Here is a 55,465-nt window from a genome sequence, read left to right as displayed (position 1 = left end):
AGCCATACCCCCAGCCTACGACTAACGAACCGCATTTTCCGTGCAGGACACTAGCGGCCCTCACCGGGGCGCCGCTCGAGCAGGAGGCATGATGTCGATCCCCACTCAGTTGAGCCTCGTCGGCTTCGTCGCCTCGTCGCCCGAACTGCACTTCACCAACGAGGGTGCCGAGTGTTGCCGCCTGCGCGTCGGCGTCGAGCAGTGGCGCAAAGAGGTCGACGGCAGTTTCACGAAGCTCGACCCGACCTTCCACGACATGGTCGCGTTCGAGAACGCGGCTCGGGAGATCTACGCCCGATTCCGCCTCGACGACTCCTTTGTTGCGAGCGGCTACGTCCACGAGTACCCGGTCGACAATCGCGACGGCACCGTGATCAAAGAAGAGTTCGTAGCCCGCAAGATCGGACACAACGCGAACAAGACCCACTACGTCGTGCAGCGGGAACACCGGACAGCACCTGAGCCGGCGTTCGCTTCCGCCCCTCCCCCGGCAGTCGCCCTCTGATCGGCCGGCGACATGGAGCAGTTCGAAGTCGAGCCCGGTGATGGGTACGGGGGCGTCCCAGGTCTCCTTGAGCCACCGCCCCCGCCAATCAACTGGAACCTGCTCCGCGCCGACGAGGCAGAGAGCGAGTGGCGCGACCTCGACATGTGGGTGAGGTGGCTCAAGACCACCTTCGGGCTACCCCCGACAATCGTCCCGCCGTTCTGGCACCGCCACGACGAGCTCGTGTGGGAGCTGTCCGCCCTGCACACCCACTTCCTCAACTGCTACGACGAGACCGCCTCGCCCTCCGCACCGATCGGGTGGATGCGGGACTTCGCCGATGCGCGCCACCGTCTCCGGGACTGGGTCGCGATCTGCGGCACCCGCCTCGACCGCGACCGGCCTACCCGGCAGACACCGTGGCCCGGCGAACCGGCCACAGAGAGCACCGGAACCGCTGGTGAGATCGAGATCCGAGACCGTGCAGCCGACTTCGAGTCCTTCGTCCGAGCCGACGTCGACGAACGCCGGGAGGCCGAAGCAGGCCTATGTCACGCGGCCCCCACCTGAACCGACTGCTGACCAGACGGACGGTTCCCGTGTGTCTCGTCCACAGGAGCCCAGGTGGTCGGAGCCTCCTGGGACTGCCAGATCTTCACTAGCCTCGAAGCACATCCAAGACCTCGAAAGGAGCCAAGCATGGAACTCCCCCATCTGCGCACGCTCGCGCAGGCTCGCTCCCATCTGGCACCTCTCGCCGATGGAGCCCAGTCCGTCGAAGCCTCGTCGGCGTACGAGCGCGCCCTGTTGGACCTCGACCGCATCCACGGCGACGAGTCACCAGCGCTCGACGCGGACGGACTCACAGAGGACCGGGCCGCCCTCTACGCCGGCGCGCTGACCGCCATCGAAGAGCTCACCAACTACGGCATCGACGCGCTCGATGTCGAACTCGTCCTCGCCAAGCTCGAGGATGCACGCGCGCTGGACCGCAGCTGACGGACGACACCTTGAGGCACGGTGCGTGATGTACGGCGAGACCGGTGAGCTGATGCGAACGCAGTTGGCTGCGCTTCTCCGCCAGTACCGGATCGCGCAGCGGCTCGGCGGCCCCAGCCGGTGGGCCCCTGACGGTCTTGCCTCTCCGACCGAGCGCGAAGAGCTCGGCCAGCAGATCCAGCAATACCGACAGACCGTCATCACCTGGTGCTCTCGGACCTTGCAAACCGTTCAGACCATCACGTTCAGCAACGTGCCCTCGAGGCGCGCCGATCCGTTCCGGCCCGACACGGAGGACGGCGCCACCGCAGAGCTCGTCCGGGCATTGGAGCACACTCGCCGACACTCTTCGGCCCCACTTGCCACGATCGGCCTGCTCACGACTCCCAGCGACAACCCGGTGGTCGAGCTCTGGCGTCAGGCCGCGCGTGCCGCCGCCCTGGCCGAGCACGACACGAGCGGCGAACTCGCCCACCGGCTGACGACGCCTCAGGCCCAAGCACTCGCGGGCGACGTCGCAGCAATTGCACAGGCCCTAGTCGTGCTCGACCAGCGGTACCGGAGCATCCCGGGATGGGAGCACCTTGCCGACCCTGGGCGCCTCGGATGGACTGCCCTGGCCACTGGGCTCGACATGAGCCTGGACCAACCCGACTACACCGTGGACCAGGCCGGGTGGCGGCCACGAATCAAGCCCATCCGAGGAGCTCCCAAGCCCGGAATCCTCGGAGTTCTCCAGGCCGAGCACAACCTCCTCGTGCGACTCAAGTCGATCCCGACCGCGATGAACCTCCGGCTCATCGTCGACTCCCAACGCCTTCTCTCGAGCCACCTGCATCCGTACGCCGAGCGGGTCGATCCGCGACTCGCAAGTCAGTGGCAAGCCCGTGCCACGACGTACGCGCTCGTCCAGCAACAACTACGCAACCTCGGCGGCCGGCTGGGCAAGGGCAACATCGCCGCAGCCGAAGCCGCGAACGTGCTCGGCCGCCTCAAGTCCGTCGCCCCGGGCACGGTGATCGAACCCCGCGTCCTCGATGGCTTCCAAACAGTCTTCAACCGCGTCGACACGCGGATCGCCGACATCATCGAGGAAGGAGTCACGCACGCCACACTCCTCCAGCGAGTCACCCTCCCCCGCGTCGTCGACACCACCCAACAGCTCGTCCACCCGCTACGAGAGCGATTCATCCCAGTCGCCCACGCGGCCGACGCCGCCGTCGTGCGTACCGTTCGCGACCAACTGCGCCCGTCTGCCGGCGAAGTCCAGCGAGCGACTCCCGGACGAAGCCGCGCAGACCTTCACGCTGCACTCGTCTATCGCCCGACACAGGGTGTGGCCGAACGCGAAGGACCACGTCTTTAGCGACGGTGTTGCCGGCTCGCTACCGCCTGTGCGAGTCAGGCCGCATCCGGGCGATCGTCCTCCTCGTCCCCACCCACCAAGTCGTCGAGGACGAGTTCCTCATCCTCACTCTCGGGGGCGGCGAGCAGCGCACCATCGGGATCTGTCGGCCGGAGGGTGAGCTCGAGGACCTTCGCGGGCGCGAAGTCGATCGTGGTGTCGGGCTCGATGTAGTGGCTCTCCGTGATCGCCTTCGAGGTGTGGCCCAAGTGGGTCGCGGCCGCATCGACACTGATGCCGCGCGCGATCACCGTGGCACCGGTCCGGCGGTACCAACGCGGAGTGATGCCCGAGTCCTCCAACCCCGCGAGCTCCAAGAAGGCCCGGAACGTGCGGCGGAAGTTGTGCTGGCTCAGCGGACCACCGTTGCGATTGTGGAAGATCGTGCACTCGGCCTGATCTGGCCCCATCTTCGCCAGCCGCCGCCGGATCACCTTGGCTGCGAACTCGGGAACTGCGATCTGGCGGACCGAAGCATCGGTCTTGGGGTGGTCTTGACGGAAGGTCCCTCGACCCTCTCGATAGACGACCGTGCCCCGAACCCAGGCGGCCATGCCATTCGGGCCGTCGGTGATGTCGCACGGCCGGAACGCGAGTGCCTCGCCGGGCCTTACCGAGGTACCGAGCAGGACCTCGAGCGCGTCGCGGACCTGGCCGTCGGGCTTCGGACCCTTGACGCCCGGGCCGGTCCGCCATGTGGCGGCGGCGACCCGGATCGCCTGCACCTGCACCAGGGCCATCGCCTGCACCTGGACCTTCGGCTTGGCGAGCTGCGAGGTCCCCTCGACCGGGTTGCGTCCGATGGCGTCATGGCGCAGCGCGAAGGTGAACAGCTGGTTCAGCACCGTCCTCGAGTGCTTCGCGCGCGAGTAGGACACGGCGCGTTCGGCCTTGAGGAAGTGCTCGACCCTGCCTGTGGTGATCTCGCCGAGGGTGTAGTTCTCGAAGAATGGGCGGACGTGCAGGCGCAGGTCGTCACGGTAGCCGTCCTTGGTCCCCTCCGAGATCTCGCGGAGGTCCAGATCGGCCAGCCAGAGGTCGCACAGATCCGGGAACGGGCTGGCCAGGTCGAGCACACCCCCAGAGCCGTAGCCCTGCCGGTCCTTCAGCCGGCTCTTCAACAGGGCGCTGGCGCCGGTCCGCGAACCGCTGGTCGCCTTGACCTTCCGCAGCCGTCCGTCCATGTCCCGGAAACGCGTCTCCGCGACGTACCGGCCGCCCCGGCGCCTCACGGCCACCGCACCGTAGGTGCCGATGGCTGTCCGGGGACGTCCCCGGGTCATGGCTGCTCCTGGCCCTGCCGTACGGCGTCCTCGTGCTCCAGACGCGTCAGCCAGGCGTCGACCTCGGACCGTCGGAAGCGCAGGCATCGACCGACCCGGAAGCCGACCGGTCCGCGACCCTGGCTGCGCAGGTCGTAGAGCGCCTGCACGCTGACGTCGAGCTGCTCGGCCAGCTCCCGCAGGGAGAGCACCGGCTCGAACCCGCCGGCAAGGACAACGCTCCCGGAAGACGTGACCGAGGACACAGAATCAGTGGTGTGCTCCATGCACCGAAGGTGCGCAAGATCCCCCGAAGTAGGGGCAGAGCGCCCGAGGGAGCACCCCCAGGTCAGGTCGCGGGCGCGACCTCTCGTACGAAAAGTGCCGCTTAAATGGCGCCGGGCCATGTCCTTCTCCTCTGTTGAGGATCCAGAACATGGCCCTGACCTGCACCTTCGGTGGAGCTGAGGGGATTCGAACCCCTGACCCCCTGCATGCCATGCAGGTGCGCTACCAGCTGCGCCACAGCCCCATTGCTACCCCGAACGAGCGGGTGACAACTCGCGGAATACTAGCCAACCGTCCGGCCCGAAGTGAAATCGGGGTCCGTCAGGCGGTGGTCACCCGGTTGTAGGCCTTCATCCGCAGCGACCCCTCCGGCTCGGCCTGGTCGAGCTCGACCCAGGCGCAGTTGTCGAGGCCGTGCAGGACGGCGCGCCGGGTGACCGGCCAACCGAGCAGGACGGGTACGGCGTCGCGGATCGCGGCCCCGTGGGAGACGGCCACCGCGAGCTCTCCCGGCAGGATGGTGGCGAGCAGCTCCTGGAGCGCCGCGGCCATCCGGCCGGCGACCTCCGCGGCGGTCTCGCCGCCGGGCACCACGTCGAAGTCCCCGCGTCGGAAGGCGGCGAACTCCTCGGGGGCGATCGCCGCGAACTCGTCGTGGGTCAGCCCCTGGCGATCCGCGAGATAGTACTCACGCAGCCGGGCGTCGTACGTCGGGTCGAGGCCGCTCTCCTTGGCGACGTACGCCGCGGTCTGGCGGGCGCGCACGCTGTCGGAGGACCACAGCGCGGCCGGCGCCATCGCGGCGACGACGACGGCGGCCTCGGCCGCCTGCCGGTGGCCGGTGTCGTCGAGCTCGGCGTCGAGCTGGCCCTGGACCCGCCGGGCGGCGTTCCAGGCGGTCTGGCCGTGCCGGAGGAGCAGGAGACGCCGGGCAGGAACAGACTCAGCGCTCATGGGAGACGACGTCGGCGGGCAGCGCGATCGACGGGCAGTCGCGCCAGAGCCGCTCGAGGGCGTAGAACTGGCGCTCCTCCTCGTGCTGCACGTGCACGACGATCTCGCCGTAGTCGATGAGCACCCAGCGCCCGTCGCGCTCGCCCTCGCGGCGCAGCGGCTTGGCGCCGATCTCGCGGAGCTTGTCCTCGATCTCGTCCACGATCGACTTCACCTGGCGATCGTTGCTGGCCGAGGCGAGCACGAACGCGTCGCTGATGGCCAGCTGCTCGCTGACGTCGAAGGCGATGATGTTGGAGGCGAGCTTGTCCGACGCGGCGCGCGCGGCGGCCTGGACGAGCTCGATGGCATGGTCTGTTGCAGTCACTGCTGGTCCTCTGTGGATTCCTGCGGGTACAGGTGGTGCTTGGCGATGTACTGGACGACGCCGTCGGGCACGAGGTACCAGACCGGCTCGCCGCGACGGGTGCGCTCGCGGCAGTTGGTCGACGAGATCGCCAAGGCGGGGATCTCGACCATCGTGACCCGCTCGGCGGGGATGCCGCCGAGCGTGGCTTCGGGCATCGTGTAGCCGGGCCGGGTGCAGCCGACGAACTGGGCGAGCGAGAAGAGCTCCTCGGCATCGCGCCAGGTGAAGATGTCGGCCAGCGCGTCGGCGCCGGTGATGAAGTACAGCTCGGCGTCGGGGTGCTTCGCCGTGAGGTCCTTCAGCGTGTCGATGGTGTAGGTCGGCCCCTGCCGGTCGATGTCGACCCGGGAGACGTTGAAGCGAGGGTTGGCGGCCGTCGCGATGACGGTCATCAGGTAGCGGTCCTCGGCCGGGGAGACGTCGCGGTCCGACTTCTGCCACGGGTCACCGGTCGGCACGAAGATGACCTCGTCGAGGTCGAACCACGCCTGCACCTCGGAGGCGGCCACGAGGTGACCGTGGTGGATCGGGTCGAAGGTGCCGCCCATGACCCCGACCCGGCGGGCGCCCGGCACGAGCCCGGTCGTCAGCTGTGCTCTCGTCCCGCACCGAAGGCGAGGAGCGCCAGGAGCAGCGCCATCAGGATCGCCAGGGTCACCCCACCGATGAGCCAGTGGTTCGGCACGTTGGGGTTCTCGGTGTGCAGCACGGTCAGGAGCGCGGTCATGGTCGACACCCTACCGGGCTCAGCGGACGTGTCCGTCGCCGGTGACGACGTACTTGGTGGACGTCATCTCGGGCAGCCCCATCGGGCCGCGCGCGTGCAGCTTCTGGGTGCTGATCCCGATCTCGGCGCCGAAGCCGAACTCCCCGCCGTCGGTGAAGCGGGTCGACGCGTTGACCAGGACCGCCGCGGAGTCCACGGCGGCGGTGAAGCGGCGGGCCGCGGCCAGGTCCTGGGTGAGGATGGCCTCGGTGTGCTGGCTGGAGTAGCGCCGGATGTGGGCGATCGCCGCATCCAGGTCGGGTACGACGGCGGCGGAGATGTCGAGCGAGAGGTACTCCGTCGCGTAGTCCTCGTCGGTGGCCGCCACGACCCCGTCGTACGCCGCGAACGCCGGGTCGCCGTGCACCGTGACCCCTGCGTTCTGGAGCGCGGTCACGACCCGCGGCAGGAACTCGTCGGCGATGTCGGCGTGCACCAGCAGCGACTCGGCGGCGTTGCACACGCTGGTGCGGTGGGTCTTGGCATTGAGCACGATCGCGAGTGCCTGATCGAGATCGGCCGCGCGGTCGACGTACACGTGGCAGTTGCCGACGCCGGTCTCGATGACGGGCACGGTGGACTCCTCGACCACGGAGCGGATCAGCTCCGCTCCCCCGCGCGGGATCAGCACGTCGACGTGGCCGCGGGCGCGCATCAGCGCCTTGACGCTGTCGTGGCTGTCGCCGGGAACGAGCTGGACGACGTCCGGCTCCAGGCCGGCACTCTCGACGGCCGAGCGGAGCGCCTCGACGATCGCGGCGTTGCTGGAGCGCGCGCTCGAGCTGCCCCGGAGGAGTACGGCGTTGCCGGACTTCAGGCAGATGCCGGCGGCGTCGGCCGTCACGTTGGGCCGGGCCTCATAGATCATCCCGACGACGCCGAAGGGCACGCGTACCTGGCGCAGCTCGAGCCCGTTGGCGAGCGTGCTGCCGCGGACCACCTCACCCACCGGGTCCGGCAGGCCGGCCACGTCGCGCAGCCCGTCAGCCATCCCGGCCAGGCGCTCCGGGGTGAGCCGGAGCCGGTCGACGATGTTGGTCGGGGTGCCTGCCGCCTCGGCGCGCGCGACGTCCTCGGCGTTGGCCGCCAGGATCTCGGTCTCGTGCGTCAGGAGGGACTCGGCCATCGCGTGCAGCGCGGCGTCCTTCTGGGCGCGCGTCGCCAGCGCGAGGCCGAGGCTGGCGGCCCGGGCGCGCTCGGCAACGGCGACCACGTCGTCTTGCGAAGTCATGCCCCGAGCGTAGTTCCGCGATCGGCCGGACACCCACCTGTCTTGCCCGTCAGGCAACTCTTCGGACCCGCGCCGCGTCGTACTGTCACCAGGTCGCCGACGGAAGGTCCCACGTTGCTCCGCACCCAGTTCCGCACCCTCGCGATCGCCTCCGTCGTCGCGCTCGCCTCGACGCTGGGCGTCGTGTCCACCACCGGTGCCGACGCCACGACGAGGACCGGTGAGCGGCCGAGGGCCGCGTCCCCTGCTCCCTTCACCCTCTGGGCGCCCAAGACGGTCACGACGTACAGCTACCGGCACCGCGCCTGGACCGACCTCGGACTGAAGGTGATCGCCCAGGGCGAGCCCTTCGAGCTGTGGTCGACCCGTTCGTCGTACGGCGAGAAGATCCGGACCGTGTGGCGGTCCTCGACCGGCGACATCGCCCTGCCGGCGGGTGCGATGTCGGACTTCTCGGGGTTGGACGACTTCCTCCGGATCTCGGTCAAGCCCGAGCACGGCAAGGCCGTGAAGGTCGCGCGCAACGCCTGCTTCAACGGCTGGTCGGAGCGCGTCCGGCCGACGGCGGCGGCGACGTCGCCGTACCCCTCGGGCTGCTGGAACAACCCGTTCAGCCTGGGTTCTGTGCAGGGCGTCGAGGCCGGGTGGGCCACGACGCTGCTCGCCAGCGACAAGCCGCTGCGCGTCGACGAGGGCACCTACCGGGTGCGCGTGCAGGTGGCACCCCGGTACGCCGCGCTCTTCGGGCTGACGCCTGCCCAGTCGACCCGCACGATCAAGCTGGTGGTCGAGTCGGACGAAGCGGTCGAGGAGGAGCCCACGCCGGACGGCCCGCACGCCGAGCGGGCGGCGACGACGGGGCCGACCGGGCCGCAGCACCGCGCGGACGGACCGAGGCCCGACCTGCGCTCGCTGCCTGCGTGGGGGATCTCGCTGAGCAAGAACAAGCGCTACCTGCGGTTCTCGGCCACGGTGTGGAACGCCGGCGACAGCCCGCTGGTCGTCGACGGCTTCCGCCGGGGCGGCAAGGACCTGATGGATGCCTACCAGTACTTCTTCGATGCCGCGGGCAACCAGACCGGCTACCAGGACGTCGGCCACCTGCACTGGGACGCGAAGCCGTCGCACCAGCACTGGCACTTCGAGGACTTCGCCCGCTATACGCTGCTGCGCCGGGACAAGACCGAGGCGACCGTCTCCAAGAAGGAGGCGTTCTGCCTCGCGAACACCGATGCCGTCGACCTCACGGTCCCCAGCGCCGAGTGGAAGCCGGAGAACACCGATCTCGCGACCTCCTGCGGCGACCACACCTCGCTGAGCATCCGCGAGGTCCTCGCGGCCGGCTGGGGCGACACGTACACCCAGCTCCGCGCCGGCCAGTCCTTCCGGGTCGACAAGCTCGCGAACGGCGTCTACTTCATCGCCGTGGCCGCCAACCCGGACGGCAACCTCGTCGAGGCGTCGACCACCAACAACCGGGCGCTGCGCAAGATCCGGCTCGGCGGCAAGGGCGACCAGCGGACCGTGGAGGTGACCCAAGTGGGGGTCATCGAGGACGAGGGGTACGGCGGGACGGGTTGAGCTCGACGGTGGTCTCCGCGGACGTCATACGAATCGAGCCCTCCGGGCCACGATTCGTATGACGTCCCGCGATCAGCCCTTGCGCTTGTTGATCTCCTCGGTGACGGCGGGCAGGACCGTGTGCAGGTCGCCCACCACGCCGAAGTCAACGAGCTCGAACATCGGGGCCTCTTCGTCCTTGTTGACGGCCACGATGGTCTTCGAGGTCTGCATGCCGGCACGGTGCTGGATCGCACCGGAGATGCCGTTGGCGACGTACAGCTGCGGCGAGACGGTCTTGCCGGTCTGGCCGACCTGGAAGCTGTGCGGCATCCAGCCCGAGTCGACGGCGGCACGCGAGGCGCCGACGGCCGCGCCGAGCGCATCCGCGAGGGCCTCGATCGGCTCGAAGTTGCCGGCGGTGCCACGACCACCGGAGACCACGATCGCGGCCTCGGTGAGCTCGGGGCGACCGGTCGCCTGCCGCGGCTGCGAGGCCACGATCTGCGCGGTCTTGGCGGCGTCGGAGATGGTCGGGGCGAACTCCTCGACCGCGCCGGCACCGTCCGTCTCCTCCGGAGCGGCGGAGTTGGGCTTGACCGTGATGATCGGCGTGCCCTTGGTGACCTTCGCCTGGACGGTGAAGTTGCCGGCGAACACGCTCTGCGTGGTGACCGGGCCCTCCTGCACGTCGACGGCGTCGGTGATCAGGCCCGACTCGAGCTTGATCGCCAGACGCCCGGCGATCTCCTTGCCCTCGGCGGAGGACGGGATCAGGATCGCGGCCGGCGCCGACTTCTCGGCGAGCTGCTGCAGCGCCTCGGCCTTGGGTGCGACGAGGTAGCCCTTCAGCTGCGCGTCGTCGATGACGTAGACCTTCTCGGCGCCGTACTTCTTGGCCTTCTCGGCGACCTCGGCGCCCTGGTCGGCCGGACCGATGAAGACGGCCGAGGGCTCACCGAGCCGCTTGGCGATCGTGAGGAGCTCGTACGTCGGCTTCTTGACTGCGCCGTCGACGTGGTCGACGAGTACCAGAACTTCAGACATCAGACGCTCCTCAGATGAACTTCTTGGACGCGAGGAACTCGGTCAGCGCCTTGGCGCCCGTGCCGTCCTCGTCCTTGACGATCTCGCCGGCGGTGCGCGGCGGGCGGGCCGTGGTGTCGATGACCTCAGTCCACGCGGCACCCGCGCCGACCTCGCTCGCGTCGACACCCAGGTCGCTGAGCGACCAGGTCTCGAGGGGCTTCTTCTTGGCCGCCATGATCCCCTTGAAGGACGGGTAGCGGGCCTCACCGGACTGATCGGTGACCGAGAGGACCAGCGGCATGGTGCCGCCGATGACCTCGGTGGCGGTGTCGCCGTCGCGCTTGATGCGGACCTGGTCACCCTGGAACTCGACGACCGAGGCAAGCGTGACCTGCGGCAGGCCGAGGCGCTCGGCGAGCATCGCCGGGACGACGCTCATGCCGGCGTCGGTCGACGCGAGGCCACCGACGACGAGGTCGACCGGGGTCTCGGCGCCGAGCTTCTCGATCGCCTTGGCGAGCACCAGCGAGGTGGCGACGGCGTCAGAGCCGGCGATGGCGTCGTCGATCACGTGGACGCCCTTGTCGGCGCCCATCTGGAGCGCCTTGCGGACGGCGTCCAGCGCCTTCTCCGGACCGACGCAGAGCGCAGTCACCGTGCTTTCAACGGGGTCGTCGCCAGCAGCCGCTTTCTCCTTGATCTGCAGCGACTGCTCGACGCCGTACTCGTCGAGCTCCGACAGCAGACCGTCGACGCCGACGCGGTCCACGGTGTTGTCCGGCTCGAACTGCCGATCGGCAGTGGCGTCGGGAACGTACTTCACACAGACGACAATGTTCATGGTGGTGTGGCCGGGACGGCCCCTCCTGATGCGGTCGGGATGTGGTCGTGAGGCTACCGTCGCGTACGACGGGCCGAAACTCGTCCCAGGGTCGGATACGTCACAGCACCGCTGACACGGTCCGGACACGACGTCAGGGGCGGACGATCCGCTCGACGATCCGACCGACGACCAGGTAGGCGATCGCGCCCAGCCCCCAGTTGGCCAACGCGCTCTTGGTCGCGGCGTCCTTACCGTCGAAGGTGAAGATGCCGTTGTCGCGCGAGAAGACGTCGAGGTCAACGGCGTCGGCCACGTCGAGGACGAGCTTGACCAGAGCGTTGTCCTGGTTGGCGTCGAGCGCGATCAGCAGCGCACCGACCGCCAGGAACAGCGCGCACACGACCGCCGCAAGCCAGATCACCTGCGCCAGGCGGGTGCGGAGGGCGGCAGCGCCACCCTGCTTACGATCGGCCACGTCCGTCCTCACCTGTCCCTCACCTGATCCTTCGCACTGCCGGACACAGAGGTATCACGGTCCTCGCCGCCGAACCATCCCCCACCCCGGGCGGGCGCAAACGAAGGACCGCCGGAGCGGCCGTGACCGCCACGTCGAGTCCAGCGATTGCGGGAACGATCCCGAGATCTGGCACGTGTAGCCGAGCTCTACCTCGGCGGCCGAGGCGGCACTTTCTAGTATCTTGTGCGAAGTTCAGGTGGCTGGTCAGCGTCCGACGAATGACGCCTTGCCCGGACCGCTCTCGATGAACGACGCCATCCCGATCGTGCGGTCCTCGGTCGCGAAGAGCGCGGCGAACTGCTGACGCTCGATCTCCAGCCCGGTCTCGAGGTCCACCTCGGAGCCCCGGTCGATGCTCTCCTTGGCGGCTCGGATGGCGTACGACGCGGCGCCGCTGAACTGCTTCGCCCAGGCGAGCGCCTCGTCGTACACGGACTCGGCCGGCACCACCTTGTCGACCAGACCGATCGCGAGCGCCTCGTCGGCCTTCACGAACCGGCCGGTGAAGATGAGGTCCTTGGCCTTGCTCGGGCCGACCAGTCGGGTCAGCCGCTGCGTGCCGCCGGCGCCGGGAATGATGCCGAGCAGGATCTCGGGCTGGCCGAGGGTCGCGTTGTCGGCCGCGATCCGGATGTCGGCGCAGAGCGCGAGCTCGCAGCCGCCCCCGAGCGCGTATCCGGTGACTGCGGCGACGACCGGCTTCGGGATCCGCGCGACCGCGCCGAGGGCCGACTGCAGGGGGCCGGAGCGCTTGACCATGTCCGTGTAGGACATGTCGGCCATCTCCTTGATGTCGGCGCCGGCGGCGAAGACCCGCTCGCCGCCGTACACGACGACCGCCTTGACGTCGTCGCGCTCGGTCGCCTCGACGGCCGCGGCGCGGATCTCCTCCTGCACCTGCACGTTGAGCGCGTTCATCTTCGGTCGGTCCAGCCGGATCGTGCCGACGCCGTCGGCCACCTCCAGTCGCACGAACTCGCCCATCGTTGCCACCTCTCGTCTAGGGACTCCTGCCCGGCATGCTGCCAGCATCGGCAAGAATGCCCTTCGTGACCCCTGGCATCTGGACGCATCTCGGACAGCGATCGCGGGTGTGGCCGGGACGCAACTGGCCGTTGGGCGCCACCTGGTCGCCGGAGTCGACGAACTTCGCGGTCTACTCCCCCAACGCGACCGAGTGCTGGGTCTGCGTCTTCGACGAGGACGACTTCGAGACCCGCTACCAGCTCACCGAGCGGTCCCTGGGCATCTGGCACGGCGCACTGCCCGACCTCGCTCCGGGCACCCGGTACGGCTTCCGGGTCGACGGCCCGTGGGCGCCCGCCGAGGGCCTGCGGTTCAACCCGCACAAGCTGCTGCTCGACCCGTACGCGCTCGCCACGTCGGGCACGATCCGGCCCGAGCCTCCGCTCTTCGGCTACCAGATGGCCGACCCGACGAAGGCGGACGAGCAGGACTCCGCGCCGTACACCGCGCGCAGCGTCGTCGTCGACCCGTCCTTCGACTGGGAGGGCGACGTCCCGATGCGGCGCCGGTGGCGCGACACCGTCGTCTACGAGCTGCACGTCAAGGGGTTCACCAAGCTGCACGACCGGGTGCCCGAGGAGCAGCGCGGGACGTACGCCGGCCTCGGCAGCCCGGCAGTCGTCGAGTACCTCCGCGACCTCGGTGTCACCGCCGTCGAGCTGCTGCCGGTGCACCAGTTCTTCTCCGAGCCGGCACTGCTCGACCGCGGAACGGTCAACTACTGGGGCTACAACACGATCAGCTACTTCTCCCCCGACGCCGGCTACAGCTCGTCCGGCGACCGCGGGCAGCAGGTCCACGAGTTCAAGCAGATGGTGAAGTCGCTGCACGCCGCCGGCATCGAGGTGATCCTCGACGTCGTCTACAACCACACCGCCGAGGGCGGCGCGCTCGGACCGACGATCTCCTTCCGCGGGCTCGACGACCGGGGCTTCTACAAGCGGGTCAAGCCGAGCGTCGACCCGGCGACCGGGGCCCAGACCTTCGACGACACCTACTGGGACGTCACCGGCTGCGGCAACACGGTCGACTCCAACGACCCCCTGGCGCTGCGGTTGATCCTCGACTCCCTGCGCTACTGGGTCACCGAGATGCACGTCGACGGCTTCCGCTTCGACCTGATGTCGGCGCTGACGCGCACCGGCTACGACATCGACATGAACTGCCGGCTGCTGATCGCGATCGGCCAGGACCCGGTGCTGCGGCACGTGAAGCTGATCGCCGAGCCCTGGGACGCGTCGATGGACGGCTACCTCGTCGGCCGGATGCCCCCGCCGTGGGTGGAGTGGAACGACCAGTACCGCGACGTGATCCGCGACTTCTGGCGCGACCACGCCTCCGGCAACAGCACCGTCGCCACCCGGCTCGCCGGCTCGTCCGACCTGTACGCCGACGACGGGCGCTCGGCGTACAACTCGATCAACTTCGTGACCGCCCACGACGGCTTCACCGCGCGCGACCTCGTGACCTACGAGCACAAGCACAACGAGGCCAACGGCGAGGACAACCGGGACGGCACGGACAACAACCGGTCCTGGAACATGGGGCACGAGGGCGAGACCGACGACGACGCGCTGCTCGCCGTACGACGCCGGCAGACGGCCAACATCATGGCGACGCTGTGCCTGTCCAACGGCGTCCCGATGATCACCGCCGGCGACGAGCGCGGACGCACGCAGCGCGGCAACAACAACGCCTACTGCCAGGACAACGAGATCTCGTGGGTCGACTGGAGCGTCGACGATGCCTGGCTCGACGTCTACGAGATCACCAAGACCGCGCTGCGGCTGCGCCGGGAGCACCCGGCACTGCGGCAGCGGCACTGGTTCGAGGGCCGGCCGACCATCCGCGGCGGACCCAAGGACCTCGCCTGGCTGCACCCCTCGGGGCGCGAGATGACCGACGCCGACTGGCACGACCCCGAGCTGCGCACCGTCGGCATGTTCGTCTCCGGAGCACCGTTGCGGGCGCCGGGCAAGCACGGCGAGCAGCAGGTCGACAAGTCGTTCGTGCTCTGGTTCAACGCCAACTGGCTGCCCGTGCCGATCTCGCTGCCCGAGAACGACTGGGTCCAGACCGGCGAGGTCGTCCTGTCCACGGACTTCCGGCTGCCCATCGGCACGCACGTCAAGGCCGGCGACCGGATCGCCCTCGGCCGCCGTACGGTCGTCGTCCTGCGCGAGGTCTTATCCGCCGAGTCAGGGCAGGGCGACGACCCCGAGCTCCGCGGGTGAGGTGAGCAGGTCGTTGCGCGGGATGATCCGCACGGTGTAGCCGAACGAGCCGGAGTGGTCGAGCACGACGTCGCCGTCGAAGCGGTGCCGACCGGCCTCGTAGGACTCGGCCAGCACCAGGGACTCGACCGAGGTGTCGACCAGCTCGTCCTCCCCCGTGCTCCGGCCGTGCACCAGCTGCACGTCGACGTCAGCCGGTGCGAGGTCGCCGAGTGCGACGAAAGCCCGGACGCTCATGGTGTCGCCGACCTCGGGAGCGTCGCCGACCCCGCTGCTCTCGACGTGCTCCACGTGTACGCCGGTCCAGCCCGCGCGGACCTTCTTCTTCCACGCGGCGAGCTCGACGGCCCCCGCGTAGTCGGAGTTGAGGCGACGAGCGGTGGTCGCGGCCGGGGTGTAGAGCTGGCGCACGTAGTCGCTGACCATCCGGGTGGCGAGCACCTTCGGGCCGAGCGACTTCAGCGTGTGCCGGGTCATCTCGATCCAGCGGGTCGGCACACCCTCGCCGTCCACGTCGTAGAAGCGCGGGGCGACCTCGTTCTCGATCAGGTCGTAGAGCGCGTTGGCCTCGAGGTCGTCGCGGTGGTCGGCGTCGATGACACCGTCAGCGGACGGGATCGCCCAGCCGTTGTCGCCGTCGTACCACTCGTCCCACCAGCCGTCGAGGATCGAGAGGTTGAGCCCACCGTTCAGGGCGGCCTTCATGCCGGACGTGCCGCAGGCCTCGTAAGGGCGCAGCGGATTGTTGAGCCAGACGTCGCAGCCCGGGTAGAGCGGCTGCGCCATCGCGATGTCGTAGTTGGGCAGGTACGCCACGCGGTGCCGCAGCTCGGGGTCGTCGGCGAGCCGGACGATCGCCTGGATGAGCTTCTTGCCGCCGTCGTCCGCGGGGTGCGCCTTGCCGGCCATGATCAGCTGGATCGGCCGCTCGGGGTCGAGCAGCAGGCGCTTGAGTCGCTCCGGGTCGCGCAGCATCAGCGTGAGCCGCTTGTACGACGCCGCGCGCCGCGCGAAGCCGATCGTCAGCACGTCGGGGTCGAGCGCGGTCTCGATCCAGCCGAGCTCGGCCTTGGCGGCGCCGCGCTTCTCGCACGAGCGGGCCAGCCGCTTGCGCGCGTCGATGACGAGCCGCTCGCGCAGCACCCGCTTGGTCGCCCAGATGTCGGCGCCGGAGACCTTGTCGACGGCCGCCCAGAACCCCTCGGCGTCGTCGGAGTCGGGGTCCGCGCCCTGAGTGGCGGCCAGCTCGAAGACCTCGCGGGCTACCCAGGTCGGGGCGTGCACGCCGTTGGTGATCGAGCCGATCGGCACCTCGGCCTCGTCGAACGCCGGCCACAGGCCCTGGAACATCTCACGGCTGACGTGGCCGTGCAGCTGGGAGACGCCGTTGGCGCGCTGGGCCAGGCGGAAGCCCATCACCGCCATGTTGAAGACCGACGGGTCGCCGCCCTCGTAGTCCTCGGTGCCGAGCGGCAGGATGCGGTCGATCGGCACGCCGGGGGTGGCACCCGCGTCGCTGAAGTACTGCTCGACGAGCGTGCGCGAGAAGCGGTCGATGCCGGCCGGGACCGGCGTGTGCGTGGTGAACACCGTCGACGCGCGGCCGACCTCGAGCGCGGTGTCGAAGTCGAGCTTCGGACCGTCCTCGGCCACGGTCAGCTCGCGGATTCGCTCGAGGCCGAGGAAGCCGGCGTGGCCCTCGTTGGTGTGGAACACCTCGGGGGCCGCGTGACCGGTGATGCGGGAGAAGACGCGCAGCGCCCGGACCCCGCCGACGCCGAGCAGCAGCTCCTGGCGCAGGCGGTGCTCGCTGGTGCCGCCGTACAGCCGGTCGGTGACCTGGCGGTAGTGGTCGGGGTTGCCCTCGACGTCGGTGTCGAGCATCAGCAGGGGGACCCGGCCGACGTTCGCGACCCAGATCCGGGCCAGCAGCTCGGGGCCGTCGGGCAGCGCGATGCTGATCATCGCGCGCTCGCCGTTCTCCTCGCGCAGCAGGGAGATCGGCAGGCCGTCGGGGTCGAGGACGGGGTAGGTCTCCTGCTGCCAGCCCTCCCGGGAGAACGCCTGCTTGAAGTAGCCGTGCTTGTAGAGCAGGCCGACGCCGATGATCGGTACGCCGAGGTCGCTCGCGGCCTTCAGGTGGTCGCCGGCCAGGATGCCGAGACCACCGGAGTACTGCGGCAGCACCGCGGCGACGCCGAACTCCGGCGAGAAGTAGCCGATCGCGGCCGGGCCGTCGACGCCAGCTGCGAGCCGGCGCTGGTACCACCGGTCTCCGCTGAGATAGCGGCCCAGGTCCTCGTGCGCTGCCCCGAGCTGGGCCAGGAACGCCTCGTCGGCGGCGAGCTCGTCGAGCCGCGCGCGGCCGACCGCGCCGAGCAGCCGGACCGGATCGCGCCCGGTCGACTCCCACACGTCGGGGTCGACGGCGGCGAAGACGTCCTGCGTCTCCGGGTGCCAGGACCACCGCAGGTTGCCGGCGAGGTCACTCAGCGCGGCGAGCGCGGGAGGCAGGACGGGACGGACGGTGAAACGACGGATGGCACGCACCCGGCGACGCTACCGCGTGACCCTTGGAACGATCAAAGGAACGGTGGGATCACCCGGGGCGGTCGTGCCGCGGCGGACGACCCTCAGGACGCCGACGATGCCGGCGCGAAGGGTGCGAGATCGCATGAAGCTGAGCTTCAGAGTAGGGACGAAGCGAGGCAGATGGCGTTACATGCCCGCGGCTCGGGACAGGATGCGTAAGAAAACCAGGAACGGGCACGTGACGCTTTCACCCCACGTCTCGCTAGGTTGGAGCGCATGGTCGGACGCATCCCCGTCATGGACGTCACGCCGCTGGTCGACCTCGGTCGGCAGCCGGCGAAGGCGACGGTCGGCGAGCCGTTTCCCGTCACCGCCAGCGTGTTCCGCGAGGGACACGACAAGCTCGGCGCCGAGGTCGTGCTCACCGGTCCGGACGGCGTACGACGCGCTCCGGTTCGGATGACGAAGCACGCCGAGGTGCCCGACCTCTACGAGGCCTGGGTGACCCCGGACGTCGGCGGCGCCTGGACCTTCGAGGTCCACGCCTGGTCCGATCCGGTCGCCACCTGGCAGCACGCCGCCGGCCTGAAGGTCCCAGCCGGCGTCGACGTCGAGCTGATGTTCACCGAGGCCGGCCTCCTCCTCGACAGGGTGCTCGCCTCGATCGACCCGGCCCACCCGGGCGCCGTCCTCGCCAAGAAGATCCTCACCGGAGCGAGCAAGGCGGCCGCGGACACCAAGCGCCCCCCGGCCGCACGGCTCGCGGCACTCGAGTCCCCTGAGGTGACCGAGGTGCTGGCGGCGCACCCGCTGCGCGAGCTGCTCACCGTCGAGGGCCCCTACCCGGCGTACGCCGACCGCGCGAAGGCGCTCTTCAGCAGCTGGTACGAGTTCTTCCCGCGTTCGGAGGGCGCCAAGAAGAACGCCAAGACCGGCCAGGTCACCAGCGGCACCTTCAAGACCGCTGCCAAGCGGCTCGACGCTGTCGCCGCGATGGGCTTCGACGTCATCTACCTGCCGCCGATCCACCCGATCGGCGAGGTCAACCGCAAGGGGCCCAACAACACGCTCGACCCCGGCCCGGACGACCCCGGCTCGCCGTGGGCGATCGGCTCCAAGGACGGCGGTCACGACGCGATCCACCCCGATCTCGGCACGTTCGCCGACTTCGACGCCTTCGTCGCCCGGGCCAACGAGCTCGGCCTCGAGGTGGCGCTCGACCTGGCCCTCCAGGCTGCGCCCGACCACCCCTGGGTCACCAGCCACCCCGAGTGGTTCACCACCCGCGCCGACGGCACCATCGCGTACGCCGAGAACCCGCCGAAGAAGTACCAGGACATCTACCCGGTCAACTTCGACAACGACCCGAGCGGCATCTGCCAGGAGGTCCTGCGGATCGTCCGGCTCTGGATGTCGCACGGCGTTCGCGTCTTCCGGGTCGACAACCCGCACACCAAGCCCGTCGCGTTCTGGGAGTGGCTGCTCACCGAGGTCCGCCGTACCGACTCCGACGTGCTGTTCCTGGCCGAGGCCTTCACCCGGCCGGCGATGATGCGCGGCCTCGGGGCGATCGGCTTCCACCAGTCCTACACGTACTTCACGTGGCGCAACGCGAAGTGGGAGCTCGAGGAGTACCTCAAGGAGCTCTCCCACAAGACCGACCACCTGATGCGGCCGAACTTCTTCGTCAACACGCCCGACATCCTGCACGCCTACCTGCAGTACGGCGGCCCGGCGGCGTTCAAGATCCGCGCCGCCATCGCCGCGACCGGATCGCCGAGCTGGGGCGTGTACGCCGGGTTCGAGCTCTTCGAACACGTGGCAGTGAAGCCGGGCAGCGAGGAGTACCTCGACTCGGAGAAGTACCAGATCCGGATCCGCGACTGGGCCGGCGCCGAGGCGGACGGGCGCACGCTCGCGCCGTACCTGACCCGGCTCAACGAGATCCGCCGCGCTCATCCGGCGCTCCAGCGGCTGCGCAACGTGGCGATCCACTACAGCGACGACGAGAACATCCTGGTCTTCAGCAAGCAGGAGGGCGAGGACACCGTGATCGTCGTCGTCAACGTCGACCCGCACGCCACCCGCGAGACGATGGTGCACCTCGACCTGCCGGCGCTCGGGATGCACGACAACGACTCGTTCGTCGTGCACGACGAGATCACCGGCGAGGACTGGACCTGGGCCCAGCACAACTACGTCCGGCTGGACCCGCACCACGAGCCGGCCCACATCCTCAGCGTCAGGAGGACTCGTTGACCCCCGAGATCACCGACGAGAGCACCAGCCGGACCCCCGAGTGGTTCAAGACCGCGGTCTTCTACGAGGTGCTGGTCCGCGCGTTCCGCGACTCCAACGCCGACGGCACCGGGGACTTCCGCGGGCTGGTCGAGAAGCTCGACTACCTGCAGTGGCTGGGCGTCGACTGCCTCTGGATCCCGCCGTTCTTCCCGAGCCCGCTGCGCGACGACGGGTACGACGTCGCCGACTACACCGGCGTGCACCCGGACATCGGCACCATCGACGACTTCCGCTACTTCCTCGGTGAGGCCCACAAGCGCGGGCTGCGCGTGATCATCGACTTCGTGATGAACCACACCAGCGACCAGCACGAGTGGTTCCAGGCGTCGCGCAACGACCCCGAAGGGCCGTACGGCGACTTCTACGTCTGGTCCGACACCGACGAGCTCTACGAGGACGCCCGCGTCATCTTCGTCGACACGGAGCCGTCGAACTGGACCTGGGACCCGGTGCGCCAGCAGTACTTCTGGCACCGGTTCTTCTCCCACCAGCCCGACCTCAACTTCGACAACCCGGCCGTGCACGACGCGATCATCGACGCGATCCGCTTCTGGATGGACATGGGCATGGACGGCTTCCGCCTCGACGCGGTGCCGTACCTCTACGAGCGTCCGGGCACCAACGGCGAGAACCTGCCGGAGACCCACGACTTCCTCAAGAAGGTGCGCAAGGTCGTCGACGACGAGTACCCCGGCCGGGTGCTGCTCTGCGAGGCCAACCAGTGGCCCGAGGACGTCGTCGACTACTTCGGCGACCCGGAGGTCGGCGGCGACGAGTGCCACATGGCCTTCCACTTCCCGGTGATGCCGCGCATCTTCATGGCGGTGCGCCGCGAGTCGCGCTTCCCGATCTCGGAGATCCTCGAGCAGACCCCGGCGATCCCGGACAGCTGTCAGTGGGGCATCTTCCTGCGCAACCACGACGAGCTGACCCTCGAGATGGTCACCGACGACGACCGCGACTACATGTGGGGCGAGTACGCCAAGGACCCCCGGATGAAGGCCAACATCGGCATCCGTCGGCGCCTCGCTCCCCTGCTCGACAACGACACCAACCAGATCGAGCTCTTCAACGCACTGCTGCTCTCGCTGCCCGGTTCGCCGTGCCTCTACTACGGCGACGAGATCGGGATGGGCGACAACATCTGGCTCGGTGACCGCGACGGCGTACGCACTCCGATGCAGTGGACGGCCGACCGCAACGCTGGCTTCTCGTCCGCCACCCCGGGCAAGCTGGACCGCCCGGTGATCCAGGACCCGGTTTTCGGGTACCAGTCGGTCAATGTCGAAGCACAGCTCGAGAACTCCTCGTCGCTCCTGCACTGGACGCGCCGGATGATCCACGCGCGCCGCAACCACGAAGCGTTCGGGCTCGGGGAGTTCCACGACCTCGGCGGCTCGAACCCGTCGGTGCTGTCGTACGTCCGCGAGCACCGGACCGAGGACGGCCGCGAGGACCTGATCCTCTGCGTCAACAACCTCTCGCGCTTCCCCCAACCGGTCGAGCTGGACCTCCGGCGCTACCAGGGCCGACAGCCCGTCGAGCTCCTGGGCGGGGTGCCGTTCCCCGAGATCGGCGAGCTCCCCTACCTGCTGACGCTGTCCGGCTACGGCTTCTACTGGTTCCGGCTGACCGCCCAGGAACCCACCGAGGAGGGCCAGCTGCTGTGACCCCGTCCATCTCAGAGGTAGAGCCCGACGTCTTCGTCAGGTATCTCGAGCGCACCCGCTGGTTCGCCGGCAAGGGACGTCCCTTCTCGGTCGCTGGCGTACGTCGGATCGGCCAGCTCCCCGGGAGTGGCGACGGCCTCTGGGTGGTGATCGACCTGGTCGAGGTCGCCTATGAGGACGGGCCCGGCGGCAGCGAGATCTACCAGGTGCCGCTGGCCCTCTACACCGAGCCCGAGACCCGGCTCGACCACGCCTTCCTCGGCTGGTGGGAGGAGCCGGAGTTCGGCTGGGTCCATGCGTACGACGCGCTCCACGACCGGGACGCGATGGGACTGTGGCTGCGCGCGTTCGCCGCTGCGGCCGACGAGGCCGGGGGCAATCGCACCGAGCTCGACAGCGGCCTGGCCTTCCATCGACTGCCCGGCCACGAGCTCGACCTCGACACCCACTCCGCGCTCTTCTCGGGTGAGCAGTCGAACTCCTCGGTCGCCTTCGGCGAGGACTCGCTGATGAAGGTCTTCCGCAAGATCACGCCCGGGGTCAACCCCGACATCCAGGTGCACGAGGTCCTGACCGCCGCGGGCTCCGACCACATCGCCGCGCTCTACGGCTGGCTGGACTGGGTCGACGCCGACGCCGACGAGGGCCGCGGCACGACCATGCAGCTCGCGATGCTCCAGCAGTTCCTGCGCACGGCCAGCGACGGCTGGGACCTCGCGGTCACCAGCGCCCGCAACCTCTTCGCCGAGGCCGACCTGCACGCGCACGAGGCCGGCGGCGACTTCGCCGGCGAGTCCGCCCGGCTCGGGGAGGCGCTGCGCGAGGTGCACGCCGTCCTGGCGGAGCACTTCCCGACCGAGCGCCGCGGCCCGGAGGCTGCCACCGCGCTCGCCGATGCGATGACCACCCGCCTCGACGCCGCCCTCGACGTCGTGCCCGACCTCGCGCCGTACGCCGACGCCCTGCGCGCGACGTACGACCGGGTGCGTGCGCTGCCGGGCCTGACCGTGCAGCAGGTCCACGGCGACCTGCACCTCGGGCAGACGCTGCGCACCAGCCTGGGCTGGAAGATCGTCGACTTCGAGGGCGAGCCCGCCAAGCCGCTCGCCGAGCGGTTGCTGCCGGACTCCCCCTGGCGCGACGTCGCCGGGATGCTGCGCTCCTTCGACTACGTACCGCGCGTCGTCGAGCGCTCCTTCGCCCAGGACGACGCCGAGGGTGCTCCGCAGCGCGCCTACCGCGCCGACGAGTGGGCCCACCGCAACGCCAACCACTTCCTGGTGGCGTACGCCGGCGGGGAGGTCAGCGACGAGCAGCGCGTGCTGCTGGACGCCTATGTCGCCGACAAGGTCGTCTACGAGACCGTCTACGAGACGCGCAACCGACCGGCCTGGGTGGACATCCCGCTCGCCGCCGTCGCCAGAATGGGAGACGCATGACTCCGCAGGCCCACGCCGTACAGCCGGTCGCCGAGGACGAGCTGAGCCAGGTCGTCCACGGCCAGCACGGCAACCCGCACGGCGTGCTGGGACCGCACCCGCACGACGGTGGAGTGACGGTGCGCGTGCTCAAGCCGCTCGCGTCGTCCGTGGAGGTGCGCTGGGACGGCGGTGCCGTCGCGCTCACCCACGAGCACGAGGGCATCTGGGTTGGTGTCCTGCCGTTGCCGGACGTGCCCGACTACCGCGTCGCGGCGTCGTACGGCGCCGACCCGATCGTGCTCGACGACTCCTACCGGTTCCTGCCGACGCTCGGTGAGATGGACCTGCACCTGATCAACGAGGGCCGCCACGAGCAGCTCTGGGAGGTGCTCGGCGCTCACGTGCGCCACTACCCCGGTGCGCTGGAGCCCGTCACCGGCACATCCTTCGCCGTGTGGGCGCCGTCGGCTCGCGCGGTGCGGATCAAGGCCGACTTCAACAGCTGGGACGGGCGAGAGCACCCGATGCGGCAGCTCGGGTCGTCCGGCGTCTGGGAGCTGTTCGTGCCCGGCGTCCGCGGCGGCACGGCGTACAAGTACGTGATCCTCGGGCCCGACGGCGAGTGGCGCGAGAAGGCCGATCCGATGGCCGCCTGGGCCGAGAAGCCGGCCGACACTGCCTCCAAGATCTTCGAGTCGGCGTACGAGTGGGGTGACGACGCGTGGCTCGCCGAGCGCGCCAAGGGCTCCCCGGTGAACGGGCCGATGAGCATCTACGAGATGCACCTCGCCTCGTGGAAGAAGCATCACGACGGCCGCTTCTGGTCGTGGGCCGAGCTGGCCGACGAGCTGCCGGCGTACGTCGCCGGGCTGGGGTTCACCCACGTCGAGCTGATGCCGGTGATGCAGCACCCGTTCGGCGGCTCGTGGGGCTACCACGTGACGTCGTACTTCGCGCCCGACTCGCGCTTCGGTGACCCCGACGGCTTCCGCCTGCTCGTCGACCGGCTGCACCAGGCCGGCGTCGGCGTGATCCTCGACTGGGTGCCCGGCCACTTCGCCACCGACGAGTGGGCGCTGGCCCGTTTCGACGGCACTCCGCTCTACGAGGACCCCAACCCGCAGCGCGGGTGGCACAAGGAGTGGGGCTCCCACATCTTCAACTTCGGCCGGCGCGAGGTGCGCAACTTCCTCTACGCCAACGCCGTCTACTGGCTCCAGGAGTTCCACGCCGACGGGCTGCGCGTCGACGGCGTCGCCTCGATGCTCTACCTCGACTACGCCCGCGAGGACGGCGAGTGGTCGCCCAACATCCACGGTGGTCACGAGAACCTCGAGGCCGTGCAGTTCCTGCAGGAGATGAACGCCACCGTCTACAAGCGCATCCCCGGCATCGCCACGATCGCCGAGGAGTCGACGTCGTGGCCCGGCGTCACCCGCCCGACGTCGGCCGACGGACTCGGCTTCGGCTTCAAGTGGAACATGGGCTGGATGCACGACTCACTGGACTACCTGGCCCACGAGCCCGTGCACCGTGCCTACCACCACGGCGAGATGACGTTCTCGCTCGTCTACGCGTTCTCCGAGAACTTCGTGCTGCCGCTCTCCCACGACGAGGTCGTGCACGGCAAGGGCTCGCTGCTGCGCAAGATGCCGGGCGACCGGTGGCAGCAGCTCGCCAACCTGCGCGCCTACCTGGCGTTCATGTGGGCCCACCCGGGCAAGCAGCTGCTGTTCATGGGCTGTGAGCTCGGGCAGGAGTCCGAGTGGGCCGAGTCGCGCGAGCTCGACTGGTGGCTGCTCGAGCACCCAGAGCACCGCGGTGTCTCCGACCTGGTGCGCGACCTCAACGCGGCGTACGTCGGCTCCCCCGCCGTCTGGTCGCGCGACAACGACCCCAGCGGCTTCCAGTGGATCGACGCCAACGACGCCGGTCGCAACGTCTTCTCCTTCATCCGCCGCGGATCCGTGGACTCACCCGACGTCGTCTGCGTCTCCAACTTCGCGTCCGTGCCCCACGACGACTACCGGGTGGGTCTGCCTGCGGACGGTGAGTGGGAGGAGATCCTGAACACCGACGCCGAGGCGTACGCCGGCTCCGGCGTGGGCAACTTCGGATCGGTGACCGCGGTCGCCGGCGACTGGTCCGGCCAGCCCGCGCACGCCACGATCGTCGTACCGCCGCTCGCGACGGTGTGGCTGCGCAGGCGCTGACATCGGGCAACACCGACTTGTCGAGACCACTACTCTGACTCCCGTGACCGAGCCCGCCACCATCGTGACCACCGTCGCGGAGGGAACAGCCCGGATCACGTGGACCGTCGACACGCCGATCGACGTCATCCGCCACCACGTGGTGGGCGCCCTGCTCGACCACGCCCGGGTCGAGGCCCTGGTCGACCCCGATGACGAGGGTGGCCAGCGCGCCGCGACCTGGTCGGGGCTGCGCCGCGAGGGCGTGATGCGCGGCGTGACCGTCGACGGGTCGCCGGTCGACCGCGTCGTCTACGCACGCCTCGCGACCGACACCCCGCTGAACGAGCCGGAGGGGTTCCGGGCGCTGCTCAACTCCTTCCTCCCCCGCAAGCGCGCGATCGGACAGATGCTGGTGCGCGACCCGGACGGGCGGGTGCTGCTGTGCCAACTCACCTACAAGCCCGACTGGGACCTGCCCGGCGGTGTCGTCGAGGTCAACGAGTCCCCGCAGCAGGCGGTCACCCGCGAGATCGAGGAGGAGCTCGGCCTCGACCTCCCCGCGGGCGGGCTGGTGCTGACCGACTGGCTGCCCCCGTGGAGCGGCTGGGACGACGCGCTCTGCCTGGTCTTCGACGGCGGCGTCCACGACGCCACCCTCACCGACTCGATCGTCCGCGAGGCCCGCGAGATCCGCTCGGCCGAGTTCTGCACCCTCGAGCAGATCACCGAGCGCTGCGCCGACTTCACCGCCCGCCGGATCGAGTCGGCGCTCGCGAACCTCGCGCCGGGCGGGTCCGCTGGCCCGGCGTACACCGAGTCAGGGCGCTAGAGCCGAGTCGGCGCAAACTGACCCGCGAGTCGGCGCAAAGTGACCCTGAGCCGGGGTCACTTTGCGCCGACTCGGCGATTTGGTGGTCCGTGGCACGATGATTACATGATTACAAACGAACTCACGGAGCGCGTGACGGGCTGGTTCGCCGGCCGGCTCCCGGCGGAGTGGCAGTCAGCCCCCGCCGTCGTCACGGTGGACCGCGAGGAGATCACGGTCATCTTGTCGATCGCCGACGTCGAGCTCGAGGGCGCGTCCGACGCGGCCATGGCCGAGGCCCGGGCGGGCCGGGCGTCGGCCTTCCGCGAGGAGACCCGCGACCAGCGGATGGAGATCGCACGCGAGGCCCAGCACCGGTTCGAGCGCAAGGTCTCCTGGGGCCTGGCGATCGGGGAGCATCGGGAGCTGTGGACCCACGTCTCGGCCCCGACGATGACCCGGCTGCGCCAGCCGCAGCGGCTGGTGCTCGACACTCTCGTCGACGCCGGCGTCGCCCGCTCGCGTGCCGACGCGCTCGCCTGGTGCGTACGGCTCGTCGGGCAGCACGAGAGCGACTGGATCGCGGAGCTGCGCGAGGCGATGGACACCGTTGCCGACGTACGAGCGAAGGGTCCCGCTGCCTAGCACTGGCTAGATTGACCGGGTGCGATTCGTCCTCAACGTCATCTGGCTGGTGCTCTGCGGGTTCTGGATGGCGATCGGGTACGTCGTCGCCGGGGTCATCTGCTGCATCCTGATCATCACGATCCCGTTCGGCATCGCGTCGTTCCGGATCGCCAACTACGCGCTCTGGCCGTTCGGGCGTACGGCGATCCGCAAGCCCACCGCCGGGGCCGGGTCGACGATCGGCAACGTGATCTGGGTCGTCGTCGCCGGCATCTGGCTGGCGATCGGCCATGTCGTGACCGGCGTCGCGATGTGCCTGACGATCATCGGCATCCCGCTCGGCATCGCCAGCTTCAAGATGGTGCCGATCTCGCTGCTACCGCTGGGCCGCGAGATCGTCCCGAGCGACGAGCTCGTCTACCGCTCCGCCGCCACGCCCATGGCGTGACGGACCGGGCAGCGGTGCGTGAGCAACCGAATTCCCATCCGGTTCGGTGCGAAACGGTTGCCTGCTCACCGCCGCACGGTCGCCACCCTGGGTAGCGGTGGATTCGGCTCGGTCTGGGCCCCAGGAACCGATCCCAAGCCACCGACGCCCGGCGCGCGCCACACCGGCCGCATCGCGACCAGCACGCCCACGATCAGCAGCAGTCCGCCGAGCAGCTCGGCCGAGTTGGGGCGTTGGTCGAGGAGCAGCCAGGCCGACGCCATGGCGACGACCGGCGCGAGCAGCACCCACGGCACGACCGAGGACGACTGGTTGCGCGACAGCAGGGTGTTGAAGACGCCGTACCCCACCAACGAGGCCAGCCCCGCGGTGTAGAGCGTCGAGACCGCCGCCTGCCAGGAGAACGACAGCAACGCGTCGCCGACCACGCCCGGCCCGTCGATCGCCAGCGACAGCGCGAGCAGCGGCACCGGTACGACGACCGCGGACCAGACCGTCAGCGACAGCCCGCCCTTCACCCCGGACGCGCGCGAGACCACGTTGCCGATCCCCCACGACAGCGCGCCGAGCACGCAGAGCGCGAGGGCGAGCAGGGTCACCTGGCCGCCGCGGCCGACCGCGACGACGGCGAGTCCTACGGAGCCGAGGACGACACCCGCGACCTGGGCCGTGGTCGGGATCTCCCGCAGCACGCCCGCGGCGATCAGCACGGTGAAGATCACCTGCGCCTGGAGCACCAGCGCGGCGAGGCCGGGCGGCATGCCTGCGTCCATCGAGACGTAGAGGAAACCGAACTGGCCCAGGGACATGAAGACGCCGACGGCCGCGATCACCCGCCACGGGGCGTCCGGCCGAGCGACGAAGAAGATCGCCGGGAAGACCACGAGCACGAACCGGATGGCCACGAACAGCAGCGGCGGGATGCCCTCCATCCCCCAGTCGATGACGACGAAGTTGAAGCCCCAGATCGTGGCCACGAGGGCGGCGAGGAGGGAGTCACGGCGGTTCACACCGACCAGCCAACCGTACGGCGACCATGTAGCACCAGCGAATCCTGATGCATGGATCCATGTAGCATCGCTGCATGATTGATCTCGCCGCCCTGACCAGCCTCCGGGCTGTCGACACCCACGGCTCCGTCGTCGGCGCCGCGGACGCACTGGGCTTCACGCCGAGCGCGATCTCTCAGCAGGTCAAGCGACTGGAGAAGCAGACCGGCGTCGCCCTGCTCGAGCGGGTCGGTCGCGGGGTGATCCTCACCGACCACGGCCGGCACCTCGTCGACGCCGGTGCCCGCCTGCTCGCCGACCTCGAGGAGGTCGAGTCCGGGCTGCACGAGCGGGCCGGCACGGTGTCGGGTCACCTCCGTCTGACGGCGTTCTCCACCGCGATGCGCGGCCTGGTCGCCCCCGTCGTCCGCGACCTCCGCGCCGACCACCCCGACCTCACGCTGTCCCTCACCGAGCGCGAGCCCTGGGACACCATCGACCTGGTCGCGACCGGCCAGAGCGACCTCGGCGTCGTGCACCGGTGGGGCGATGTCCCGATCGCGATCCCCGACCACCTCGCGGCGACCCAGGTCGCGACCGACTTCGCCGAGGTCATCGTGCCGGTCGGCCATCCGCTCGCCGAGCGGACCCGGGTCAGCCCACGAGACCTGGTCGACGAGGGCTGGATCGCGACCCCCGAGGGCACGATCTGCCGTCAGTGGCTCACCCGGATGTACGCCGGGACCGGGCGACTGCCTCGGATCGCGCACACCGCGATGGAGTTCGACTCCCACCTGGCGCTGGTCCGCGCCGGCCTCGGTATCGCCCTGGTCCCCCGACTGGGTCGCCAGCCGCTCGGCGACGAGCTGGTCGCCGTACCCGCGCACGATCCCGAACCCACCCGCGACGTGATCGCGGTGCACCGGCGCAGCATGGCGGAGTCACCCGCCGTACGGGCCGTGCTGGAGGCTCTGACCGGGTCGTCCGCCTGAGGAGCACCTATAGCTAGCCGAGAGGCGGACGACCCGACTAGAAGAGCGCAGAAGCCAGGCTCTGCCGGCCCTTGAGCACCCGCGGGTCGTCGTTGCCGACGGCGCCGAAGAGGCCGAGCAGGTGCTCGCGTGCCTTGTTGCGGTCGTCGCCCGACGTACGACGGACCAGCTCGATCAGCCGGATGAACGCGTCCTCCACGTGACCACCGAGCATGTCGAGGTCGGCGACCATGGTCTGGGCGTCCACGTCGTCAGGGTTCGCGGCGCCGGCGGCCCGGGCGGCGTTGAGGTCGACGCCCTGGGTGCGCTGCAGGACCTTCGCCATCGCCAGGCCCGCCGCAGCCTCGACGTCAGCCGGGTTGGCGGTGACGAGCTTCTGGTACTCCGCGACCGCGCGGTCGATGTCGCCGTCGCCCAGCGCGTCCTGGGCGGCGGCGTAGCGCGGGTCGACGTCGGGCTCGCCGTCGCCGTCCGTGTCGACGGGAGCGGATCGGGGCTGGTGCCGGCCGGTCATGCCCTGCGCGGTCAGCTGCTGCATCACGGTGGTGAGAGCGGAGCGCAGCTCGTCGATCGGCAGCACGTCCTGGATCAGCGGCGCCGGACGGCCGTCGAGGACCGCCACCACCAGCGGGATCGACGGGATCTGCATCGCCTGCGCGATGCCCGGCGCCGCGTCGATGTTGACGAGGCCGACCAGGAACCGGCCCTCGAACTCGGTCGACAGCGTCACGAAGTCGTCGGCGAGCTGCTGGCTCTCCGGCATCCGCGTCGGTGAGTAGAAGACGAGCAGGACCGGCGCCGTCATCGAGGTCTCGATGACCGACTGGAAGCTCTCCTCACTGACCTCGACGGCGTACGACGAGCCGCCGGCCGGCGCCGCGCCCCCCGGTGCGGCGGACCCCGACTGGGGGGCGGGCGCCTTGAGGCCGGACAGGTCGATCGCGCCGGGGCGCGAGAACGGCTGCTGGGTCATGCGCCAATCCTAGGGAGCCGGGCGGCAGACTCAGAACCGGGCCGGTTCGCGGTACTCCCCCCACTCGGCCCGCAGGGCGTCGCAGATCTCCCCGAGCGTGGCCTCGGCGCGCACGGCGTCGAGCATCGGCTCGATGGTGTTCTCGTCGGCGAGAGCCGCCGCGACCATCCGGTCGAGCGCCTCCTTGACCGCGGCGTCGTCACGCGCCTGGCGGCGGGCGGCCAGCACGCGGACCTGCTCGACCTCGACCTCGTGGGAGACCCGCAGGATCTCCAGGTCGTGGGTGACGGACTCGGTGTGGCAGTTGACCCCGACGATGCGCTTCTCGCGCTTCTCCAGCGAGACCTGGTATTGGAACGCCGCCTCGGCGATCTCGGACATGAACCAGCCCTCCTCGATGCCGCGCAGCAGCCCCTGGGTGATCGGGGCCTCGCCGCGGGCGACCGCCTCGGCGATCCGCTCGGGCTGGTCGGACGTGAGGGTCGAGCCACCCATCGCGAGGACCTTGTCGAAGATGGCGTTGGCCTCTGCCTCGATCCGGTCGGTGAGCGCCTCGACGTACCAGGAGCCACCGAGCGGGTCCGCCACGTTGACGACGCCGGTCTCCTCCATGATCACCTGCTGGGTGCGCAGCGCGATCTCGGCGGCCTGCTCGCTCGGCAGCGCGAGGGTCTCGTCGAGGGCGTTGGTGTGCAGCGAGTTGGTGCCGCCGAGCACGGCCGAGAGCGCCTCGATGCCGGTGCGGACCACGTTGTTGTAGGGCTGCTGCGCGGTCAGCGAGACACCCGCCGTCTGCGTGTGGAAGCGCAGCCATTGCGCCTTGTCGGTCTTCGCGCCGTACACGTCGCGCATCCAGCGCGCCCAGATCCGGCGGGCGGCGCGGAACTTCGCGATCTCCTCGAAGAAGTCGACGTGAGCGTCGAAGAAGAAGGACAGCCCGGGCGCGAAGACGTCGACGTCGAGGCCACGCGACAGCCCCAGCTCGACGTACCCGAACCCGTCGGCGAGCGTGAACGCGAGCTCCTGCGCTGCCGTCGAGCCGGCCTCGCGGATGTGGTAGCCGGAGACCGAGAGCGGCTTGTACGCCGGGATGCTCTCGGCGCAGTACTCCATCAGGTCACCGATCAGCTTCAGGTGCGGCTCCGGCCCGAAGATCCACTCCTTCTGGGCGATGTACTCCTTGAAGATGTCGGTCTGCAGCGTGCCGTTGAGCTTGCCGGTGTCGACCCCGGCCCGCTCGGCGGCGACGATCATCATGCAGAAGACGGGTACGGCGGGGCCGCTGATCGTCATCGAGGTCGTGACGTCACCGAGGTCGATGCCGTCGAACAGCACCTCCATGTCGGCGGCGGAGTCGATCGCGACGCCGCAGTGGCCGACCTCGCCGAGCGCCTTCGGGTCGTCGGAGTCGCGGCCCATCAGGGTCGGCATGTCGAAGGCCACCGACAGCCCGCCGCCGCCGCGGCCGAGGATCATCCGGTAGCGCTCGTTGGTCTGCTGGGCGTTGCCGAAGCCGGCGAGCTGCCGGATCGTCCACGAGCGGCCGCGGTAGCCGGTGGGATAGAGACCGCGGGTGAACGGGAACTCGCCGGGCCACTCCGAGTCGTCGGTGCCGTACGCCGGCTCGAGCTCGAGCCCGCTCAGCGTCGTGAAGTCGACCTCGCGGACCCGGGACTTCTCGTAGCGGGCCTGCCAGCGGGTACGCGCGTTCTCGCTCATACTGGAGTTAGTAGGACGTCCTACTAAATGCACCAACTGCGAGTTTGTGAGGCAACCAGACTCTTGCGAGCCCCGCGGGGTTCGGGATAGGACGGATCTCGGCGCCACCCGCTACCGCGGGTCAGCACTCGGCACGGCGCCATTCTCGGGAGGTCTCATGAAGACGTCGTTCCTGCCAGCCGGAGTCGCCCTCGCCACGTGCGCGGCCGGTCTCCTCATCCCGTTCGGATCCGCAACCGCGGCCCCGGGGACCGCCACCGCCGCTCCACCCGGCGCACCCGCCCCCAGCGACACCCGCGAGGTCTCGCCGGACGCGAAGTACTCCACCAAGCAGCTCGACAAGGTCGGCTCGAAGTCACGGCTCAAGGCGCAGGCTCTGGCCGCCGCGGCGACGCCCCCGACGGGCACAGTGCGCTCGTGGCTGGCACTGGACGACTTCAACGGCCAGCTGTACCTGAAGCCGTACACGTTGAAGGGCGTCGGCGACAAGATCGAGGTCTGGGTCGCCAACGACACCTCGTTCCCCGCCGGCGACTGCCGCGGCACGGACAGCACCGTCGTCACCCAGGCCCAGGTCGACCGCCTGGTCAGCGAGTTCGACAACAACATGTACCCGAAGGAGACGGCCACCTTCAGCACTCCCCCGGACCTCGACGGCACCAACGCCCAGATCGCCGGCGACTACACCGGAGACGGCGACAACACCGTCGCGCTGATCGACAACGTCCGCGACGACAACTACTACGACTTCCCCGCGGCCTCGACGTACATCGCCGGCTTCTTCTCGTCGCAGTTCAACGACCTCGTCGACCGCAACGTGATGACGATCGATGCCTACGACTGGGCGCACCGCACCGGCGACAACCCGCCGGACGCCTCGACCACGGACCCCTGCACGAGCCGCCCGGCCCGGCCGAACCTCTACGAGGGCACCTTCGCGCACGAGTGGCAGCACCTCCTGCAGCACTACACCGACCCGTTCGAGGTGAACTGGATCAACGAGGGCCTGTCCGACTTCGCCCAGACCCTGGTCGGGTACGTCGACGCCACCAAGACCGTCGACCAGCCCGGAGCGGACAGCCACATCTACTGCTTCCAGGGCTTCGGGATCGTGCAGACGCCGTACAACCCCAACCCCCGCGACTGCGGCGGCGCCCAGAACTCGCTCACCCTGTGGGGCGAGGATCCCAACCCGGCCGCGACGCTGGCCGACTACGGCAACGCCTACTCGATGATGCTCTACCTCTACGACCGGTTCGGCACCGACTTCATGTCGGCGTTGCACCGCGACGGTGAGTTCCAGGGCATCGCCAGCCTCGCCAACGAGCTCGAGGGCGAGGGCATCAACGACCCCTTCAAGGTCATCCACCAGTACCAGTCGATGGTGCTGCTCGACAAGATCGTCGGCGACGCCAAGCACTCGATCGTGCTCGGCGCCGACAAGCGGGTCGTCACCACGCCCAGCCTGCGCTCGACGGTCAACCTCGACAACCCGGAGTCCTACGACACCCCCGGCGCCGCACCCAACGGTGCTGACTACGTCGCGCTCCGCGGAGCCGACGGCAAGACGCTGAAGGGCAGCAAGCTGAAGACGCTGACCTTCGAAGGCGCGTCGACGCTGCCGACCCAGCCGCTGACCTGGAGCCTGGTCTCGAACGACCCGGACCGGCCCGGCAACTCGGTGCTGTGGTCCGGCAACGCCAACAACCTCGACTCGGCGGCGGTCACCCCGGTGACGGTCCCGGCCGCGGACCCGACGCTGACCTTCGACGCCAAGTACGGCGCCGAGGCCGGCTACGACTACGGCTACGTCCAGATCTCGACCGACGGCGGCAAGACCTACACCTCGATCGCCGGAGACAAGACGACCGACGGCCCGCTCGGCGCCGCGCTCAACGGCACCACCACCGGGTTCGAGCCGCACACGTTCGACCTCTCGGCGTACGCCGGGCAGAGTGTGCTGCTCAGCTTCCGCTACGTGAGTGACGGCGGCGTCAACGAGGGTGGCCTGCTGGTCGACGACATCTTGGTCGGCGGCACCACCATCAGCGACGGCTCCAGCCTGGCGCCGTTCAAGTCGCCCACGCAGATCAGCCCGCTGGCGGTCCAGAACTGGAACGTCAAGCTGGTCGGCATCCGCGCGGGCAAGATCCCGACCGTGCTGCAGGTCGAGTGGAACGGCCGCAACCACCTCAACCTGGACCGTCGCGACCTGCTCCCCGCCGTGGTCTTCGACAAGGTGGTGGCGATCGTGGCGACCGACGACTCCTCGGAGCTGGTCCAGCAGTTCGCGCCGTACACCCTGAAGGTCAACGGCGTCACCCAGCCGGGCGGCGCCTGATCTAACGCACCCACCGATAGAGCTGCCCGCCGCGGACTTCCACCGCGGCGGGCGGCTTCGGTGTGGGGTGGCTGCGCAGGTGCTCCAGCACGGCGTTGCGGCCGCGCAGCACGACCGCCCCGTCCTGGAAGTGCAGGTAGGGGTGCAGCAGCGGCCGTACGTCGTGCCACTCGCCTGCGTCGATCGCGGCCCAGGCAGCGGCGGCCGGAGGTTCTAGCTCGGGCAGGTCGTGGAGCATCTTCGGCGTGCACATCCGCCAGGCATCGGTCACCAGCTCGCGCATCTCGACCTGGTCGAGCCGGCCCAGGTGGGCGCAGACCCACTGGTAGCGCAGGTCGCTCGTGGGCGGCAGGAAGAACGTCTCGGGGTCGGACTCGATCAGTCCGTCGCGTGCGTCCTTTGGATACCCGAAGCCCATCGCCGACTCGTCCTTCGAGAAGGCGGCGTAGACGATCTGGCGGACCTTGAGCTTGTAGCGGCCGCCGGTGAAGAACTCGTAGGTCCGAGGCAGGGCCAGACCGACCCGTCGTACGTCGTCGGCCGTGACCATGACTAGAAGTCCCCCGCCGCCTTGCGGACGGGCTTGAGGACGGCCGACACCATCTCGAGGTCGGCGTCGGAGAGAGCGCTCAACGCGAAGTCGGCGTCGACCAGGTCCCGGGTGGCGACCTCGACCAGGGCCCGCCCCTTGTCGGTGATCTCGGCGAGCACCGCTCGCCCGTCCACGGGGTGTGCCTTGCGCTCCACCAGCCCGGCGGCCTCGAGGCGCCGCACGATCGAGGTGACCGAGGTCGGGTGCACCTGTAGCCGCTCGCCCATCTTGCCGAGCGGCAGTGACCCGCGCGACGAGAAGGTCAGCAGCACCAGCGCTTCGTAGCGGGCGAAGCTGAGCCCGTGCGGCTTGAGGATCGCGTCGAGCCGCCCGATGACCAGCTGCTGCACGCGCATCAGCGACGTGACCGCATGCATGGCCGGCACGCCGTCCCAGCGCTTGCCCCACTGGCGGGCGGCTTCGTCGATCGGGTCGAACGGAAGGGTCACGCCTGCGAGATTAGGTCATGGCGCCGACCTCAGGCCGACGTCGCCTCCCACAGCCGGGCAGCGGCCGCGGCGTCGAGCGCGTCGGCCGACGGCTCGGCGACAGCCGAGCGCCGGTGGTAGCCACCGGGCACGGCGTCGGCCGAGGTCGCGCAGAAGACAGTGGTGCGAGCACCTTCGGCCGGCGAGGTCAGCGAGCGCCGCTCCAGGGGCGCCACCAGCTTGCGCAGCCGGGCCAGCACCGGCGCGGTCTCCAAGCCCCGGTCGGCGATCCGGGTGTAGACCGAGCCCGGGTGCAGCGAGTAGCCGTGCAGCCCACGCGCGCCGTACCGCCGCTCGATCTCGGCGGCCTCGTGCACGAGCGCGAGCTTGGAGGTGCCGTACGCCGCCCAGGAGTCGTACGGCACAACATCCCCGGTGAGCCACTCGTTGCGGCCCCGGGCGTGCAGCTTGGAGACCACGTTGACCACCCGCGCCTCCCCCTCCGCTTCGGCGGTCGCCAGCAGCCGCGGGAGCAGCAGCCGCGTCAGCTCGGCGGTTCCGAGGTAGTTGGTGCGCCAGTGGATCTCGTGACCGTCGACGAGCTGCGGCTCGGACCACTTCGAGCGCAGGTCGAGGTGGATGCCGGCGTTGTTGACCAGCACGTCCAGCCGGTCGGTCGTCGACCCCACCCACGCGGCCAGTGCTGCGACCGATGACCGCAAGGAGAGCTCCAGCGGGTGCGTGTCTTCGGTGACCGCGCAGGTCCGCGTGGTCGTCAGCACCCGGAAGTCGAGCTCGCGCAGGGCGTCCGCCGTCGCCTCGCCGAGCGAACCCGGGCCGGCGCCGGTGACCAGGGCTGTCCTCGGTGACCGGGTCATGCGTTCTTCACCGCGTCGTAGAACTCCTGCATCTGCGGGCCGATCCGGGCCAGCTCGACGTACGGCGCTCCCCCGGCCGACCCGTCGACGTAGGCGAACTCGATCTCCCCGCCCATCATCGAGCCGCGCATCAGCACCGGCACGTCGGCGGCCTCCGCTGCCGCGCAGGCCGCCTCGACGTCGTCCACCGCGAAGCAGGCGTGGTGCAGGCCGGGGCCGTGGGCGTCCAGGAACTCCCGGTGGATCGACGGACCCGCGACCGGCTGGATCAGCTCGAGCTGCAGGTCCCCGGCGTACCCCAGGGAGACGTGCAGGGTGCAGTCCACCGGGGCGCCACGCAGCGTCGTCGTCTCCGGCCCGAACCGGACGTCCGGGATCCGGGTCCACCCTCCGACTCCGAACTGGTCGGACAGCAGCCGCTCGGTCGCCTCGATGTCGTCGGTGACCCAGCAGATCTGGATGACGGGTCCGCTCGCGATGCTCACGGGCGCACAGCCTGTCGTCAGTCGGCGAACGTGTCCAGCAGCTCGTCCGCCGCGGCGTACGGGTCGGTCTCTCCCGCAGCGACGGCGGCGGCCAGGTCGTCGAGCTCCGAGCGGCCATGCACGTCGCCCCAGCGCTTGCGCAGGGCGGTGACCGCGATGGCCTCGATCTCGTCCCGGGCACGGCGGGTACGCCGCTTCTCGAGCTCGCCGCTCGCGGTCAGCCACTCGCGGTGCTGGTCGATCTCTGCGACCACCTCGTCGAGGCCCTCGCCCTTCTGAGCGACGGTCTTGACGATCGGCGGGCGCCACGCGCCTTCGGGCCGCTCGGCGAGCTGCAGCATCGAGCGCAGGTCGCGGCGGACCTGGTCGGCACCGTCGCGGTCGGCCTTGTTGACGACGTACAGGTCGCCGATCTCGAGGATGCCGGCCTTGGCGGCCTGGATCCCGTCGCCCATGCCGGGTGCCAGCAGCACCATCGTGGTGTCGGCGAGGCCGGCGATCTCGACCTCGCTCTGGCCGACGCCGACGGTCTCGATCAGGATCACGTCGCACCCGGCGGCATCGAGCACCCGCAGTGCCTGCGGCGTGGTCCAGGAGAGCCCGCCGAGGTGGCCGCGGGAGGCCATCGAGCGGATGTAGACGTCGCGGTCGAGCGCGTGGTCCTGCATCCGCACCCGGTCCCCCAGCAGGGCGCCACCGGAGAAGGGCGACGACGGATCGACGGCGAGGACGCCCACCCGCTTGTCCTGCTTGCGCAGCTCACTGACGAGCGCGTTGGTCGACGTCGACTTGCCGACGCCGGGCGACCCGGTGATCCCGATGACCTGGGCGTGCCCGGTGTGCGGCGCGAGCGCCGCCATCACCTCACGCAGCAGCGGCGACTCGTCCTCGACCAGGGAGATCAGCCGCGCGACCGCCCGGGCCTCGCCGGCGCGGGCGCGCTCGACGAGGTCCGGGACAGACGAAGCGTCAGTTCTTCGGGACACGCACGATCAGGGCATCGCCCTGCCCACCGCCGCCGCACAGGGCGGCCGCGCCGACGCCGCCACCGCGACGCTTGAGCTCGAGCGCCAGGTGCAGCACCACGCGGGTGCCGGACATGCCGACCGGGTGGCCGAGCGCGATCGCGCCGCCGTTGACGTTGACGATCGAGGGGTCGAGGTCGAGCGCGCGGGCCGACTCGATGCCGACCGCGGCGAAGGCCTCGTTGAACTCGACCAGGTCGAGGTCGGCGGGGGTGATCCCCTCCTTGTCGCAGGCCTTCTGCGTGGCGTTGGCCGGCTGCAGCTGCAGGCTCGAGTCGGGGCCGGCGACCATGCCGTGCGCACCGATCTCGGCCAGCCACTCCAGACCGAGCTCCTCGGCCTTGGCCTTGCTCATCACGACGACGGCCGCGGCCCCGTCGGAGATCTGCGAGGCGGAGCCGGCGGTGATGGTGCCGTCCTTGCTGAACGCCGGGCGCAGCTTGCCGAGCGACTCGGTGGTGGTGTCGCCACGCACGCCCTCGTCGGCGCTGACCACGATCGGGTCGCCCTTCCGCTGCGGGATCGAGACCGGCACGACCTCGTCGTCGAACACGCCGTTCTTCCAGGCCTCGGCGGCCTTCTGGTGCGAAGCGGCTGCGAAGGCGTCCTGCTCCTCACGGGTCAGCTTCACGCCCTCGGCGTTGATCTGCTCGGTCAGCCCGCCCATCGCCTGCTTCGTGGCCTGGTCGTAGAGCGCGTCGTACGCCATGGAGTCGACCAACTGCACGTCGCCGAACTTGATGCCCTCACGCGACTTCGGCAGTAAGTGCGGGGCGTTGGTCATCGACTCCATGCCGCCGGCGACGACGATCTCGCACTCGCCGGCGCGGATCAGCTGGTCGGCCATCGCGATGGAGTTCAGGCCCGACAGGCAGACCTTGTTGATCGTGATCGACGGCATGGTCCACGGCAACCCACCGGCGATGCCGGCGACGCGGGCGGGGTTCTGGCCGGCACCGGCGAGGATGACCTGGCCCATGATCAGGTAGTCGACCTGCTCCGGCTGCACGCCGGCCTTGTCCAGCGCGCCCTTGATGGCGACGCCACCCAGCTCGGCCGCCGAGAGGCTCTTGAGGCCGCCGAGGAGGCGGCCGATCGGGGTGCGTGCACCCGCGACGATGACGGACGGACCGGACATGAGGAGCCTCCAGAGTTTGATGGGTCGATCTCCATCGACCTTACCCACGGGTCCGGGGGGCGGCGAGGGTGGAAAACGTCACACGCGCTCGCCGCGCGGCCCGTGGCGTACGACCATGTCGCACATGAGCTCTGCCAACGGTCTGGATGCCGCCGCCCACCTGTTCACCGCCATCGACCACGTCGGCATCGCCGTGCCCGACCTGGACGTCGCGATCGCCTTCTACGAGACGACGTACGGCATGCGGCTGGCCCACCAAGAGGTCAACGAGGAGCAGGGCGTACGCGAGGCGATGATGGCCGTCGGCGACTCCGGCTCGTGCATCCAGCTGCTCGCGCCGCTCAACGAGCAGTCCACGATCGCCAAGTTCCTCGACAGCAAGGGACCTGGCATCCAGCAGATGGCCTACCGGGTCACCGACGTCGAGGCGGTCAGCGCGATCCTGCGCGAGCGCGGCCTGCGCCTGCTGTACGACGAGCCGCGCCGCGGCACCTCCGACTCCCGGATCAACTTCATCCACCCGAAGGACGCCGGCGGGGTGCTCGTCGAGCTGGTGGAGCCGGCCGCCGCCCGAGCGTGACCCAGGTGTACGTGGCCGCCAGGTCGCCGAGCGCGTCATGCGCCTCGACGTACGCGGTGTGGAGCTCGTCGTCGGTCGTGCGGTACGGCGACAGCACCGTCATCACGGTGTCGAGCCGGCGTCCGACCTGGAGCAGCCCCAACTCGATCCGCTCGGCGAAGAACTCCGTCGTGTCGGCTGGCCGGCGCGGCACCGGCGTGAGCGGTTCGACCGCGTCGTCGGCGTAACCTGCCATCCCCCTGCCGGAGCGCAGCAGCATCTCGGTCGCGTTGCAGGAAGGCGTCCTGCTCCTCCGTGGTCGGCCCACGTCGATCAGTCCCCCCGATAGCAACCACCACGCCGGTCGCGGCGGTCTGATACGACGGTACGCCTCGACGGGGAGCCAGATAGATCACACAGGGGTGCGCACAACTGTTACCCGTGCGTAATGTCCCGCCCAACCTAGTCCGACACCTGACCCACCCAGGAGCCGACGTGCAGCACATCCTCGACGCGATCATGGCCGCCACGGAAGACCCACAGAGCACGACCGCCGCTGACTTCGCTGCTCTCGAGCTTCCCGAGTCCTACCGCGCCGTCACGGTGCACAAGGACGAGGCCGAGATGTTCGCCGGCCTCGACGCCAAGGAGAAGGACCCGCGCAAGTCCCTCCACGTCGAGGACGTGGCGCTCCCCGAGCTCGGCCCGGGCGAGGCGTACGTCGCGGTGATGGCGTCCGCGATCAACTACAACACCGTCTGGACCTCGATCTTCGAGCCGGTCTCGACCTTCGGCTTTCTCGAGCGCTACGGCAAGCTCTCCCCTCTCGGCAAGCGCCATGACCTCCCCTACCACGTGGTCGGCTCCGACCTCTCCGGCGTGGTGCTCGCCACCGGGGCCGGCGTCACCAAGTGGGTACCCGGCACCGAGGTCGTCGCGCACTGCCTCTCGGTGGAGATGGAGTCGCCCGACGGGCACAACGACTCGATGCTCGACCCGGAGCAGCGGATCTGGGGCTTCGAGACCAACTTCGGCGGCCTGGCGCACATCGCGCTGGTCAAGGCCAACCAGCTGATGCCCAAGCCCGCCCACCTCACCTGGGAGGAGGCCGCCTCCCCCGGGCTGGTGAACTGCACGGCGTACCGCCAGCTCGTCTCCAAGAACGGCGGCGACATGAAGCAGGGCGACAACGTCCTGATCTGGGGCGCATCGGGCGGCCTGGGCGGGTTCGCGACGCAGTACGCCCTCAACGGCGGCGCCAACCCGGTCTGCGTGGTCTCCAATGAGGAGAAGGCCGCGATCGCCCGATCGATGGGCGCCGAGATGGTCATCAACCGCTCCGAGGCCGACCTGAAGTTCTGGAAGGACGAGCACACCCAGGACCCGAAGGAGTGGCGCCGGTTCGGCGGCATGATCCGCGACCTCACCGGTGGCGAGGACATCGACATCGTCTTCGAGCACCCGGGCCGCGAGACCTTCGGCGCGTCCGTCTACGTCACCCGCAAGGGCGGCACCATCACCACCTGCGCCTCCACCAGCGGCTACATGCACGAGTACGACAACCGCTACCTGTGGATGAACCTCAAGAAGATCATCTCCTCGCACTTCGCCAACTACCGCGAGTCGTGGGAGGCCAACCGCCTCATCGCCAAGGGCAAGATCCACCCGACCCTCTCGCGCACCTACTCCCTCGACGAGGTCGGTCAGGCCGCCCTCGACGTGCACCACAACAAGCACCAGGGCAAGGTCGGCGTCCTCTGCCTCGCCCCGGAGGAGGGCCTCGGCGTCCGCGACCACGAGCTGCGCGACCAGCACCTCGAGGCGATCAACCGCTTCCGCGGGGTCTGACCGGGTCACTGGCCTCGGCCGCTGCGTCGGCCACTTGGACATAACTCACCCCGGCCCGACAATTTGTCGCGAGCCGGGGTGGGTTGTTTTCCATCCATCCGCAAGACTGGGCCGCACACCCGCACAGCAAGGTCCGACAACAAGGAGCAGCGCCGCGATGAGCGACCAGGGACTGTCCATCTTCGACGACAACGAGCCGGAAGAGGACGAGACCCGCACCGCCGAGAACGACGCCACTCAGGTGATGCCCGCCGTGCCACCGCGCAAGGGCGAGGCTCCCACACCGGCGGCCCAGGCTCCGGCGGCCCCGGTGACCCCGCCGGCCGCCGCAGCCCGCCCCCCTGCCCGGCCCGCGGCACAGCCCGCCGCCCCGCCGCCCGGCCCCAGCGCGCTCCCCGTGGTCCGCCGCGGCGGCTACGACCGCGACGCCGTCGACGCGCAGCTCCGGCAGCTCAGCAGCGAGAAGTCCGGCCTCAGCAAGAGCCTTTCCGAGTCCGAGGCCCGTGTCCTCGACCTCGAGAAGCAGGTCGCCGCCCTCCAGGCAGAGCTGGCCGAGAACAAGAACCCGTCGTACGCCGGGCTCGGCGGTCGCGCCTCCGCGATGCTGCGGCTCGCGGAGGAGGAGGCGGGCGAGGTCCGTGAGACCGCCGAGCGCGACGCGGCCGAGATCCGGTCGCAGGCCACGCGGGACGCCAAGGCGATCCGCGCCGACGCAGCGCGCGAGGCCGAGGACATGCGCCTGGTCCAGCTCAAGGAGCTCGACGAGAACCGCAGCCGGCTGACCGCCGACGCCGAGCAGGAGCGCGCCCTGGCTCGCAGCGAGGCCGAGGACCTGGTCGCCTCCGCCAAGCGCGCGGCCGATCAGCTCCGGCTGGCTGCCGAGCAGGAGACCAACGAGCTCCGCACCACCGCCAAGCGCGAGGCCGAGCAGCTGCGCGCCGGTGCCGACCGCGAGGTCCAGGAGGCGCGGCGCACGCTGGCCGTCGAGAAGGAGCGGCTCGCCCGCGAGGCGACCGACCACCACGCCAGCGCCACGGCCGAGACCCAGCGCCTGGTGCAGGAGGCCGAGGAGCGCGCCGCCGCCGCCGAGGACCGCGCCCGGGCCGCCACGGCCCAGGCCACCGAGCATCGCAGCCAGGCCGCCACCGAGGCCGAGGCACTGCTGAGCCGCGCGCGCCGCGAGGCGGAGCAGGTCGTCAGCACCGCGCGCACCCAGGCCGAGTCGATCCACGCCTCCGGCGCCGCCGAGGCCGAGCGCGACCTCGCCGCGATCCGCGCCGAGGTAGACCGGATGGCCAAGCGCCGCGACGCCATCACCGCCCAGCTCGCCTCGCTTCGTGACGTGGTCGCGGGCTTCGGCGAGGACGAGTAGTGGCCGACGCCCCAGAGGCCACTCCCACCGAGACGGACCAAGACGACAAGGAGACCGCGGGCGTCCCCACCGACGAGGACTACCTCGGCGAGCCCGGCCCGCCCCTGGACCGGCACGCGCCGTTCTACATCGGCTTCTTCGGTGGGCTCGGCGTCCTCGTGGCGCTGTGGCTGGCCATGCAGATCGAGGCCATCGGCTCCACGCTGATGCTGATCGTGGTCGCGCTGTTCCTCGCGGCCGGCCTCGATCCCGCCGTCCGCTTCTTCGAGCGGCGCGGCATGAGCCGGTCGTACGCCGTGCTCACCGTGATCCTCGCCGTGATCGCCGCACTGGCGCTCTTCCTCGTCGCGATCGTGCCGGTCATCGCCGACCAGGTGCGCTCACTGACCGACAACGCTCCGCTGTGGCTCGACCAGCTCCAGCGCAACCGGCAGGTCCAGCGGCTCGATGACGAGTACGACATCATCGAGAAGATCGAGGACTACGTCACCAACGGCGACTTCGCGGGAGCCCTCTTCGGCGGCGCGGTCGGTGTCGGGCTGGCCGTGCTGGGTGCTCTCTTCAACGGCTTCATCGTCACCGTCCTGACGCTCTACTTCCTCGCCTCGCTGCGGACCACGACCTCGGCCCTCTACCGCCTGGCCCCGGCCTCGCGGCGCGACCGGGTCACCAGGCTCGGCGACCGGGTGGTGCGTAGCGTCGGCGGCTACGTCTCGGGCGCGTTCATCGTCGCGATGTGCGCCGGCATCTCGTCGCTGATCTTCCTCTTCATCGTCGGCCTGAGCGAGTACGCCGTGGCGCTCGCGTTCGTGGTCGCGATCCTCGACGTGATCCCGATGATCGGCGCGACGCTGGGGGCGGTCATCGTCACCGCGATCGCCTTCGCCGAGGACTGGAAGATCGGGCTGGCCTGCGCGATCTTCTACATCGTCTACCAGCAGCTCGAGAACTACGTGATCTACCCGCGGGTGATGTCGAAGTCCGTCGACGTGCCCGGCGCGGTCACCGTGATCGCCGCCCTGACCGGCGCCGCGCTCTTCGGCGTCGTCGGCGCGCTGCTCGCGATCCCGACCGCCGCCTCGATCCTGATGCTGACCCGCGAGGTCTGGGTCAGACGGCAGGACCAGCGTTAGCCGAGGTACCCGATGAAGGCAGGGAGGGTCGACCGCAGGCCCTGATCGGCCCAGGCGTTGCGGTTGCTCCGTCCGACGCGTCCCGGTGCCACACACCCGCCAGACCGCGTCTCCGGTCGCCACGCCCGCGGCGACCTGCTCCACGGTCAGCCCCACGTCCATGTCAGACACACGTGTGGGACGGGTGCTGTGTTGCAACGGTTCCTACGGAAGCTCGAGGGAGCGGTCGACCGCGGTGGTCCGCTCCCCGAGCTTGACCCCGACGACGCCAGCCAGGATCAGGATGCCGCCGAGCAGCTGGATCGCCCTGGGGAGCTCGTCGAGCAGCAGCCACGCGAAGAGCACACCGGCCACGACCTCGAGCAGCGCGACGAAGGACGCCAGCCGTGATCCCAGACGACGGCTCGCCGCGATGCCGGTCGTGTACGGGATGGCAGCGGTCACGATGCCGAGCACCACCAGCGGCACCCACCAGTCCACGTCGACACCCGCGTAGGCGACCGCGGACGTGGCCGCCTCCATCGGCAGCAGGCCGACCAGCCCAGCCAGGCCGAGCGCGAGCGAACCCACCACCAGGCCACCGGCCGCCAGCACCATCGGCGGCATCCCGTTGTCCTCGTCGGCCGAGATCACGAAGTACGTCGCCGCCCCGACCATCGCGGCCAGCGCCCACGCCACCCCGACCGGGGACAGGTCGGCACCCGACACCAGGTCGAGCACCAGCACCAGCCCGAGGGCCGCGACGCCGGCACCGATCAGGGTCAGCGGTCCAGGGCGCTGACCGTGCCGCAGCCACATCCAGCACACGACGGCCGCAGGCGCGGTGTACTCGATCAGCAGGGCCGGGCCGACCTGCATGTGCGCGACGGCCGAGAAGTAGCAGAACTGGGCGCCGGCCACCGCGAGCACGCCGTACACCGCGACCAGGCCGGCATTGCGGCGCAGGACGTCCCACCGCCTGCGCAGCGCGACCACCCCGAAGGGCAGCACGACCAGCGCGGCGATCGACACCCGGACCAGGACGATGGCCCCGGGGCTCCACCCCGCCTCGAGCAGCGGCCTCGCGAGCGGTCCGGAGAGACCGAAGGTCGCCGCCGAGACCACGGCGAAGGCGAGGCCTCCGACGAGCCGGGAACCGTGAGGCACCTCTCCCGCCAGGCCGGGCGCGTCATCGTCCACTTTGCTCACGACTCATGCTATCCATCGTTTCTCTACAGGCGTGGACACCATCCAGTAATCTGTGAACATGCTGTTTACGGATGACACCACCACCATGCTGCAAGCCGCAGTCGTGCTGGTGAACTCCGCCGTCTCCATCGACACGCTGACCGAGGTCGAGGACCTGGACCAGTGGTACGCCGCGTACATCCACACCGACCACCGCGCCGCCGGTCGCCAGGAGCTGGAGAGCGTTCGCGCTATTCGACCCATCCTCTACGAGCTGCTGAGCTCCGACCGGGACACCACAGCCGAGCTGGTCAACGAGCTGCTCGCCGAGTCCGGCACGACTCCCCAGCTAGTGCGCCACGGGCCATGGGACTGGCACCTGCACGGCGTCGCGACCGACGCCAGCCCCGCCACCCGCATCGTCGTCGACACTGCCATGGCGATGATCGACGTGGTGCGTGACGACCAGCTGTCGCGGTTCGGGATCTGTGCCGACGAGCACTGCACCGGCATCGTGCTGGACCTCTCGCGCAACCGGTCGCGGCGCTTCTGCTCGACCGCGTGCGGCAACCGCAACGCGGTGGCGGCCTATCGCGCGCGTCAGGCCAAGGACTGACCGACCGGTCAAACCAGGAACCGCCGCAGCACCTCGGTGAAGACGGCCGGCTGCTCCGAGTGCACCCAGTGCCCGGCGCCCTTGATCGTGACGCGGCGGTTGCGCGGGAACCATCGGTCCATCGCCGGGACGAACTCCTCGCGGACGTAGCGCGACTCCTGGCCGGCCACCCACAGCGTCTTCCCGTCGTACGGCGGGGTCTCGGCCAGTGCGTCCTCGGGCCAGCTCCCCAGCTGGTCGAGGTCGCGGCCCAGGACGGCCAGGTTCGGCTGCCAGGCCCAGCCGTCGTCGTGGCGGCGCAGGTTCTGCAGCAGGAAGCTGCGCACCGTCGGGTCGGGCACCGCCTCGACCAGCGCCTCGTCCGCATCGCTGCGGCGCTCGAGCGCCGTGAGGTCGAGCGCCTGCATCGCCTCGACGTAGCCCGCGAACTCACTGCGCGAGTGGTAGGTCACCGGCGACACGTCGACGACGCACAGCCGCTCGACGAGCTCGGGGTGGCGCAGCGCCAGCACCATCGACGCCTTGCCGCCCATGGAGTGGCCGACCAGCGCGACCGGGTCATCGGCGCTGAACAGCTGGGCGACCTGGTCGGCGACGTCGACGTAGTCGAAGTGGTCGCTCCACGACGACTTGCCGTGGTGCGGCATGTCGACCAGCAGCACGCGGTGGTCGTCCGCGATCGCCTTGGCGATGGTGGTCCAGTTCTTGCCCTGCCCGAAGAGCCCGTGGCAGAAGGCCACCAGCGGCCCGCGCTCACCCAGCGTCGTCGTGTGCAGGGCCATGCGTCGAGGTTAGATCAGCAGAATCGGCGTACGCCGGTCGGGCTCACGTCACGGTCGCGCAGCAGCAGCCGCGGGTCCAGCGACCCACGCCACCAGGGCAAGGCGCCGCACGTCAGAAGTCGAAGCCGCCGAAGACGTCGCCGATGCCGTCACCGATGCCGCTGATCCCGTCGCCGATGCCGTCGCCGAGGTCACCGATCCCGTCCCCGATCGCACCGAGGCCGTCGCCCATCATGTCGAAGCCACCCAGCCCACCGAAGAGCATCCCGGCGAACATGATCTCCATCGGGCCGAACGCGCCGAAGTAGCCGGCGGCGTACGGCTGGTAGGCGCGGCCGCCCTGGTAGTACGGCACCCGCTGGGCGCCGACCATCACCATCCGCGAGTCCGGGTCGGCGCCGGCCTGCACCCGCTCGGCGTCGAGCGCGCAGGCGGGGACGTCGCGCGGTGCTCCGGCGGGTGGCGACCACAGGACGTCGGTGACCGAGAGCCCGTGACGCGGGTCGAAGAAGCACGGCGGTCGGCGGGTCGGCAGCGGCAGGCCGTCGACCCGCGCCCGCACGCAGGCGATCGCGTAGCGGCCATCGTCGAGGATCTGGGTGACGTGGCGGACGTCCTCGGGCTCGGAGATCGCCTCGACGGCCGTCTTCGACGACTCGTAGGCGTCCAGCGCCCGCTGGTAGTCGGCGTTGGCCCCGGCGTCCAGCTCGCGACCGGCCAGATCGAGGTCCAGCTCCTGGAGCTGCTCTCCGAGCGCCGTCGCGTCCTCGAACGCGAGCTTGCGCACCGGTGCCAGCTCGGCGTCCTTGCGCTCCAGCTCACGGGCCTTCGAGCGGCGTTGGGTCACGACGACGATCGCCACGATCACGGCGATCACGAGCAAGAACACGACGCCTTCCATGACGCCAGCGTACGCGGGCCGGCACGGTGGAGACTTCGCCAAGGTTGGCGTGCCGGATGGACGGGCCGCTGAGCTCCCTGGTCGACGGGCCGGGATGTCGGGGGTGATGCGACCTGTCTCTGCGCCCATGGCGGCATCCCTACCCATGCCAGGTTCGGCGCATGTCTGACGCCACCCGCATGCTCCAGGACGCTGGCGACCGCCTGGAGCCGGCCCACGGTGGCACCCTGGTCACGTCGTTCTACGACTGGTCCGACATCCACCCGGACTGGCAGGCCGCCCGCATCTTCCCGGTGATCTCCGAGAACGCCCTGCGCGCCAGCCTCGGTCGTTCGGCCGAGCACCCAGTCCCAGCACGGACTCCTCTGCACGGTAAATTCTGCGTCATGCGTGTCCTCGGCCTCCTCCTCCGTCCCTTCCTGGTTGCTGCTCTTGCGCTGCTGTTCGTACCGACCGCCGCCATCCCGGCACAGGCCGCCACCGGCACGATCACGGGCACCGCGGTCGACTCGGACGGGAAGCCGCTCGAGAACGTGTATTGGGAGCTCTACACGCTGGAGGGCGGCGAGTGGACGACGCTCCAGTTCGGGCCGAAGCTCACCGACAGCGCAGGGCGCTTCTCCCGGCAGGTGCAGCTCGGCGGCCAGTACCGCGTCTGCTTCTCTGATTCGTACTACGGCGAATCCTCGTCGGCAGAGTTCTACTGGCAGCCCGAGGTGCGCCACCACGACAGGTGCTGGCCCAACGCCACCTCCTGGCAGACAGCACAGACCTGGACCTCGACAGCAGCAGCACCATCCAAGACGCTCTCCGTCACGCTGCCCACGCAAGGCCTCGGCATGGCGCCGGTCGACCCCTTCATCCTCGGCTCCTACAAGGTGGGCGAACCCCTCACCATCGTCGGGCAGGAGGGATGGCGGCCCACGAACGCCACCTTCAGCTACCAGTGGATGACCCACAGCGACGGCTCCCCGAGCACTGCTATCCCCGGCGCCACCTCGTCGACGTACGTCCCGACGGCGGCACAGTCCGGGACCTGGATCTACGCCACCGTGACCGCCAGCCTGCCCGGCTACAAGCCCGCCAGGCTCGGGACGCCGGTCACGAAAGTCGGTACCACCCACGTGCAGCCGACATCGCCACTGACGATCACCGGCGCCGCTGATCCTGGCGCCACGCTCACGGCCAGTCTCGGCAAGCCCGCCAACACGTACAGCGAGATCAGATGGTTCGTCGACGGTGTGCCGCAGCCGCGGTACACGTCGTACAACGCCGCGGCCTCCACCTTCCCGATCTCGGCCGCCCACTCCGGGGCGCGTGTCGAGGCGCGCCTGAACATCTACAAGACCGACAGTGCCGGCAACTACGTCGACGGAAGCGACACCTTCCAGCGAGCCGTGGTGCAGGTCAGCGGAAGCCGACCAGCCCTAGCGTTGCCGGCGGCCGCAGCCCCAGCCGGCAGGCCGACCGTCGGGCGGATCATCGCGGCGCCGACCCGCGTCAGCGCCGACCCGAAGGCGACGTTGAGCTACCAGTGGCTTCGAGGAGCCGCCGCCATCGGGGGCGCAACCGCGAGCCGTTACAAGGTGCGAGCCGTCGACGTGAACAAGAAGCTGAAGGTCCGCGTCACGATCAGCCGCCCGGGCTGGCCGAACGAGTACGTCAGCACCTCCACGGCCACCGTCGCGAAGCGGGCCCTCAAGGTCGGCCAGGTCAAGGTCGCGGGGAAGGCGAAGGTCGGTAGTCGGCTGACCGCGCAAACCACCGGCTGGCGCCCGAGTTCGGTCAAGTTCCGCTACCGCTGGCTGCGGAACGGACACGCGGTGCGCGGTGCCACCAAAGCCCACTACAAGATCCGCAAGGCCGACCGCGGCAGGGTCATCAAGGTTCGCGTCACCGCGACAAAGCCGAGCTACCTCAGCGTCACCAAGACCAGCAAGGGACACAAGGTCGCGCGCTGACGGGCTCCTTGCGGGAGTGTTGCTCAGGCTCACGTGCGCGGAGGTCGGGAACTTCGGACTGCGCGCCTCCTGAGGCTCTCCCCACCTGTCGCGGTGTCGAGCACCGCAGCGGAGTGGGTATGGACGTGGGTGCGACCCGCGCGTTCGCAAGGGTGCGTCATCCACCGCCATACGGCGAGGGTCCAACTGCTGACACGCCAAACTCGCTCGGTCCCGGCGGTCGGCCCCGGGTCCTCAGTCGGCGAACGTCCGCTTCTTCGTGCCATTGGGGCCATGGCGCAGTCGGTGTCCTAAGCGACCCACTCGGGTGGTCGGCAGATATCGGCCGGCCTCGTCACGGTCGCGGCCCCATCGGCCGCGCTTGGCGAGCTCGTCATCGAGGAGCGCTTGCGCCGCGTCGTGATCTTCATCGAGGAACGTGGTGTCGACGGCCTGATGGTCGCCCTGCGGGCGAAAGCCCGCGACAGCCAGCTGGGGTAGCGACAGGCGGGTGATGACGGAGGCAGCTCCTGCGGCCGCGTGCGTGGCCGTTCGCACCACGTCGAGGATCAGGGTGTCTGGCACGCCTGCCGCGAACTCGATGTGATCGATCTCTGCGACCGCGGGCCGCGTTTGGATGACAGTGGCTTGCGCGAGGTAGGGACTGCCTGAGGAGTTGTTCTCGTAAGCGGTCACCCAGGCGACCAGCGTCTTCGCGTCACGACGCTCGACTGCCGGCGCTGGGTTCAGCCCGTCGCGTTGCACGAACGGGACCCGCAGCCACGCGTCGTGGTCTCTCGGGCCAACCGCTTCGACCCAGAAGCGGAGGTCACTTGGCCAACCGGGCCCGCGCAGTTCGACGTAACCGTCGGCGAGACGCCGGCGCGCCCGATGGATGAAGCCGTTCTCGACGTCCTCCATCAACCAGAGGCCGACCGATTCGAGCCACTCGCTCAAGTCATGAGCGGGCCGGTCCCAGTCGAGCCGCCGATCGATGCTCGTGAGTGACAGCGGTACGCCGTACAGCTGGGCCTCGTCCCACCGGAACATGAGCACTGCTTCGTCCCCGGCTCGACGGACCTCCAGCCCCGGGAAGGCGGCCACGAGGGCTGCGAACACTTCGTCGGGATGAGGCACGGACACACTCTGCCGCCTCAAGACGAGCGGCGACAGTCGATTCCAGCCGCTAGACGAACAGGAGCAGCCAGAGCGCGCCAAACAGCAGGCCCGCCCCGTCGACGTCTGCCAGACAACCGCTCAACGCGGCGCGCCATATCGCCGCCTGACCAACGCGCGGATCTGTCGATGAGCGCCTGTTGCATCCGAGGCGGATGTGAGCCCCGATGGCCAGTCGTCGGAAGTCTGAACTTCGATCGACCCCGTGACGTCGACGTGCTCGAACTGATCCAGGCGGTCGCCCATAGCGATGACCTCCGGGCTGGTGAGGTATCCCAGTCGGTCGTCGGCGAGTTGTGCTCGCACTAAGCGGATTGCGTCCTTGCGGTCCGAGACCGGGTCAATCCACGCGGAAACTGAGCCCTCCGCTGTGACCCTTGTTCCGATGACCTGATTCCTGTGGCCCGGCGTTGACCCGATCACCAGCGATGGAGCCATGCCCGCGCTTACACCACACGACGCGGGACTCCGGCGACTCGGCCTGCTTGCGCGCTTGGGCGCACGAACTCGAACTCGGAAGCCCGAAGTCCGAAGATCTTGTTGCCAGGTAGAGGACGTCCCCAGGGCCATCGTCGAGCGTGATCGAGACCATGGCACCACCGCTCTCGTCTGTGTACCCCTCGACCTTCGAGACGATCGACGGATCAACATGGGTGAGCCCGACCGCTGCCAGCCCCTCTGGCGTGGTCGCTACCCGCGAGGTTGTGTCGTCCCGGGACGCTCCGTGTGGCTCCGTCGAGTCGTCAGGTCCGCACGCGACGAGGCCACCGCCGAAGAACAGACAGGCGATCGCTACCGAAACCTTCGATGCGACCGGGTGGGAGCAGTGCAACGGACTCTCCATTCCGTAGGAGGTCGAAGACTATGCAACCGAGAGCGATGGGGCGGTCGAAACGCCCCGCTGCGCGTTGAGGATCACAGCATCCGCAGATTCTCTGACCCGACTGCGCGGTCGACAACCGATCTGCATCCTGATCGATGCCGCGTAGGGCGCTCGGAGACGCACGCTCATGCCGCTGACAGTGCGCGACTCTGCCGATGAGCGAGCGTCACGTTCAACCGAGAGCTGCACGCGCACCTTCCGGCGTGAGTCGCGCGGCAGGCCTTTAGGCCGGTGGCTCGTAGTGGTAGATGTCGACGGTGAAGGACTTGAAGTCGTACCCGCCGGTCTCCCGTCTCACGTACCACGTGACATCGTTCGCTGGGGGCTGGAACTGTCCCCGCTTGGTCTGCACGACCGTGGTGGCCTCGTCGCCCGCGGCGGTCCTGGCCGGGGGCGTGAAGAGAGTGAGGCCGAGCGTCGCGGAGCCTTCGCCGCCTGGCGTGGTCGGACCGCCGACGGCCGTCAGCGTGACCGTGTCGAAGGTCAGGTCGAGGTCGACCGGCAAGGCGACCTTGAAGGTGTCGTCGCTGACCGTGCAGCGCGGGTCGTAGAGCGCGAACGACAGCGCCCCGGCCGGGAAGCGGTCGCTGGCCCTGGGCGGGCAGGCGTACGTGAGGTAGAACCCCGTCTTGTGGCTCCCGGCCAGGAACTCGAACGGTTCGGTGGCGGTTCCGACGCGGGCCTCGGCGGGGGTCACCGTCACGGAGTGGTGCTGCTCGACCCGGGAGCCATCGCCGACCACGAGCGGCTTCGTCACGGACAGGTGGTTCCCGTACAGGTCCACCCAGGTGTTGACCAGGGTGTAGGTCCCCGCGGGCACCCTGACGCCGTCCTCGTCGGTCCCGTCCCAGGTGTTGTCCTGGTTGTCGCCGTCGTACCGCTCGCCGCGCTCGTAGACGACGCCGCCGTCCGGGCCGGTAATGCGGCTGGCGCCGCGACTTCCTAAGGAGCCTTGCATAGAGGTCCGGTAGAACTCGCCGTTCCACGAGAACTCGTCCTTGAAGTACGTGGTGTCGCGGTAGATCGCGTCTCGGTCGAGGTAGACCCCGGGCACGAAGACGATGCCGTTCGGCGACCTGTCGAACCTCGTCCGCGCAACGGCCCGGGAGGTGTCGCTGTCGCGGAGCTGCTTCCCGTGCCTGGTCGCGGTCGCGGTGAACGTCACCCGGTAGGCGCCGTCGCGGACGTAGGCGCCATGACGGTTGCGGCCGTTCCACGTCCAGTAGTGCCAACCCCCCGCCTGCTTGCCGAGGTTCGCGGCGCGCACGACGGCCCCGCGGGCGTCGCGGACGGTGACCTGCACCGTGGCACGGCGGGTGGGCCGGTAGGAGAACCCCGTTCTGTCCTGCGAGCCGTCGCCGTTCGGGGAGAATTTGGTCCACCCGTTGTTCGGGACCAGCAGCAGACCCTCCGCGTGCCGCACCTTCGGCGATGCGGCCTCAGCAGGCGCGACGCCCAGAAGCGCCACGGCCAAGGTGAGCACGACGACGGTTGGAACAGTTCGACGGAGCCGCGAGCGCCCCCAGATCCTCATGCGGCATGTTAGCCCGACCAACAGGGGGTCGGTGCTCCTTCGACGACGCAGCCGCCGTCACCCAGGATGCTCCCGTCCCCGCCTGAGCGCGTCATCAAACGTCCGGACCTGGCACCCCTCTGTGTCAAGACGCAGTCGGGAGTGGGGTTCTAGGGTGTTGTTCGGCGGGTCCGGGAAGTGACTTGTCCGAAGAGCTGGTGTTGGGATGTGAGCCGGCCGCGCTGGAGTCAGAGTCGTTTCCCCGTTGTCCTCCCGGGCCCGTCCTCTTGGTCGCCTCGGTGGTGCGGACAGCGTCGTTGAGCATGGTCTGGAACACGATGTCGCACAGTCGGCGCTTCACGCACCGCATGGCTTCCATCGGCGCTTTCCCGTCGGCCTTCTTGCGGTCGTAGTAGGCCCAGCCCTCGGTGGGATTGCGGAGCTGTACGCGGGCTGGGTGTGCAGGACCCGGTTGATCTGTCGGTTGCCTTTGCGGGACAGCCGATGCCGGACCTGGTCGCCGGAGGAGGCGTCCAGGGGTGCGGTGCCGTTCCAGGATGCGAAGTGCGCCTTGTTCGGGAACCGGGTGATGTCGCCGACTTCGACTAGCAACCGGGCGGCACCGGTGGGACCAATGCCGTTCAGGTCCAGCAATGTGGTGCCGGTGGCTTCGACCAGCTCGGTGAGCTCCTTGTTCGCGGCCTTCTTCCTGGCGTAAATCCGCTCCAGGTCTGCGATCAGCTCGGCGGCCACCCGGCGGCGGGTCTTGCCGACGACGTCACGCGGTCGGGTCTTGGCCAGTAGCGCCTTGGCCTGGGACGCGGACAGGTCGCGTTTGGCTCCGCCCGGGATCAGCTCGAGCAGCAATCCGTGCAGCTGACAGGTCTTGCGGGTGTGCTCCTCGCCCAGGGAGCGACGCCGGTCGACCAGGAGCCTCAGCACCTCGAGCTCCTCGTCGGTGACCACCGGCCGCACCCCGACATCCTGGTGCCGACGAGTGCGACCCGCCCCGCTGCTCTCGATGCTGCTGTCGATGCATTCACGCCTTCCTCCGATGCTCGAACCGTTCCGATTGTCGAGCCGGGAGGGCAACGCTGCTTCGAGCTGGGCAACCCCTCTAGAGCCTCTCCTGACCCTGGCGACGCCCGGACTGCGCAGGCCAAATGAGAGCCACACGACCAGCGTGGGCAGCCGAAATGAGAGCGACAGCCCGGGCGCCTGGACCGAGCCTCGCCAGGCAACAGTCCTGGGGTCAATGGAACAAGCAGCCGATGACAGGACGTGAGGCTGCGCGACCCATATCCTGCTTTCGTGACTGCGTATTCCAAGGCCGTGGGTCAGCCATGCGCCGTCTGAAGACCTACCTGCCTGCATGGCGCGAGCGCCCAGTTCTCGCCATCATGGTGGCCGGTTTCATCACGGCATGGGCGCTGAGAATCCCTGCGCAGCATGGGTCGACGTGGGACTCGATCCTGGCCGGCGCAGCATGGATCCTGCTTATCTGTTGCGCGGTGGTCGGCCTCGTCGGTGGTCGACCCAGCAACAGTCCGTCGTAGCAACGCGACCATCCGGATCTGCCGCGACCCGAGCCTTCGACAGGGATCGTCTAGTAGTAGCGAATGCTCGAGGAGGCGGATCACGCGATCAGGAGCCAGCGACCTTCGGCGACCTGACGGAAGGCGGGATGGCGCAGCCCGACGAGGGGCGGTGCGGTGGATCGGTACCGGTGGCCGGTCGGGGTCGTGATGTCGACGCCGTGGCCGTCCGGACCGGGTCTGGGTCGGTGCCGCCAGCCGTCGGCCTGCTTGGCGTAGTTGCAGCACTCGCAGAGGCCTTGGCCGAACTCGGCCGAGGTGTTGCCGCCTTCGGCGACTCCGACGATGTGGTCGGCGTGCCGGATCGGGGCGTTGCACCACGGGGTGCGGCACCACTGGTCACGGAGCCGGAGGAACGTGGCGAGGGCACGCGGGAAGAGCCGCTGCCGCGAGTCCATAGCGACGAGCTCGCCGGTCTCCGGCGACGTGTACAGACGGCGCAGCCAGGTGCGGGAGCCGGCGTCGACACCGCGCAGGACGAGCTCGCGAGCGAGGTCGGCGGGGACCGGGCCGTGGCCTGAGATTGCGGCGCCGTCATGGGCGCCACCCAACAGCGCCAGGTCCGTCATGACCAGGTCGATCGAGACCGGGACGACCGGGCGCCCTCCCGCGTCGACCTGGGCACCGGTGACCCGAGCGACCAGCGCGTCGGCCATCACCTGGCCGCGGGTGCGCGGGTCGCCGGCGGCGCGAGCACGCCCGGCCTCGGCGGTCAGCGCGGCGTACGCCGCCACTCCTTCGGCCACCGGCAGCAGGGCGGTGAGGTAGAGCATCGTATCCGGCGCGGGTCGCGCCGTGACACGGCGTTCGGACTCCGCGCGGCGACGGCGTTCGGCGACCGCGGCCGGATCGAGACGGGCGGCCAGCTTGCGGACCTCGGCGACGACCACCCGGTCGGAGTAGCCTGCGAAGGCCTCGGGGTCACCCGCGATCGCCCGGTCGACCGTGAGCCGATCCTCGAGCGACAGGCAGGCGGTCTCACGAGCGATCGTGCTGACCCGCCACTCGGTGACCAGACCGCGCCGGAACGCCGTCATCACGTGCGGGAGCTCGTGGGCGATCCGGGCGAGCGAGAGGTGCTGCCGGCCCCGGTGCGGCGACTCGCGTCGGGCCAACGCCACCTGCTCGGCGACGCCGCGCCCGTCGCGGCTGCTGGCATCCAGCACACCGGCGAGGCGCAGCTGTCGGGCCTGAGCCGCGCAGACGAGCTCCTCGAGCGCCCGAATCTCGTCAACCTGAGCCGCGGCACCATCGGCGATGGCCGAGTCGGCGAGCACGCTCGTCCATCCCCGCAACCGGGGAGGATCGAGGGATACGCCGAGATCGAACATGTGTTCGATTGTACGCCGGCGGCGCCCCTATGTCCAGTTGCGGACTCAACCGGTTGTTGCAACGAGCCTCGTGTCGAGTGCTCGTCCGGGAGTCTGC

Annotated in this window: 51 protein-coding genes and 1 tRNA gene; 22 read left to right on the top strand and 30 right to left on the bottom strand. The window is 69.7% G+C overall.

The features are described from left to right. Positions 1-91: 91 nt before the first annotated feature. The 4 genes from ABEA33_RS26300 (at position 92) to ABEA33_RS26285 (ending at position 2,852) form a co-directional block, all read left to right on the top strand. A complete protein-coding gene (locus tag ABEA33_RS26300) occupies positions 92-505 on the top strand; it encodes a single-stranded DNA-binding protein (protein WP_345530109.1) in 414 nt (137 codons plus the stop codon). A gap of 12 nt (positions 506-517) precedes the next feature. Then, a complete protein-coding gene (locus ABEA33_RS26295) occupies positions 518-1,057 on the top strand; it encodes a hypothetical protein (protein WP_345530108.1) in 540 nt (179 codons plus the stop codon). A 129-nt stretch (positions 1,058-1,186) separates the two neighbouring features. Continuing rightward, the gene (locus ABEA33_RS26290) at positions 1,187-1,486 is read left to right on the top strand and encodes a hypothetical protein (protein WP_345530107.1); all 300 of its coding nucleotides are present in this window, start codon (positions 1,187-1,189) and stop codon (positions 1,484-1,486) included. A gap of 25 nt (positions 1,487-1,511) precedes the next feature. After that, entirely contained in the window at positions 1,512-2,852 is a 1,341-nt protein-coding gene (locus ABEA33_RS26285) for a hypothetical protein (RefSeq protein WP_345530105.1), read from the top strand. Positions 2,853-2,887: 35 nt separating this feature from the next. Here ABEA33_RS26285 and ABEA33_RS26280 read toward each other — a convergent pair whose 3' ends face one another. The 8 genes from ABEA33_RS26280 to ABEA33_RS26245 form a co-directional block, all read right to left on the bottom strand. Beyond that, entirely contained in the window at positions 2,888-4,174 is a 1,287-nt protein-coding gene (locus ABEA33_RS26280; RefSeq protein WP_345530104.1) for a tyrosine-type recombinase/integrase, read from the bottom strand. Continuing rightward, complete coding sequence (locus ABEA33_RS26275; RefSeq protein ID WP_345530103.1) at positions 4,171-4,440, bottom strand: helix-turn-helix transcriptional regulator; 270 nt, start codon at positions 4,438-4,440, stop codon at positions 4,171-4,173. Before ABEA33_RS26275 ends, ABEA33_RS26280 begins: the two co-directional genes overlap by 4 nt. Positions 4,441-4,612: 172 nt before the next feature. Continuing rightward, positions 4,613-4,685 (bottom strand) — tRNA-Ala (locus tag ABEA33_RS26270). Positions 4,686-4,762: 77 nt separating this feature from the next. Continuing rightward, positions 4,763-5,395 carry a histidine phosphatase family protein gene (locus ABEA33_RS26265; RefSeq protein WP_345530102.1) on the bottom strand — a complete coding sequence of 211 codons (633 nt, stop codon included), beginning with the start codon at positions 5,393-5,395 and terminating at the stop codon, positions 4,763-4,765. Continuing rightward, positions 5,385-5,762, bottom strand: coding sequence for a ribosome silencing factor (rsfS, locus tag ABEA33_RS26260; RefSeq protein WP_345530101.1), 378 nt, complete (start codon positions 5,760-5,762; stop codon positions 5,385-5,387). The genes ABEA33_RS26265 and rsfS overlap by 11 nt, the downstream gene beginning before the upstream one ends. After that, a complete protein-coding gene (gene nadD / locus ABEA33_RS26255; RefSeq protein WP_345530100.1) occupies positions 5,759-6,379 on the bottom strand; it encodes a nicotinate-nucleotide adenylyltransferase in 621 nt (206 codons plus the stop codon). Before nadD ends, rsfS begins: the two co-directional genes overlap by 4 nt. Positions 6,380-6,390: 11 nt before the next feature. Further along, the gene (locus tag ABEA33_RS26250) at positions 6,391-6,531 is read right to left on the bottom strand and encodes a hypothetical protein (RefSeq protein WP_345530099.1); all 141 of its coding nucleotides are present in this window, start codon (positions 6,529-6,531) and stop codon (positions 6,391-6,393) included. 19 nt (positions 6,532-6,550) lie between these two features. Beyond that, positions 6,551-7,801, bottom strand: a complete 1,251-nt coding sequence (locus tag ABEA33_RS26245; protein WP_345530098.1) for a glutamate-5-semialdehyde dehydrogenase — start codon at positions 7,799-7,801, stop codon at positions 6,551-6,553. 114 nt (positions 7,802-7,915) lie between these two features. Here ABEA33_RS26245 and ABEA33_RS26240 point away from each other — a divergent pair, with 114 nt between their 5' ends. Further along, positions 7,916-9,382, top strand: coding sequence for a lysyl oxidase family protein (locus ABEA33_RS26240; RefSeq protein WP_345530097.1), 1,467 nt, complete (start codon positions 7,916-7,918; stop codon positions 9,380-9,382). Between the two features lie 72 nt (positions 9,383-9,454). Here the strand turns inward: ABEA33_RS26240 and ABEA33_RS26235 are convergent, their stop codons facing one another. From ABEA33_RS26235 to ABEA33_RS26220, 4 genes are all read right to left on the bottom strand, one after another. Then, the gene (locus tag ABEA33_RS26235) at positions 9,455-10,408 is read right to left on the bottom strand and encodes an electron transfer flavoprotein subunit alpha/FixB family protein (RefSeq protein WP_345530096.1); all 954 of its coding nucleotides are present in this window, start codon (positions 10,406-10,408) and stop codon (positions 9,455-9,457) included. A gap of 10 nt (positions 10,409-10,418) precedes the next feature. Beyond that, on the bottom strand, positions 10,419-11,213 hold the full coding sequence (locus ABEA33_RS26230) for an electron transfer flavoprotein subunit beta/FixA family protein (protein ID WP_345530095.1): 795 nt from the start codon (positions 11,211-11,213) through the stop codon (positions 10,419-10,421). Between the two features lie 151 nt (positions 11,214-11,364). After that, positions 11,365-11,688: a hypothetical protein gene (locus ABEA33_RS26225; RefSeq protein ID WP_345530094.1), complete on the bottom strand. Its 324-nt coding sequence runs from the start codon at positions 11,686-11,688 to the stop codon at positions 11,365-11,367. 246 nt (positions 11,689-11,934) lie between these two features. Then, on the bottom strand, positions 11,935-12,714 hold the full coding sequence (locus tag ABEA33_RS26220) for an enoyl-CoA hydratase/isomerase family protein (RefSeq protein ID WP_345530093.1): 780 nt from the start codon (positions 12,712-12,714) through the stop codon (positions 11,935-11,937). A 65-nt stretch (positions 12,715-12,779) separates the two neighbouring features. On the opposite strand from ABEA33_RS26220, the gene glgX reads away from it, so the two are divergent. Further along, positions 12,780-14,990: a glycogen debranching protein GlgX gene (gene glgX, locus ABEA33_RS26215; RefSeq protein ID WP_345530092.1), complete on the top strand. Its 2,211-nt coding sequence runs from the start codon at positions 12,780-12,782 to the stop codon at positions 14,988-14,990. Here the strand turns inward: glgX and glgP are convergent. Then, positions 14,955-17,540 (bottom strand): alpha-glucan family phosphorylase, encoded by a 2,586-nt coding sequence (gene glgP / locus ABEA33_RS26210; protein WP_345530091.1) that lies wholly within the window; start codon positions 17,538-17,540, stop codon positions 14,955-14,957. The genes glgX and glgP overlap by 36 nt on opposite strands. Before the next feature lie 258 nt (positions 17,541-17,798). Here glgP and ABEA33_RS26205 point away from each other — a divergent pair, with 258 nt between their 5' ends. The 7 genes from ABEA33_RS26205 (at position 17,799) to ABEA33_RS26175 (ending at position 26,992) form a co-directional block, all read left to right on the top strand. After that, on the top strand, positions 17,799-19,781 hold the full coding sequence (locus tag ABEA33_RS26205; RefSeq protein WP_345530090.1) for an alpha-1,4-glucan--maltose-1-phosphate maltosyltransferase: 1,983 nt from the start codon (positions 17,799-17,801) through the stop codon (positions 19,779-19,781). Further along, the gene (gene treS, locus ABEA33_RS26200) at positions 19,697-21,493 is read left to right on the top strand and encodes a maltose alpha-D-glucosyltransferase (protein WP_425577479.1); all 1,797 of its coding nucleotides are present in this window, start codon (positions 19,697-19,699) and stop codon (positions 21,491-21,493) included. Before ABEA33_RS26205 ends, treS begins: the two co-directional genes overlap by 85 nt. Continuing rightward, complete coding sequence (locus ABEA33_RS26195) at positions 21,490-22,932, top strand: maltokinase N-terminal cap-like domain-containing protein (protein ID WP_345530088.1); 1,443 nt, start codon at positions 21,490-21,492, stop codon at positions 22,930-22,932. Before treS ends, ABEA33_RS26195 begins: the two co-directional genes overlap by 4 nt. Next, on the top strand, positions 22,929-25,127 hold the full coding sequence (gene glgB / locus ABEA33_RS26190; RefSeq protein ID WP_345530087.1) for a 1,4-alpha-glucan branching protein GlgB: 2,199 nt from the start codon (positions 22,929-22,931) through the stop codon (positions 25,125-25,127). Before ABEA33_RS26195 ends, glgB begins: the two co-directional genes overlap by 4 nt. Before the next feature lie 43 nt (positions 25,128-25,170). After that, positions 25,171-25,938 carry an NUDIX hydrolase gene (locus ABEA33_RS26185; protein WP_345530086.1) on the top strand — a complete coding sequence of 256 codons (768 nt, stop codon included), beginning with the start codon at positions 25,171-25,173 and terminating at the stop codon, positions 25,936-25,938. Between the two features lie 105 nt (positions 25,939-26,043). Continuing rightward, the gene (locus ABEA33_RS26180; protein ID WP_345530085.1) at positions 26,044-26,562 is read left to right on the top strand and encodes a hypothetical protein; all 519 of its coding nucleotides are present in this window, start codon (positions 26,044-26,046) and stop codon (positions 26,560-26,562) included. A 19-nt stretch (positions 26,563-26,581) separates the two neighbouring features. Then, a complete protein-coding gene (locus tag ABEA33_RS26175) occupies positions 26,582-26,992 on the top strand; it encodes a YccF domain-containing protein (protein WP_345530084.1) in 411 nt (136 codons plus the stop codon). Positions 26,993-27,057: 65 nt separating this feature from the next. Here ABEA33_RS26175 and ABEA33_RS26170 read toward each other — a convergent pair whose 3' ends face one another. Then, positions 27,058-28,002, bottom strand: coding sequence for an EamA family transporter (locus tag ABEA33_RS26170; RefSeq protein ID WP_345530083.1), 945 nt, complete (start codon positions 28,000-28,002; stop codon positions 27,058-27,060). 74 nt (positions 28,003-28,076) lie between these two features. Between ABEA33_RS26170 and ABEA33_RS26165 the strand changes: the two genes are divergently transcribed. Then, on the top strand, positions 28,077-28,973 hold the full coding sequence (locus ABEA33_RS26165) for a LysR family transcriptional regulator (RefSeq protein WP_345530082.1): 897 nt from the start codon (positions 28,077-28,079) through the stop codon (positions 28,971-28,973). A 37-nt stretch (positions 28,974-29,010) separates the two neighbouring features. Here ABEA33_RS26165 and ABEA33_RS26160 read toward each other — a convergent pair whose 3' ends face one another. Together ABEA33_RS26160 and icmA are read right to left on the bottom strand one after the other, a co-directional pair. Further along, positions 29,011-29,946, bottom strand: a complete 936-nt coding sequence (locus ABEA33_RS26160) for a co-chaperone YbbN (RefSeq protein ID WP_345530081.1) — start codon at positions 29,944-29,946, stop codon at positions 29,011-29,013. Between the two features lie 30 nt (positions 29,947-29,976). Beyond that, the gene (icmA, locus tag ABEA33_RS26155) at positions 29,977-31,665 is read right to left on the bottom strand and encodes a coenzyme B12-dependent isobutyryl-CoA mutase large subunit (RefSeq protein WP_345530080.1); all 1,689 of its coding nucleotides are present in this window, start codon (positions 31,663-31,665) and stop codon (positions 29,977-29,979) included. Positions 31,666-31,822: 157 nt separating this feature from the next. On the opposite strand from icmA, the gene ABEA33_RS26150 reads away from it, so the two are divergent. Beyond that, positions 31,823-34,006 (top strand): choice-of-anchor J domain-containing protein, encoded by a 2,184-nt coding sequence (locus tag ABEA33_RS26150; protein ID WP_345530079.1) that lies wholly within the window; start codon positions 31,823-31,825, stop codon positions 34,004-34,006. A gap of 1 nt (position 34,007) precedes the next feature. On the opposite strand, the gene ABEA33_RS26145 is transcribed toward ABEA33_RS26150, so the two are convergent. From ABEA33_RS26145 to ABEA33_RS26120, 6 genes are read right to left on the bottom strand one after another with little or no spacing between them, the layout of a single operon-like run. Next, positions 34,008-34,556, bottom strand: coding sequence for an MmcQ/YjbR family DNA-binding protein (locus ABEA33_RS26145; RefSeq protein ID WP_345530078.1), 549 nt, complete (start codon positions 34,554-34,556; stop codon positions 34,008-34,010). A 2-nt stretch (positions 34,557-34,558) separates the two neighbouring features. Further along, positions 34,559-35,047: a MarR family winged helix-turn-helix transcriptional regulator gene (locus tag ABEA33_RS26140; protein ID WP_345530077.1), complete on the bottom strand. Its 489-nt coding sequence runs from the start codon at positions 35,045-35,047 to the stop codon at positions 34,559-34,561. A gap of 29 nt (positions 35,048-35,076) precedes the next feature. Continuing rightward, a complete protein-coding gene (locus tag ABEA33_RS26135) occupies positions 35,077-35,904 on the bottom strand; it encodes an SDR family NAD(P)-dependent oxidoreductase (RefSeq protein ID WP_345530076.1) in 828 nt (275 codons plus the stop codon). Continuing rightward, positions 35,901-36,389, bottom strand: a complete 489-nt coding sequence (locus ABEA33_RS26130) for a VOC family protein (RefSeq protein WP_345530075.1) — start codon at positions 36,387-36,389, stop codon at positions 35,901-35,903. Before ABEA33_RS26130 ends, ABEA33_RS26135 begins: the two co-directional genes overlap by 4 nt. 17 nt (positions 36,390-36,406) lie before the next feature. Beyond that, the gene (gene meaB, locus ABEA33_RS26125) at positions 36,407-37,375 is read right to left on the bottom strand and encodes a methylmalonyl Co-A mutase-associated GTPase MeaB (RefSeq protein WP_345530074.1); all 969 of its coding nucleotides are present in this window, start codon (positions 37,373-37,375) and stop codon (positions 36,407-36,409) included. Then, positions 37,359-38,552 (bottom strand): acetyl-CoA C-acetyltransferase, encoded by a 1,194-nt coding sequence (locus ABEA33_RS26120; RefSeq protein ID WP_345530073.1) that lies wholly within the window; start codon positions 38,550-38,552, stop codon positions 37,359-37,361. Before ABEA33_RS26120 ends, meaB begins: the two co-directional genes overlap by 17 nt. A 124-nt stretch (positions 38,553-38,676) precedes the next feature. On the opposite strand from ABEA33_RS26120, the gene mce reads away from it, so the two are divergent. Next, the gene (mce, locus tag ABEA33_RS26115) at positions 38,677-39,132 is read left to right on the top strand and encodes a methylmalonyl-CoA epimerase (protein ID WP_345530072.1); all 456 of its coding nucleotides are present in this window, start codon (positions 38,677-38,679) and stop codon (positions 39,130-39,132) included. On the opposite strand, the gene ABEA33_RS26110 is transcribed toward mce, so the two are convergent. Beyond that, positions 39,065-39,391, bottom strand: a complete 327-nt coding sequence (locus ABEA33_RS26110; RefSeq protein WP_345530071.1) for a hypothetical protein — start codon at positions 39,389-39,391, stop codon at positions 39,065-39,067. The genes mce and ABEA33_RS26110 overlap by 68 nt on opposite strands. Before the next feature lie 215 nt (positions 39,392-39,606). Between ABEA33_RS26110 and ccrA the strand changes: the two genes are divergently transcribed. The 3 genes from ccrA (at position 39,607) to ABEA33_RS26095 (ending at position 43,464) form a co-directional block, all read left to right on the top strand. Further along, the gene (gene ccrA / locus ABEA33_RS26105; protein ID WP_345530070.1) at positions 39,607-40,959 is read left to right on the top strand and encodes a crotonyl-CoA carboxylase/reductase; all 1,353 of its coding nucleotides are present in this window, start codon (positions 39,607-39,609) and stop codon (positions 40,957-40,959) included. Between the two features lie 157 nt (positions 40,960-41,116). Continuing rightward, positions 41,117-42,331 (top strand): coiled-coil domain-containing protein, encoded by a 1,215-nt coding sequence (locus tag ABEA33_RS26100; protein ID WP_345530069.1) that lies wholly within the window; start codon positions 41,117-41,119, stop codon positions 42,329-42,331. Beyond that, on the top strand, positions 42,331-43,464 hold the full coding sequence (locus ABEA33_RS26095; RefSeq protein WP_345530068.1) for an AI-2E family transporter: 1,134 nt from the start codon (positions 42,331-42,333) through the stop codon (positions 43,462-43,464). Before ABEA33_RS26100 ends, ABEA33_RS26095 begins: the two co-directional genes overlap by 1 nt. Before the next feature lie 204 nt (positions 43,465-43,668). Here ABEA33_RS26095 and ABEA33_RS26090 read toward each other — a convergent pair whose 3' ends face one another. Beyond that, positions 43,669-44,652, bottom strand: coding sequence for an EamA family transporter (locus ABEA33_RS26090; protein ID WP_345530067.1), 984 nt, complete (start codon positions 44,650-44,652; stop codon positions 43,669-43,671). 58 nt (positions 44,653-44,710) lie between these two features. On the opposite strand from ABEA33_RS26090, the gene ABEA33_RS26085 reads away from it, so the two are divergent. Beyond that, a complete protein-coding gene (locus tag ABEA33_RS26085) occupies positions 44,711-45,247 on the top strand; it encodes a CGNR zinc finger domain-containing protein (RefSeq protein WP_345530066.1) in 537 nt (178 codons plus the stop codon). Between the two features lie 8 nt (positions 45,248-45,255). Here the strand turns inward: ABEA33_RS26085 and ABEA33_RS26080 are convergent, their stop codons facing one another. After that, on the bottom strand, positions 45,256-46,029 hold the full coding sequence (locus ABEA33_RS26080; RefSeq protein ID WP_345530065.1) for an alpha/beta fold hydrolase: 774 nt from the start codon (positions 46,027-46,029) through the stop codon (positions 45,256-45,258). A gap of 112 nt (positions 46,030-46,141) precedes the next feature. Continuing rightward, complete coding sequence (locus tag ABEA33_RS26075; RefSeq protein ID WP_345530064.1) at positions 46,142-46,930, bottom strand: hypothetical protein; 789 nt, start codon at positions 46,928-46,930, stop codon at positions 46,142-46,144. Between the two features lie 161 nt (positions 46,931-47,091). Here ABEA33_RS26075 and ABEA33_RS26070 point away from each other — a divergent pair, with 161 nt between their 5' ends. Beyond that, complete coding sequence (locus ABEA33_RS26070) at positions 47,092-48,891, top strand: hypothetical protein (RefSeq protein ID WP_345530063.1); 1,800 nt, start codon at positions 47,092-47,094, stop codon at positions 48,889-48,891. Between the two features lie 234 nt (positions 48,892-49,125). Here ABEA33_RS26070 and ABEA33_RS26065 read toward each other — a convergent pair whose 3' ends face one another. The 3 genes from ABEA33_RS26065 to ABEA33_RS26055 form a co-directional block, all read right to left on the bottom strand. Next, the gene (locus ABEA33_RS26065; protein WP_345530062.1) at positions 49,126-50,007 is read right to left on the bottom strand and encodes a hypothetical protein; all 882 of its coding nucleotides are present in this window, start codon (positions 50,005-50,007) and stop codon (positions 49,126-49,128) included. A gap of 1,145 nt (positions 50,008-51,152) precedes the next feature. Further along, positions 51,153-52,412 carry a FlgD immunoglobulin-like domain containing protein gene (locus ABEA33_RS26060; protein ID WP_345530061.1) on the bottom strand — a complete coding sequence of 420 codons (1,260 nt, stop codon included), beginning with the start codon at positions 52,410-52,412 and terminating at the stop codon, positions 51,153-51,155. A 387-nt stretch (positions 52,413-52,799) separates the two neighbouring features. After that, entirely contained in the window at positions 52,800-53,417 is a 618-nt protein-coding gene (locus tag ABEA33_RS26055; protein WP_345530060.1) for a transposase, read from the bottom strand. A gap of 368 nt (positions 53,418-53,785) precedes the next feature. On the opposite strand from ABEA33_RS26055, the gene ABEA33_RS26050 reads away from it, so the two are divergent. Further along, the gene (locus tag ABEA33_RS26050; RefSeq protein ID WP_345530059.1) at positions 53,786-53,998 is read left to right on the top strand and encodes a hypothetical protein; all 213 of its coding nucleotides are present in this window, start codon (positions 53,786-53,788) and stop codon (positions 53,996-53,998) included. An 80-nt stretch (positions 53,999-54,078) separates the two neighbouring features. Here ABEA33_RS26050 and ABEA33_RS26045 read toward each other — a convergent pair whose 3' ends face one another. Further along, positions 54,079-55,368: an HNH endonuclease gene (locus tag ABEA33_RS26045; protein ID WP_345530058.1), complete on the bottom strand. Its 1,290-nt coding sequence runs from the start codon at positions 55,366-55,368 to the stop codon at positions 54,079-54,081. Positions 55,369-55,465 lie beyond the last annotated feature (97 nt).

Source organism: Nocardioides endophyticus, from assembly GCF_039543845.1.
Lineage (GTDB): Bacteria > Actinomycetota > Actinomycetes > Propionibacteriales > Nocardioidaceae > Nocardioides > Nocardioides endophyticus.
The sequence above is the reverse complement of the archived record's forward strand: the minus strand, read 5'-3'. Positions and strand labels throughout refer to the sequence as shown.

Bases quoted from the DNA above. Each gene is read 5' to 3' on its own strand.
- ABEA33_RS26075 (WP_345530064.1), bottom strand. From the start codon at position 46,930: ATGGAAGGCGTCGTGTTCTTGCTCGTGATCGCCGTGATCGTGGCGATC.
- glgB (WP_345530087.1), top strand. From the start codon at position 22,929: ATGACTCCGCAGGCCCACGCCGTACAGCCGGTCGCCGAGGACGAGCTG.
- ABEA33_RS26275 (WP_345530103.1), bottom strand. From the start codon at position 4,440: ATGGAGCACACCACTGATTCTGTGTCCTCGGTCACGTCTTCCGGGAGC.
- ABEA33_RS26205 (WP_345530090.1), top strand. From the start codon at position 17,799: ATGGTCGGACGCATCCCCGTCATGGACGTCACGCCGCTGGTCGACCTC.
- ABEA33_RS26245 (WP_345530098.1), bottom strand. From the start codon at position 7,801: ATGACTTCGCAAGACGACGTGGTCGCCGTTGCCGAGCGCGCCCGGGCC.
- ABEA33_RS26290 (WP_345530107.1), top strand. From the start codon at position 1,187: ATGGAACTCCCCCATCTGCGCACGCTCGCGCAGGCTCGCTCCCATCTG.
- ABEA33_RS26150 (WP_345530079.1), top strand. From the start codon at position 31,823: ATGAAGACGTCGTTCCTGCCAGCCGGAGTCGCCCTCGCCACGTGCGCG.
- ABEA33_RS26180 (WP_345530085.1), top strand. From the start codon at position 26,044: ATGATTACAAACGAACTCACGGAGCGCGTGACGGGCTGGTTCGCCGGC.
- ABEA33_RS26050 (WP_345530059.1), top strand. From the start codon at position 53,786: ATGCGCCGTCTGAAGACCTACCTGCCTGCATGGCGCGAGCGCCCAGTT.
- ABEA33_RS26110 (WP_345530071.1), bottom strand. From the start codon at position 39,391: ATGCTGCTGCGCTCCGGCAGGGGGATGGCAGGTTACGCCGACGACGCG.
- ABEA33_RS26235 (WP_345530096.1), bottom strand. From the start codon at position 10,408: ATGTCTGAAGTTCTGGTACTCGTCGACCACGTCGACGGCGCAGTCAAG.
- ABEA33_RS26085 (WP_345530066.1), top strand. From the start codon at position 44,711: ATGCTGTTTACGGATGACACCACCACCATGCTGCAAGCCGCAGTCGTG.
- ABEA33_RS26135 (WP_345530076.1), bottom strand. From the start codon at position 35,904: ATGACCCGGTCACCGAGGACAGCCCTGGTCACCGGCGCCGGCCCGGGT.
- mce (WP_345530072.1), top strand. From the start codon at position 38,677: ATGAGCTCTGCCAACGGTCTGGATGCCGCCGCCCACCTGTTCACCGCC.
- ABEA33_RS26145 (WP_345530078.1), bottom strand. From the start codon at position 34,556: ATGGTCACGGCCGACGACGTACGACGGGTCGGTCTGGCCCTGCCTCGG.
- ABEA33_RS26300 (WP_345530109.1), top strand. From the start codon at position 92: ATGTCGATCCCCACTCAGTTGAGCCTCGTCGGCTTCGTCGCCTCGTCG.
- ABEA33_RS26080 (WP_345530065.1), bottom strand. From the start codon at position 46,029: ATGGCCCTGCACACGACGACGCTGGGTGAGCGCGGGCCGCTGGTGGCC.
- ABEA33_RS26120 (WP_345530073.1), bottom strand. From the start codon at position 38,552: ATGTCCGGTCCGTCCGTCATCGTCGCGGGTGCACGCACCCCGATCGGC.
- ABEA33_RS26165 (WP_345530082.1), top strand. From the start codon at position 28,077: ATGATTGATCTCGCCGCCCTGACCAGCCTCCGGGCTGTCGACACCCAC.
- icmA (WP_345530080.1), bottom strand. From the start codon at position 31,665: ATGAGCGAGAACGCGCGTACCCGCTGGCAGGCCCGCTACGAGAAGTCC.
- ABEA33_RS26265 (WP_345530102.1), bottom strand. From the start codon at position 5,395: ATGAGCGCTGAGTCTGTTCCTGCCCGGCGTCTCCTGCTCCTCCGGCAC.
- ABEA33_RS26220 (WP_345530093.1), bottom strand. From the start codon at position 12,714: ATGGGCGAGTTCGTGCGACTGGAGGTGGCCGACGGCGTCGGCACGATC.
- ABEA33_RS26070 (WP_345530063.1), top strand. From the start codon at position 47,092: ATGTCTGACGCCACCCGCATGCTCCAGGACGCTGGCGACCGCCTGGAG.
- ABEA33_RS26280 (WP_345530104.1), bottom strand. From the start codon at position 4,174: ATGACCCGGGGACGTCCCCGGACAGCCATCGGCACCTACGGTGCGGTG.
- ABEA33_RS26250 (WP_345530099.1), bottom strand. From the start codon at position 6,531: ATGACCGCGCTCCTGACCGTGCTGCACACCGAGAACCCCAACGTGCCG.
- ABEA33_RS26160 (WP_345530081.1), bottom strand. From the start codon at position 29,946: ATGACCCAGCAGCCGTTCTCGCGCCCCGGCGCGATCGACCTGTCCGGC.
- ABEA33_RS26045 (WP_345530058.1), bottom strand. From the start codon at position 55,368: ATGTTCGATCTCGGCGTATCCCTCGATCCTCCCCGGTTGCGGGGATGG.
- ABEA33_RS26295 (WP_345530108.1), top strand. From the start codon at position 518: ATGGAGCAGTTCGAAGTCGAGCCCGGTGATGGGTACGGGGGCGTCCCA.
- ABEA33_RS26100 (WP_345530069.1), top strand. From the start codon at position 41,117: ATGAGCGACCAGGGACTGTCCATCTTCGACGACAACGAGCCGGAAGAG.